Annotated in this window: 62 protein-coding genes and 1 other annotated feature (1 of these 63 only partly in view); of the genes, 7 read left to right on the forward strand and 55 right to left on the reverse strand. The window is 60.2% G+C overall.

The genetic code is table 11. The features are described 5' to 3' along the window. The 46 genes from INF35_RS09735 to INF35_RS09960 form a co-directional block, all read right to left on the reverse strand. A protein-coding gene (locus INF35_RS09735) for a DNA-directed RNA polymerase subunit alpha (protein ID WP_193501969.1) crosses the window boundary here: on the reverse strand, positions 1–405 show its beginning. Its footprint begins 555 nt before the window's first position; only the first 405 of its 960 coding nucleotides appear in the window; the start codon lies at positions 403–405; the stop codon falls past the left edge of the window. Positions 406–545: 140 nt separating this feature from the next. Continuing rightward, on the reverse strand, positions 546–1,148 hold the full coding sequence (rpsD, locus tag INF35_RS09740; protein WP_193501971.1) for a 30S ribosomal protein S4: 603 nt from the start codon (positions 1,146–1,148) through the stop codon (positions 546–548). Between the two features lie 20 nt (positions 1,149–1,168). Continuing rightward, the gene (gene rpsK, locus INF35_RS09745; RefSeq protein ID WP_193501973.1) at positions 1,169–1,570 is read right to left on the reverse strand and encodes a 30S ribosomal protein S11; all 402 of its coding nucleotides are present in this window, start codon (positions 1,568–1,570) and stop codon (positions 1,169–1,171) included. Positions 1,571–1,582: 12 nt separating this feature from the next. Next, positions 1,583–1,954: a 30S ribosomal protein S13 gene (gene rpsM / locus INF35_RS09750; protein WP_193501975.1), complete on the reverse strand. Its 372-nt coding sequence runs from the start codon at positions 1,952–1,954 to the stop codon at positions 1,583–1,585. Between the two features lie 84 nt (positions 1,955–2,038). Next, the gene (gene rpmJ, locus INF35_RS09755) at positions 2,039–2,152 is read right to left on the reverse strand and encodes a 50S ribosomal protein L36 (protein WP_193501977.1); all 114 of its coding nucleotides are present in this window, start codon (positions 2,150–2,152) and stop codon (positions 2,039–2,041) included. A 39-nt stretch (positions 2,153–2,191) separates the two neighbouring features. After that, positions 2,192–2,428: a translation initiation factor IF-1 gene (gene infA / locus INF35_RS09760; protein WP_193501979.1), complete on the reverse strand. Its 237-nt coding sequence runs from the start codon at positions 2,426–2,428 to the stop codon at positions 2,192–2,194. A gap of 28 nt (positions 2,429–2,456) precedes the next feature. After that, complete coding sequence (locus tag INF35_RS09765) at positions 2,457–2,708, reverse strand: KOW domain-containing RNA-binding protein (RefSeq protein WP_193501981.1); 252 nt, start codon at positions 2,706–2,708, stop codon at positions 2,457–2,459. Continuing rightward, positions 2,696–3,469, reverse strand: coding sequence for a type I methionyl aminopeptidase (gene map, locus INF35_RS09770; protein ID WP_193501983.1), 774 nt, complete (start codon positions 3,467–3,469; stop codon positions 2,696–2,698). Before map ends, INF35_RS09765 begins: the two co-directional genes overlap by 13 nt. A gap of 7 nt (positions 3,470–3,476) precedes the next feature. Continuing rightward, complete coding sequence (locus INF35_RS09775) at positions 3,477–4,109, reverse strand: adenylate kinase (RefSeq protein WP_193501985.1); 633 nt, start codon at positions 4,107–4,109, stop codon at positions 3,477–3,479. A 28-nt stretch (positions 4,110–4,137) separates the two neighbouring features. Continuing rightward, complete coding sequence (secY, locus tag INF35_RS09780; protein WP_193501987.1) at positions 4,138–5,430, reverse strand: preprotein translocase subunit SecY; 1,293 nt, start codon at positions 5,428–5,430, stop codon at positions 4,138–4,140. Position 5,431: 1 nt separating this feature from the next. Next, complete coding sequence (rplO, locus tag INF35_RS09785; RefSeq protein ID WP_193501989.1) at positions 5,432–5,869, reverse strand: 50S ribosomal protein L15; 438 nt, start codon at positions 5,867–5,869, stop codon at positions 5,432–5,434. Between the two features lie 17 nt (positions 5,870–5,886). Beyond that, positions 5,887–6,072: a 50S ribosomal protein L30 gene (rpmD, locus tag INF35_RS09790; RefSeq protein WP_193501991.1), complete on the reverse strand. Its 186-nt coding sequence runs from the start codon at positions 6,070–6,072 to the stop codon at positions 5,887–5,889. 13 nt (positions 6,073–6,085) lie between these two features. Next, the gene (rpsE, locus tag INF35_RS09795; RefSeq protein ID WP_193501993.1) at positions 6,086–6,592 is read right to left on the reverse strand and encodes a 30S ribosomal protein S5; all 507 of its coding nucleotides are present in this window, start codon (positions 6,590–6,592) and stop codon (positions 6,086–6,088) included. A 16-nt stretch (positions 6,593–6,608) separates the two neighbouring features. After that, positions 6,609–6,968, reverse strand: a complete 360-nt coding sequence (gene rplR / locus INF35_RS09800; protein ID WP_193501995.1) for a 50S ribosomal protein L18 — start codon at positions 6,966–6,968, stop codon at positions 6,609–6,611. 18 nt (positions 6,969–6,986) lie between these two features. Continuing rightward, positions 6,987–7,535, reverse strand: a complete 549-nt coding sequence (gene rplF, locus INF35_RS09805) for a 50S ribosomal protein L6 (protein WP_193501997.1) — start codon at positions 7,533–7,535, stop codon at positions 6,987–6,989. Positions 7,536–7,555: 20 nt separating this feature from the next. Then, on the reverse strand, positions 7,556–7,954 hold the full coding sequence (gene rpsH, locus INF35_RS09810) for a 30S ribosomal protein S8 (protein WP_193501999.1): 399 nt from the start codon (positions 7,952–7,954) through the stop codon (positions 7,556–7,558). 63 nt (positions 7,955–8,017) lie between these two features. Next, on the reverse strand, positions 8,018–8,203 hold the full coding sequence (locus INF35_RS09815; RefSeq protein ID WP_193502001.1) for a type Z 30S ribosomal protein S14: 186 nt from the start codon (positions 8,201–8,203) through the stop codon (positions 8,018–8,020). 17 nt (positions 8,204–8,220) lie between these two features. Then, a complete protein-coding gene (gene rplE / locus INF35_RS09820; protein ID WP_193502003.1) occupies positions 8,221–8,760 on the reverse strand; it encodes a 50S ribosomal protein L5 in 540 nt (179 codons plus the stop codon). Between the two features lie 16 nt (positions 8,761–8,776). After that, the gene (rplX, locus tag INF35_RS09825) at positions 8,777–9,091 is read right to left on the reverse strand and encodes a 50S ribosomal protein L24 (protein ID WP_193502005.1); all 315 of its coding nucleotides are present in this window, start codon (positions 9,089–9,091) and stop codon (positions 8,777–8,779) included. A 15-nt stretch (positions 9,092–9,106) separates the two neighbouring features. Next, positions 9,107–9,475 carry a 50S ribosomal protein L14 gene (rplN, locus tag INF35_RS09830; RefSeq protein ID WP_007047286.1) on the reverse strand — a complete coding sequence of 123 codons (369 nt, stop codon included), beginning with the start codon at positions 9,473–9,475 and terminating at the stop codon, positions 9,107–9,109. 35 nt (positions 9,476–9,510) lie between these two features. Next, positions 9,511–9,765: a 30S ribosomal protein S17 gene (rpsQ, locus tag INF35_RS09835; protein WP_193502007.1), complete on the reverse strand. Its 255-nt coding sequence runs from the start codon at positions 9,763–9,765 to the stop codon at positions 9,511–9,513. A 15-nt stretch (positions 9,766–9,780) separates the two neighbouring features. Next, entirely contained in the window at positions 9,781–9,978 is a 198-nt protein-coding gene (rpmC, locus tag INF35_RS09840; RefSeq protein ID WP_193502009.1) for a 50S ribosomal protein L29, read from the reverse strand. Continuing rightward, complete coding sequence (gene rplP / locus INF35_RS09845) at positions 9,975–10,415, reverse strand: 50S ribosomal protein L16 (protein ID WP_193502011.1); 441 nt, start codon at positions 10,413–10,415, stop codon at positions 9,975–9,977. The genes rpmC and rplP overlap by 4 nt, the downstream gene beginning before the upstream one ends. Continuing rightward, positions 10,415–11,113: a 30S ribosomal protein S3 gene (gene rpsC / locus INF35_RS09850; protein ID WP_193502013.1), complete on the reverse strand. Its 699-nt coding sequence runs from the start codon at positions 11,111–11,113 to the stop codon at positions 10,415–10,417. Before rpsC ends, rplP begins: the two co-directional genes overlap by 1 nt. Positions 11,114–11,127: 14 nt before the next feature. Beyond that, a complete protein-coding gene (gene rplV / locus INF35_RS09855) occupies positions 11,128–11,463 on the reverse strand; it encodes a 50S ribosomal protein L22 (protein WP_193502015.1) in 336 nt (111 codons plus the stop codon). An 18-nt stretch (positions 11,464–11,481) separates the two neighbouring features. Then, on the reverse strand, positions 11,482–11,757 hold the full coding sequence (rpsS, locus tag INF35_RS09860; protein WP_193502017.1) for a 30S ribosomal protein S19: 276 nt from the start codon (positions 11,755–11,757) through the stop codon (positions 11,482–11,484). 15 nt (positions 11,758–11,772) lie between these two features. Beyond that, positions 11,773–12,603, reverse strand: coding sequence for a 50S ribosomal protein L2 (rplB, locus tag INF35_RS09865; RefSeq protein ID WP_193502019.1), 831 nt, complete (start codon positions 12,601–12,603; stop codon positions 11,773–11,775). Positions 12,604–12,697: 94 nt separating this feature from the next. After that, on the reverse strand, positions 12,698–12,991 hold the full coding sequence (rplW, locus tag INF35_RS09870; RefSeq protein ID WP_193502021.1) for a 50S ribosomal protein L23: 294 nt from the start codon (positions 12,989–12,991) through the stop codon (positions 12,698–12,700). Then, a complete protein-coding gene (gene rplD, locus INF35_RS09875) occupies positions 12,991–13,614 on the reverse strand; it encodes a 50S ribosomal protein L4 (RefSeq protein ID WP_193502023.1) in 624 nt (207 codons plus the stop codon). Before rplD ends, rplW begins: the two co-directional genes overlap by 1 nt. Positions 13,615–13,628: 14 nt before the next feature. Beyond that, complete coding sequence (gene rplC / locus INF35_RS09880; RefSeq protein ID WP_193502025.1) at positions 13,629–14,261, reverse strand: 50S ribosomal protein L3; 633 nt, start codon at positions 14,259–14,261, stop codon at positions 13,629–13,631. Between the two features lie 172 nt (positions 14,262–14,433). Next, the gene (rpsJ, locus tag INF35_RS09885; protein WP_193502027.1) at positions 14,434–14,745 is read right to left on the reverse strand and encodes a 30S ribosomal protein S10; all 312 of its coding nucleotides are present in this window, start codon (positions 14,743–14,745) and stop codon (positions 14,434–14,436) included. A gap of 656 nt (positions 14,746–15,401) precedes the next feature. Further along, positions 15,402–16,502, reverse strand: a complete 1,101-nt coding sequence (locus INF35_RS09890; protein WP_193502029.1) for a WG repeat-containing protein — start codon at positions 16,500–16,502, stop codon at positions 15,402–15,404. A gap of 49 nt (positions 16,503–16,551) precedes the next feature. After that, on the reverse strand, positions 16,552–18,471 hold the full coding sequence (locus tag INF35_RS09895) for a hypothetical protein (protein ID WP_193502031.1): 1,920 nt from the start codon (positions 18,469–18,471) through the stop codon (positions 16,552–16,554). Positions 18,472–18,725: 254 nt separating this feature from the next. Then, on the reverse strand, positions 18,726–20,321 hold the full coding sequence (locus tag INF35_RS09900; protein ID WP_193502033.1) for a hypothetical protein: 1,596 nt from the start codon (positions 20,319–20,321) through the stop codon (positions 18,726–18,728). Then, on the reverse strand, positions 20,318–21,040 hold the full coding sequence (locus INF35_RS09905; RefSeq protein WP_193502035.1) for an ABC transporter ATP-binding protein: 723 nt from the start codon (positions 21,038–21,040) through the stop codon (positions 20,318–20,320). Before INF35_RS09905 ends, INF35_RS09900 begins: the two co-directional genes overlap by 4 nt. Positions 21,041–21,308: 268 nt before the next feature. Then, positions 21,309–23,075 carry an Rqc2 family fibronectin-binding protein gene (locus INF35_RS09910; protein WP_193502037.1) on the reverse strand — a complete coding sequence of 589 codons (1,767 nt, stop codon included), beginning with the start codon at positions 23,073–23,075 and terminating at the stop codon, positions 21,309–21,311. A 66-nt stretch (positions 23,076–23,141) separates the two neighbouring features. Then, positions 23,142–23,888 carry a Nif3-like dinuclear metal center hexameric protein gene (locus INF35_RS09915; RefSeq protein WP_193502039.1) on the reverse strand — a complete coding sequence of 249 codons (747 nt, stop codon included), beginning with the start codon at positions 23,886–23,888 and terminating at the stop codon, positions 23,142–23,144. After that, positions 23,885–24,532 (reverse strand): class I SAM-dependent methyltransferase, encoded by a 648-nt coding sequence (locus tag INF35_RS09920; RefSeq protein ID WP_328740697.1) that lies wholly within the window; start codon positions 24,530–24,532, stop codon positions 23,885–23,887. Before INF35_RS09920 ends, INF35_RS09915 begins: the two co-directional genes overlap by 4 nt. Positions 24,533–24,545: 13 nt before the next feature. Continuing rightward, entirely contained in the window at positions 24,546–24,755 is a 210-nt protein-coding gene (locus INF35_RS09925; RefSeq protein ID WP_193502043.1) for a DUF1858 domain-containing protein, read from the reverse strand. A 33-nt stretch (positions 24,756–24,788) separates the two neighbouring features. After that, positions 24,789–27,098 (reverse strand): DUF2142 domain-containing protein, encoded by a 2,310-nt coding sequence (locus tag INF35_RS09930; protein WP_193502045.1) that lies wholly within the window; start codon positions 27,096–27,098, stop codon positions 24,789–24,791. 89 nt (positions 27,099–27,187) lie between these two features. Beyond that, a complete protein-coding gene (locus INF35_RS09935; protein WP_193502047.1) occupies positions 27,188–28,672 on the reverse strand; it encodes a hypothetical protein in 1,485 nt (494 codons plus the stop codon). A gap of 107 nt (positions 28,673–28,779) precedes the next feature. After that, positions 28,780–29,055, reverse strand: coding sequence for a zinc-ribbon domain containing protein (locus INF35_RS09940; RefSeq protein WP_193502049.1), 276 nt, complete (start codon positions 29,053–29,055; stop codon positions 28,780–28,782). A gap of 137 nt (positions 29,056–29,192) precedes the next feature. Next, entirely contained in the window at positions 29,193–29,735 is a 543-nt protein-coding gene (locus tag INF35_RS09945) for a sigma-70 family RNA polymerase sigma factor (RefSeq protein ID WP_193502051.1), read from the reverse strand. Between the two features lie 225 nt (positions 29,736–29,960). Further along, positions 29,961–30,101 (reverse strand): hypothetical protein, encoded by a 141-nt coding sequence (locus INF35_RS09950; RefSeq protein ID WP_193502053.1) that lies wholly within the window; start codon positions 30,099–30,101, stop codon positions 29,961–29,963. A 19-nt stretch (positions 30,102–30,120) separates the two neighbouring features. Then, complete coding sequence (locus tag INF35_RS09955; RefSeq protein WP_193502055.1) at positions 30,121–31,242, reverse strand: sodium ion-translocating decarboxylase subunit beta; 1,122 nt, start codon at positions 31,240–31,242, stop codon at positions 30,121–30,123. Between the two features lie 307 nt (positions 31,243–31,549). Beyond that, positions 31,550–33,109, reverse strand: a complete 1,560-nt coding sequence (locus INF35_RS09960; protein WP_193502057.1) for a WD40/YVTN/BNR-like repeat-containing protein — start codon at positions 33,107–33,109, stop codon at positions 31,550–31,552. Positions 33,110–33,860: 751 nt separating this feature from the next. Between INF35_RS09960 and ilvA the strand changes: the two genes are divergently transcribed. Then, positions 33,861–35,066: a threonine ammonia-lyase gene (gene ilvA / locus INF35_RS09965; protein ID WP_193502059.1), complete on the forward strand. Its 1,206-nt coding sequence runs from the start codon at positions 33,861–33,863 to the stop codon at positions 35,064–35,066. A gap of 62 nt (positions 35,067–35,128) precedes the next feature. After that, positions 35,129–35,503 (forward strand): RidA family protein, encoded by a 375-nt coding sequence (locus INF35_RS09970; protein ID WP_328740702.1) that lies wholly within the window; start codon positions 35,129–35,131, stop codon positions 35,501–35,503. Positions 35,504–35,573: 70 nt separating this feature from the next. Here the strand turns inward: INF35_RS09970 and INF35_RS09975 are convergent, their stop codons facing one another. Further along, positions 35,574–36,773 (reverse strand): ATP-binding protein, encoded by a 1,200-nt coding sequence (locus INF35_RS09975; RefSeq protein WP_193502063.1) that lies wholly within the window; start codon positions 36,771–36,773, stop codon positions 35,574–35,576. A gap of 152 nt (positions 36,774–36,925) precedes the next feature. Beyond that, positions 36,926–37,169, forward strand: a binding site (T-box leader). 104 nt (positions 37,170–37,273) lie between these two features. Here INF35_RS09975 and ilvB point away from each other — a divergent pair. From ilvB to ilvD, 4 genes are all read left to right on the forward strand, one after another. Further along, a complete protein-coding gene (gene ilvB / locus INF35_RS09980) occupies positions 37,274–38,938 on the forward strand; it encodes a biosynthetic-type acetolactate synthase large subunit (protein ID WP_193502065.1) in 1,665 nt (554 codons plus the stop codon). A gap of 14 nt (positions 38,939–38,952) precedes the next feature. Further along, the gene (gene ilvN, locus INF35_RS09985) at positions 38,953–39,537 is read left to right on the forward strand and encodes an acetolactate synthase small subunit (RefSeq protein ID WP_193502067.1); all 585 of its coding nucleotides are present in this window, start codon (positions 38,953–38,955) and stop codon (positions 39,535–39,537) included. Between the two features lie 87 nt (positions 39,538–39,624). Continuing rightward, positions 39,625–40,644 carry a ketol-acid reductoisomerase gene (gene ilvC, locus INF35_RS09990; RefSeq protein ID WP_193502069.1) on the forward strand — a complete coding sequence of 340 codons (1,020 nt, stop codon included), beginning with the start codon at positions 39,625–39,627 and terminating at the stop codon, positions 40,642–40,644. A gap of 130 nt (positions 40,645–40,774) precedes the next feature. Beyond that, the gene (gene ilvD, locus INF35_RS09995) at positions 40,775–42,433 is read left to right on the forward strand and encodes a dihydroxy-acid dehydratase (protein WP_193502071.1); all 1,659 of its coding nucleotides are present in this window, start codon (positions 40,775–40,777) and stop codon (positions 42,431–42,433) included. 176 nt (positions 42,434–42,609) lie between these two features. Here ilvD and INF35_RS10000 read toward each other — a convergent pair whose 3' ends face one another. Continuing rightward, a complete protein-coding gene (locus INF35_RS10000; RefSeq protein WP_193502073.1) occupies positions 42,610–43,482 on the reverse strand; it encodes an aldose epimerase family protein in 873 nt (290 codons plus the stop codon). A 359-nt stretch (positions 43,483–43,841) separates the two neighbouring features. Between INF35_RS10000 and uxaC the strand changes: the two genes are divergently transcribed. Beyond that, positions 43,842–45,281 carry a glucuronate isomerase gene (uxaC, locus tag INF35_RS10005; protein ID WP_193502075.1) on the forward strand — a complete coding sequence of 480 codons (1,440 nt, stop codon included), beginning with the start codon at positions 43,842–43,844 and terminating at the stop codon, positions 45,279–45,281. Positions 45,282–45,391: 110 nt separating this feature from the next. Here uxaC and INF35_RS10010 read toward each other — a convergent pair whose 3' ends face one another. The 7 genes from INF35_RS10010 to INF35_RS10040 all read right to left on the reverse strand — a co-directional run bounded on the left by INF35_RS10010 (position 45,392) and on the right by INF35_RS10040 (position 54,954). After that, positions 45,392–45,874 carry a YbaK/EbsC family protein gene (locus INF35_RS10010; protein WP_193502077.1) on the reverse strand — a complete coding sequence of 161 codons (483 nt, stop codon included), beginning with the start codon at positions 45,872–45,874 and terminating at the stop codon, positions 45,392–45,394. Between the two features lie 40 nt (positions 45,875–45,914). Continuing rightward, positions 45,915–47,831, reverse strand: a complete 1,917-nt coding sequence (locus INF35_RS10015) for a hypothetical protein (protein WP_193502079.1) — start codon at positions 47,829–47,831, stop codon at positions 45,915–45,917. A 24-nt stretch (positions 47,832–47,855) separates the two neighbouring features. After that, positions 47,856–48,395, reverse strand: a complete 540-nt coding sequence (locus tag INF35_RS10020; RefSeq protein ID WP_193502081.1) for a DUF5662 family protein — start codon at positions 48,393–48,395, stop codon at positions 47,856–47,858. A 133-nt stretch (positions 48,396–48,528) separates the two neighbouring features. Beyond that, the gene (locus INF35_RS10025; protein WP_193502083.1) at positions 48,529–49,878 is read right to left on the reverse strand and encodes a hypothetical protein; all 1,350 of its coding nucleotides are present in this window, start codon (positions 49,876–49,878) and stop codon (positions 48,529–48,531) included. Positions 49,879–49,913: 35 nt separating this feature from the next. Then, positions 49,914–51,527: an MBL fold metallo-hydrolase RNA specificity domain-containing protein gene (locus INF35_RS10030; RefSeq protein WP_193502085.1), complete on the reverse strand. Its 1,614-nt coding sequence runs from the start codon at positions 51,525–51,527 to the stop codon at positions 49,914–49,916. 87 nt (positions 51,528–51,614) lie between these two features. Next, positions 51,615–54,185, reverse strand: coding sequence for a GH25 family lysozyme (locus INF35_RS10035; protein WP_193502087.1), 2,571 nt, complete (start codon positions 54,183–54,185; stop codon positions 51,615–51,617). A 349-nt stretch (positions 54,186–54,534) separates the two neighbouring features. Continuing rightward, the gene (locus INF35_RS10040) at positions 54,535–54,954 is read right to left on the reverse strand and encodes a DUF1622 domain-containing protein (RefSeq protein WP_328740710.1); all 420 of its coding nucleotides are present in this window, start codon (positions 54,952–54,954) and stop codon (positions 54,535–54,537) included. Between the last annotated feature and the right edge of the window lie 145 nt (positions 54,955–55,099).

The following is a 55,099-nucleotide window of genomic DNA, read 5'->3' on the forward strand; positions in this document are numbered from 1 at the left end:
TTTGGCGCCCTCACCCAGCGTGGCAATATGCCAGTCGGGGTTCAGGATCTCGAGGTCATCGCCCTGCTTGATGCTGCCGGCAGTAACCTCACACGGGCCTGCGGCTTCCACACGGACGGTACGGGGACCTTCGCCGTAAATTTTGGCAGCGATGCCCTTCAGGTTCAAAACGATCTCGGTGACGTCTTCTTTTACGCCCTCGATGGTAGAGAACTCATGCACCACACCGTCGATCTTGACGCTGGTCACAGCCACGCCGGGCAGCGACGACAGCAGCACGCGGCGCAGGCTGTTGCCCAGCGTCGTGCCGAAGCCGCGCTCCAGCGGTTCTACGACGAACTTGCCATAACGGCCATCCGGGGAAAGGTTGACCATCTCGATCTTGGGGCGTTCAATCTCCATCATAAAAACCCTCCTTGATCAACCGGCACTGGCCGGTTTTGTCTGCCTGCCTGAATCCGCCGCAGCCTAAGCGGCTGCGGCTTTGCCTTGCAGCAAGCGTTCAGGCAGCCCGTTTGTGAAAAAACTCGTTCGGTGGCAGAGGATTACTTGGAGTACAACTCGACGATCAGGTGCTCCGCAACCGGCACATCGATGTCCTCACGGACAGGCAGCTTGGTAACGGTGCCCTTGAGAGCGCCCTTGTCGCGCTCGAGCCACTGGGGCAGCAGCACAACGGGAGCGTCCTCACCGGTCAGCTTGGAGAACTTGACGGAGGAACGGCTGGAAGCCGCAACCTCGACAACGTCGCCGGCCTTGACCAGGTAGGAAGGAATGTTGACCTTCTTGCCGTTGACGGTGAAGTGAGCATGGCTCACCAGCTGACGAGCCTCGCGGCGGGTAGCGGCAAAGCCCAGACGGTAAACCACGTTGTCCAGACGGCGCTCCACCAGGATCAGCAGGTTGTCGCCGGGACGGCCGGGCATACGGGTGGCCTTCTCGTAGTAAGAATGGAACTGACGCTCCATAATGCCGTAGACGAACTTGACCTTCTGCTTCTCGGCCAACTGAAGGGCATACTCGCTCTTCTTCTTTCTCATCTGGCCGCCAGGATTGCGATTGGTGTTCTTCTTCGCATAACCCATAACAGCAGGAGAAATACCCAAAGCGCGGCAACGCTTGGCGATCGGCTGTGTATTCTTAGCCATAAGTCAGTTTCTCCTTTCGATCAAATGCGGCGACGCTTGGGGGGGCGGCAGCCGTTGTGGGGAATCGGGGTGACATCGCGGATCATGGTGACCTCCAGGCCGGTAGCCTGCAGGGCACGGATCGCGCTCTCACGTCCGGAACCGGGGCCCTTGACATAGACCTCAACGGTCTTCATGCCATGCTCCATCGCGGCCTTGGCAGCAACTTCGGCAGCGCTCTGCGCGGCAAACGGAGTGCTCTTACGAGAGCCGCGGAAGTTCAGCGCACCAGTGCTTGCCCAGGAAACGGTGTTGCCCTGGGTATCGGTAATGGTGACGATGGTGTTGTTGAACGTGCTCTGAATATGAGCAGCGCCGGCACTGATATTTTTGCGTTCCTTCTTCTTAGTGCGGGTCTTTGCACTGGATTTCGTAGCAGCCATTTCAGTTCCTCCTTACTTCTTCTTGTTCGCGACAGTGCGCTTGGGACCTTTGCAGGTACGCGCATTGGTCTTGGTGCGCTGGCCGCGGCAAGGCAGGCCCTTGCGATGGCGGACGCCACGGTAGCACTGGATCTCAGTCAGACGCTTGATGTCCAGCGCGACGTTACGGCGAAGATCGCCTTCGACGATGATGTCATGCTTATCGATATAATCGCGGATCTTGGCCTCGTCATCGGCCGACAGATCTTTGACCCGGATATCCGGGTTGATCCCGGTGCCGGCGAGAATCTCGTCGGCCGTGCTCTGACCGATACCGTAAACGTAAGTCAGACCAACTTCGATCCGCTTCTCGCGAGGCAGATCAACACCAGCAATACGTGCCATAAAGCACCTCCATAATATACATCCCATGTCCTGTGTCGGGGCCTGCGCCGGGAATCTACGCACTTGGCCCCCTAGCGTGGGCAATTAGCCCTGACGCTGCTTATGCTTGGGGTTGACGCAGATGATCATCACGCGGCCTTTGCGCTTGATGACCTTGCATTTCTCACAAATGGGTTTCACGGAAGGTTTTACCTTCATGATGTTAACCTCCTTCTAAAAACCTAAACACCAGAGCGCTTACTTGGAGCGCCAGGTGATCCGGGCCTTGGTCAGGTCGTAGGGCGACATCTCCATCGTGACCTTGTCGCCGGGCAGGATGCGGATGAAATTGGTCCGCAGCTTGCCGGAGATGTGTGCAAGCACCGTGTGACCGTTGGGCTTGCCATCGCCGCCCATCAGCTCGACCTTGAAAATGGTATTCGGCATTGCCTCGCGTACGATACCTTCTACTTCGATGACATCTTCTTTAGACAAGGTGACAGCCTCCTCCTGAAGGTCCTCATCAGAGCGGATGCGCCGCATCGTAAGCGGCGATCGCCCCGCTGAGCAGTTGATCGCTTTCCAGAAGCGCGTTCTCAAGCACGGTGGCAGTGGGGGCCACATGCCTCATCTTCTTGCGTTTCGGCCGGGCAAGGGTGCGCAGATTTCCGTCTGCGAGAAGAAGCATCTGGCCTTCCACAGCCAGAATGGCAAGGGTGCGTTTTTTGTCGCGCCCTGCCTTGGAGCGCACCAAACGGCCTTTTACAAAGTCCATCCGGGTTCCTCCCAGCCGTGGGTCAGGATCTCCGGCCCTGACGTTGTGATGGCGATGGTATGCTCAAAATGAGCTGCCAGTCCACCGTCACAGGTCTTGACCGTCCATCCATCCGACAAGGTCTTTACCGCACAGGCTTTCTGATTCACCATCGGCTCGATGGCGATCGTCATGCCCGGCACCAGACGCGGCCCGCGGCCGGGGTTGCCGAAGTTGGGAACCTCAGGGTCCTCATGCAGGTCTTTGCCGACGCCATGGCCGACAAAGCTCCGCACGACCGAAAAACCGTTTTCTTCGACATAGCTCTGCACTGCGTGTCCCACATCGCCGATCCGGTTGCCCGCCTGGGCCGCTGCAATGCCGCGGTGGAGGGCTTCCTTGGTGACATCCATCAGACGCTGGGCTTCGCTGTCCACCTTGCCGCAGGCAAAGGTGCAGGCGTTGTCGCCATTGAAGCCGTCGATCTTGCAGCCGGTGTCAATCGAAACGATGTCGCCGGGGCGGATCTTCTGGCTGCGGCTGGGAATGCCGTGGATGACGGTGTCGTTGACGCTGATGCAGGCAGTGGCCGGGAATCCATACAAATGCAGGAAATTGGGCCGTGCACCGTGCCGCACGATAAAGTCGTAAATGATCTTGTCAATCTCCGCCGTTGAGATACCGGCTTCGATCGCTTCGCCGCCTGCTTTCAATGCAGCCGCGCTGATGGCACAGGCACGGCGCATGGCTTGAAGTTCAGCAGCATTTTTCACCTGGATCATGGAATGCTTACGCCTCCAAATGGTTGAGGATGTATGCGTTGGTGGCCTCGATGCTTCCCTGATCCGGGATGTCGAGCAGCTTGCCGCGCGCACGATAGTAATCTACGAGAGGCTCGGTCTGCTCATGGTAGGCCTTGAGGCGGTCGCGGACGGTGGCGGGTTCATCATCCTTGCGGGTGACGAGCTCACCGCCGCAGCGGTCGCACACGCCTTCCTTTGCGCTGGGTTTGTTGACGATATGGTAGCTGGCGCCGCACTTTGCGCAGACGCGGCGGCCGGCCATGCGCTTGACGATGAGCTCTTCATCGGCCAGGATGTTCAGAGCCTTGTCGATCTCAACGCCCATCGTTTCCAGGGCCTCGGCCTGAACGATTGTGCGGGGCACGCCGTCCAGAATGAAGCCGTTGGCACAATCCGGCTGCGCCAGGCGCTCCTTGACGATGCCGACGATGACATCGTCGGGCACCAGAGCACCGGCATCCATAAAGCCTTTGGCTTTCAGGCCCATCGGGGTGCCTTCCTTGACTGCGGCACGCAGGATGTTGCCTGTCGAAATAGCGGGGATATTCAACTTGTCACACAGAATTTCTGCTTGAGTACCTTTGCCTGCGCCCGGAGCGCCTAAAAGGATCAGTTTCATAGTAGTCCCCTTTCTTTCTTATCCTGTCTTATTCCAGGAAGCCTTTGTGATGACGAGAGGTCATATAGCCTTCCAGCGAACGACCAGTGTCCAGCGCGACGCCCACAACGATCAGCAGGCTGGTACCGCCAAGCTGGATCGAGACACCCGTGACGTTGCCCAGAACGATGGGCAGCACCGCGACGATGGCCAGGAACAGCGCACCGATCAGGGTGATCTTGTTCAGCGTCTTGACAATGAAGTCGCTGGTGGGCTTGCCGGGACGAATGCCCGGAATGGTGCCGTTATTCTTGCGCAGCTGGTTCGCAATGTCGACCGGGTTGTACTGGATCGCCACGTAGAAGTAGTTGAACGCAATGATAAGCAGCAGGTACACCACAATGTACACCCAGCTGGTGTAGTTGAAGGTGTGGAAGAAAACGTACCAGAAGGAGCCTTCCTCCAGGGGGAGGAATCCGCCGATCAGGCTGGGAATGCCGCACAGCGTCGATGCAAAGATGATGGGCATGACGCCGGACATGTTGACCTTGATGGGGATATAGCTGTTCTGGCCGCCGTACATCTTGCGGCCCACAACGCGCTTGGCATACTGGACGGGAATGCGGCGCTCGGCGTTGGTCAGGATGACCACGAACACCACAGCCACCAGGGCCAAAATCACGATGACAGGCAGGTAGATGTAGTACTGGCTCTGGCCGGAAGCAGCCAGGGTAAGCATGCTCTGCACAGAAGCCAGGACATCGGACCAGCGGGAAACAATGCCCGCAAAGATCAGCAGCGAAATGCCGTTGCCGATGCCTTTTTGATCGATCTGGTTGCCCATCCAGGTGACCAGCTGAGCGCCAGCGGTGAAGCACAGAACAATGACAATGGCGGAGAAGATTCCGCTGAAGCCATCGGTGTACTTCAGAGCGCCCATGCGGCGAATCACGAAGTAGTAACCGATCGAGAGAACCAGCGCGATACCCGCGCCGACATAGTTATTGATGCGGTTGAGCTTGCGGCGGCCCTGCTCGCCTTCCTTGGCGAGGTTCTCGAGGTAAGGGATCGCCACCGTCAGCAGCTGGACGATAATCGTCGCGTTGATATAGGGCTGAACGCCCAGGGCGAAGATCGTGCAGTTGGAGAGGTTGCCGCCGGACATCATATTGAGGTAGTTCAGCATGCTGCCAACCTCAAACATGCTGTCCAGGGCGTCAGCGGTGATGTTCGGCACCGGGATGGCGCTGCCCAGACGGAAGAGGACGAGGATCAGCAGGGTGAACAGCAAACGTTTACGCAGATCGTCGATCTTCCAGGCATTACGAAATGTCTCGAACACCTCAGATCACCTCTGCCTTCCCGCCTGCCTTCTCGATTTTTTCCTTGGCAGAAGCCGTGTAGGCGGAAACCTTGACGTTGACCGCCTTGGTCAGCTCGCCGTTGCCCAGGACCTTGACACCGTCCAGGGTCTTGGAGATGATGCCCTTCTCGAGCAGAGCAGCCTCGTCGATGGTAGCGCCGGCCTCGAACTTGTCGAGATCAGAAACCTTGACGATGACATACTTGGTCGCGAAGATGTTGTTGAAACCACGCTTGGGCAGGCGGCGCTGCAGCGGCATCTGGCCGCCTTCGAAACCAGCCTTCTTGACGCCGGAACGGGCTTTCTGACCCTTGTGGCCGTAGCCGGCAGTCTTGCCGTTGCCGGAGCCTGCGCCGCGGCCCTTGCGGGTGGGAGCAGTGTTTGCGCCCTTGGACGCTTTCAGTTCATGAAGCTTCATGCTTGCACCTCCTTGCGTTACAGCTTGGTCACGACGACCAGATGAGAGATCTTGGCGACTTTGCCTGCAGTAGCGGCATTGTCGGGCTGGACGGTCGTGTCGCCGGGGCGCTTGAGGCCCAGGCTGTGCGCGACGGCAGTCTGCTCCTTACCGCGGCCGTTCAGGCTCTTGGCAAGCAGGATGCTCAGGTTATTTTCAGCCATTTCAGTTCCCTCCTCAGCCCAGGATCTCGGCCACGGTCTTGCCGCGCTTGGCCGCGACGCTCTCGGCGTCGGTCAGGCCGCACAGACCATTGAAGGTCGCAGCAGTGACGTTGATCGGATTGTTGGAGCGCAGGCTCTTGGTACGGATGTCCTTGATGCCTGCAGCTTCCAGGACCGCACGGACCGGGCCGCCGGCGATAACGCCGGTACCGGGGGCAGCAGGACGCATCAGGACGCGGCCTGCACCAAAGACGCCGACGATCTCATGGGGGATCGTGGTGCCCTTCATGGCGATCTTGTGCATGTTCTTCTTGGCAGCGCTCTCACCCTTGCGGATGGCCTCGGGAACCTCGCCGGACTTGCCGACACCGTAACCGATGCTGCCCTTGCCGTCGCCAACGACGATCAGTGCAGCAAACTTCATAACGCGGCCGCCCTTGACAGTCTTGGAAACGCGGTTGATGGAGACGACCTTGGTGATCATGCCGTCATCTTGTTCTCTGTTTCTCTGCATGGCCATTGTATCTTCTCCCTCCTTACAGCTTCAGGCCGCCTTCGCGGGCGCCCTCTGCCAGAGCCTTAACGCGGCCGTGATATACGAAACCGCCACGGTCGTAGACGACCTCGGTGATGCCCGCAGCCAGGCACTTTTCCGCGATCTTGAGGCCAACCTTGTGGGCAGCCTCGACGTTTCCGCCGTAATCCTCAAAGTCCTTTTCCATCGTGGAAGCGCTGACCAGAGTCTTGCCGGCCACATCGTCGATGACCTGTGCGTAGATGTGCTTGGCAGAGCGGAAAACATCCAGGCGCGGGCGCTCAGCGGTGCCGCTGATCTTGCCGCGGACGCGGCGGTGACGGCGAAGACGAGCTTCGTTCTTATCAGCCTTATTGACCATAATGCTTCTCCCCTCCTATTATTTGCCTTTACCGGCTTTGCCTTCCTTGCGGATGACAAACTCGCCAACATAGCGGATGCCCTTGCCCTTGTAAGGCTCCGGCGGACGCTTGGAGCGGACTTCGGCCGCAAACTGGCCGACTTCCTGCTTGTCGATGCCGACGATGTTGAAATGCAGCGCGTCCTTGACCTCGATCTTGATGGTGTCGGTCTCGTCAACGTTGACCGGATGAGAGAAGCCCAGAGTCAGCACCAGGGTGCTGCCCTGCTTGGCGCAGCGGTAGCCGACGCCCTGGATCTCCATCTCTTTCTTGTAGCCCTCAGTCACGCCAACCACCATGTTGTGGATGTTGGAGCGGGTCAGGCCGTGGAGGCTGCGTGCCTCCTTCTCGTCATTGGGGCGGGTAACCAAAATTTCATTGCCCTCGACCTTGACGTTCATGAGGGGATGATATTTGGAATGCAGGCTACCCTTGGGGCCCTTCACGGTGATGGTGTGCTCGGCCTCGTCGATGGTCACATCCACGCCCGCGGGAATGACGATGGGTTTTCTTCCAATTCTCGACATTGTCTTAGTGCCCCTTTCTCTTACCACACAAAGGCCAGGACTTCGCCGCCGACATGAGCTGCGCGAGCAGCCTTATCGGTCATAACGCCCTTGGAAGTGGAGATGATTGCGGTGCCCAGGCCTTTCATGACTTTGGGCATATCCTCGCAGTTGGTGTAAATGCGCAGGCCGGGCTTGGAAACGCGCTTCAAGCCGGCGATGACCGGAGTACCATTCTCCTGGTACTTCAGGGTCAGGGTGATCATACCCTGCTTGTTATCCTCGGTCACTTTCATACCCTTGATGTAGCCCTCGTCAACCAGGATCTGGCAGATTGCCTTCTTCAGGTTGGAAGCAGGAACGTCCACGGAAGGGTGTTTGGCAGTGCTGGCATTGCGGATGCGGGTAAGCAGGTCCGCGATAGGATCGGTGATTTGCATGCCACTAACCTCCTTAGGTTGTGTTTCTTGATTTGGTTTGTTCTCAGGTCTTTCGGCCGGGGATTACCAGGACGCCTTCTTGACGCCGGGGATCTCGCCCTTGTAGGCCAGCTCGCGGAAGCAGATACGGCAGATGCCGTACTTGCGCAGGTAAGCGTGGGGACGGCCGCAGATCTTGCAGCGGTTGTACGCACGGCTGGAGAACTTGGCAGGACGCTGCTGCTTGAGCTTCATAGAAGTTTTTGCCATTTTTGTTCCTCCCCTTCTCAGTTGGCGAACGGAGCGCCCAGAGCCTTCAAGAGCTCCTTGGCTTCCTCGTCGGTCTTGGCCGTGGTGACAAAGCAGATGTCCATGCCGCGGATCGCGTCGACCTTGTCGAAGTCGATCTCAGGGAAGATGATCTGCTCTTTCAGGCCGCAGGCGTAGTTGCCGCGTCCGTCGAAAGAGTCGCCGGAGATGCCGCGGAAGTCACGAACACGGGGCAGAGCCACGTTGAACAGACGATCCACGAACTCGTACATACGGTCGCCGCGCAGGGTGACCTTGGCGCCGATGGGCATGCCCTGGCGCAGCTTGAAGTTTGCAACGCTCTTCTTGGCCTTGCAGACAATGGCCTTCTGGCCGGTGATCTGGCCCAGATCGTTGACGATGGCGTCGATAATCTTGACGTTCTCTTTGGCTTCGCCGGCGGCGACATTGATGATGACCTTGTCAAGCTTGGGGATCTGCATCACGCTCTTGTAGCCGAACTTCTTGTTCAGGGCGGGAGCGATCTCGTTGACATACTGTTCTTTCAAACGTGCCATGATTCAAACTCCTTCCTTACAGTTCAGCGCCGCACTTGCGGCAGACGCGGACGTTCTTGCCGTCCTTGACGGAATGGCCAACGCGGGTCGGCTTGCCGCACTTGGGGCAGACCGGCATGACCTTGCAGGCGTAGATAGCGCCCTCGGCCTTAACGATGCCGCCCTGCTCGCCCTGACGGCGGGGCTTGACGTGCTTGGTGACCATGTTCAGGCCCTCGACAATGACCTTGCCCTCTTTGGGAGAGGTCTGCAGGACCTTGCCGGTCTTGCCCTTGTCCTTGCCGGAGATGATCATAACGTTGTCGCCGGTTTTAACATGAAGATTGTTCATTCTATTAAAACCTCCTTACAGCGATTCGGGAGCCAGGCTCAGGATCTTGGTGAAGCCGGCATCGCGCAGCTCGCGAGCGACGGGTCCAAAGATACGGGTGCCCTTGGGGCTCTTGTCGGCCATAACGATAACAGCAGCATTCTCGTCGAAACGGATGTAGCTGCCGTCATCGCGGCGCAGGCCGTGCTTGGAACGGACGATGACAGCCTTGACCACATCGCCCTTTTTGACGGTGCCACCGGGCGCAGCCTTCTTGACGCTGCAAACCACGATGTCGCCGATGTTGGCATATCTCTTGCGGGTACCGCCCAGTACACGGAAGCACATTAACTCCTTGGCACCGGTATTGTCGGCAACTTTGAGATAAGTTTGCATCTGAACCATCTTTCAGGTCCTCCTTTCAAAGTACCAGGCTTGGATTATTTCGCCTTTTCAATGATCTTGACCAGGCGCCAGTTCACGTCCTTGGAAAGTTTGCGGGTCTCCATGATCTCAACACGATCGCCGATGCCGGCTTCGTTGTTCTCATCATGAGCCTTGAACTTCACGGTGCGCTTCAGGATCTTCTTGTAGAGGGGGTGCTGGACGCTGTCGCGGACTGCGACGACGATGGTCTTGTCCATCTTGTCGGAAACGACAACACCCACACGGGTCTTTCTCAGATTGCGTTCCATTGTTTAACCTCCCTCTTACGCGTTCTTGGCATTGTTCTCCGCCATAACGGTCATCACACGGGCGATGTCCTTCTTGACGGTATCAATGCGGATGGGGTTATCCAACTGGTTGATGGCGTGCTGAAAGCGCAGGTTGAACAGTTCCGCTTTCAGATCCTTGAGCTTCTTGTTGAGCTCAACGTCGGTCATATCGCGCAGCTCGTTCGCTTTCATTCAGCGTCATCCTCCTTCACGGTGTCAGGCTCTTCGCGCTTGACAAATTTGCAGCGGATCGGCAGCTTGTTGGCTGCCAGGCGCAGCGACTCGCGAGCGGTCGCTTCGTCAACCTCCGCGATCTCAAACAGAACGCGGCCCGGCTTGACGACGGCCACCCAGTATTCCGGGCTGCCTTTACCGGAGCCCATACGGGTGCCGGCGGGTTTCTCGGTGACGGGCTTGTCGGGGAAGATCTTGATCCAGACCTTGCCGCCACGCTTGATATAACGGGTCATGGCAACACGGGCCGCCTCGATCTGGTTGGAGGTGATCCAGGCCGGCTCCAGGGCGACCAGGCCGTACTGGCCCTGGTTGACCTTGTTGCCGCGCATGGCCTTGCCGGTCATGCGGCCGCGCTGAACGCGGCGGTATTTAACACGCTTCGGCAGTAACATTACTGTTTGCCTCCTTCCTTCTTGGCAGCAGGCTTCGCGCCCTTCAGGATCTCACCCTTGTAGATCCAGACCTTGACGCCGACCTTGCCGTAGGTGGTGTTGGCCTCGGCAAAACCGTAGTCGATGTCGGCACGCAGGGTCTGCAGGGGGATGGTGCCCTCGTGATAGCTCTCGGTGCGGGCGATGTCAGCGCCAGCCAGACGGCCGGAGCAGGTGACCTTGATGCCCTTGGCGGGAACGCCGTTGCGGGGCTGCATGGCGTTGCGGATGACCTGCTTCATAGCGCGGCGGAACGCGATACGGCGCTCCAGCTGAGAAGCCACATCCTCAGCAACCAGCTGAGCATTGGTGGTGATGCCCTTGACCTCGACGATGTTGAGGTTGACATTCTTGCCGGTCATCTTGGCGAGCTGAGCCTCGAGCTTGGTGCTCTCAGCGCCGCCCTTGCCGATGACGATACCGGGCTTTGCGCAGAAGACGCTGACCTTGATGCGGGGAGCGCCGGACTGGCTGTCAACGGTACGCTCGATCTCGATCTTGGGAACGCCAGCAGAGTAAAGCTGCTTTTTCAGGGTCTTGCGGATCTTGTAATCCTCGACCAGGGTGTCGCCGAATTCCTGCTTAGAGGTAAACCAGCGGCTGTCCCAATCTTTGATAACGCCCACGCGCATGCCATGGGGATTGACTTTCTGGCCCATTAGTGTTTACCTCCTTACGCTTTCTCTTTCAGGACGACAGTCATGTGGCTGGTCCGCTTGAGGATGCGGTACGCACGGCCCTGGGCGCGCGGCATGATGCGCTTGAGCGTGGGGCCGGGGCAGACATAGCACTCTGCCACATACAGGTTGTTGCGATCCATGTTGAAGTTGTTTTCCGCATTGGCGGCAGCAGAATTCACCAGCTTGAGAAGGGGCTCGCAGGCGGCCTTCGGGGTGTACTGCAGAATCGCCAGCGCCTCGTCCAGGGGCTTGTTACGGATGAGATCCATCACGATAGAAACCTTGCGAGGACTGATGCGGGCGTAACGGAGAATTGCCCGAGCTTCCATTTATAAGTTCCTCCTCTCTTACTTACCGGTGGTCTTGCCACTGGTATGGCCGGTGAACTTGCGGGTGGGCGCAAACTCGCCGAGCTTGTGGCCAACCATATCCTCGGTCACGTACACAGGCACGTGCTTGCGGCCGTCATGCACAGCGAAGGTGTGGCCGACAAAATCGGGGAAGATGGTGGAGGAACGGCTCCAGGTCTTGATAACGCTCTTTTTGCCGCTCTCGTTCATAGCTTCGACTTTCTTCAGCAGAGAAGGCAGGACGTAAGGGCCCTTTTTCGTGCTTCTGGACATATTTCGTTTCCTCCCTTAACCGTTGGCGCGCTTGACGATGAACTTGTCGGAGCGGGCATGATGTTTGCGAGTCTTGAGGCCCAGAGCCGGCTTGCCCCACGGGGTGCGCGGGCTGCTGTGACCAACGGGAGCGCGGCCCTCGCCGCCGCCGTGCGGGTGATCGCAGGGGTTCATGACGGTGCCGCGGCTGCCGGGACGAACGCCCATGTGACGCTTGCGGCCGGCCTTGCCCAGGTTGACGTTCTCATGGTCAACGTTGGAGACGATGCCGATGGTGGCGATGCAGTTCAGACGAACGTTGCGCATCTCACCGGAAGGCAGACGAACCAGAGCGTAACCGTTCTCCTTGGCCATCAGCTGAGCCATGACGCCGGCGGAACGAACCAGCTGGCCGCCCTTGCCGGGGTAGAGCTCGATGTTGTGGATCATGGTACCAACGGGGATGTTCTCAAAGGGCAGTGCGTTGCCGGGCTTGATGTCCGCGTTGGGGCCAGCCATGATGGTGTCGCCAACCTTCAGGCCGTCGGGAGCCAGGATGTAGCTCTTGACGCCGTCGGTGTACTCGACCAGGGCGATGAAGGCGGAACGGTTGGGATCGTACTCCAGGGTCTTGACGGTCGCGGGGACGTCAAACTTGTTGCGCTTGAAGTCGATCACACGGTACTTGGTGCGGTTGCCGCCGCCGTGATGGCGGACGGTGATGCGGCCGGTGTTGTTGCGGCCGGAATGCTTCTTCATAGGCTCCAGCAGGCTGCGCTCGGGCGCGACCTTGGACAGCACGCTGTAATCGGTGACAGTCATGCCGCGGCGGCCCGGGGTAGTCGGCTTGTACTTTTTGATAGCCATCGTAGTACTCCTTTGTTTATCTTATGAATTTTTATCGGGGTCATATCCCCATAGCTGAACCCTCGGCGGGTTCTTGACGGAATGCTCAGCAGAATCAGGTCATGCTGGTAAAGAACTCGATCTCCTTGGAGTCGGGGGTCAGCGTGACGATTGCCTTCTTGCTGGCGGCAGTGTAACCGCCGTGCATTCCCTGACGGCGCCAGCGGCCACGCACATTGATGGTGTTGACCTTGGCAACCTTGACGCCGAACAGTTCCTCGACCGCCTGAGCGATCTCAACCTTGGTGGCGTCGGTAGCGACCTTGAAGGTGTACTTCTTGTCAGCGATACCGGCCATGGAGTTCTCGGTGATGACGGGCGCGAGAACGATATCCTGTGCAAATTTCATCAGCCCAGTACCTCCTCAAGTTTCTTGGCGGCTTCCAGGCTGATGATCATCTTGTCGGCGTTGACAACGTCGTAGGTGTTCACGCTGGAAGCGGTGGTGGTTTTCACGCCCGGGATGTTGGCGGCGCTCTTGACGAACTTGGCATCGACGGTCTCGTTGACGACCAGGTTCTTCTTGCCGGCGCCGACAGCGGCGAGCATGGCAACGACGGTCTTGGTCTTGTACTCCTCAGCGGTCATCTTGTCGACAACGATCATGTTGCCGGAGACAGCCTTGTCGGACAGAGCGGAGAGAACCGCCAGACGCTTGACCTTCTTGTTGATGCGGTAGCTGTAGTCGCGGGGCTTGGGGCCCAGGGCGACGCCGCCGTGCGTCCACTGGGGAGCGCGGATGGAGCCCTGACGTGCATGGCCGGTGCCCTTCTGGCGCCAAGGCTTCTTGCCGCCGCCGCGGACTTCCTTGCGGATCTTGGTGTTCTGAGTGCCCTGGCGCTGGTTGGCCAGGAAGTTGACGACTGCCTCGTGGACAGCCTTCTCGTTCGGCGTAATGCCGAAGACGGCATCGGAAAGCTCAACGGTGGAAACCTTCTTGCCGTTCATATCGACGACATCAAACTGTGCCATTGTGTTTTCCTCCTTTACGCTTTCACGCTGTCGTGGATGGTCACGACCGAGCCCTTCGCGCCCGGGATCGCACCCTTGATGGCGATCAGATTGTTCTCGGCGTCAACCTTGACGACGATGAGGTTCTGCACGGTGACACGCTCGGCGCCCATGTGGCCGGGCAGCTTCTTGCCCTTGAAGACACGGGACGGAGTCGAGGTGGAACCGTTGGAACCGGCATGACGTGCAACGGGGCCGGTGCCGTGGCTCTCGCGCAGGCGATGCTGGCCGAAGCGCTTGATAACGCCCTGGTAGCCCTTGCCCTTGCTGATGCCGACGACATCAACATGGTCGCCTTCAGCAAAGATGTCAGCCTTCAGGATGTCGCCGACGTTCACGCCGGAGATGTCCGCCAGGCGGAACTCGCGCAGGGTGCGCTTGGGGGCAACGTCAGCCTTGTCGAAGTGACCCTTGGCGGCCTTGTTGACCTTCTTGGCGGAAACTTCGCCGTAGCCGAGCTGGACAGCCTGATAGCCGTCAGACTCTTCGGTCTTCTTCTGCACGACGGTGCAGGGGCCGGCCTCGATGACGGTCACAGGAACGACCTTGCCGTTGGCGTCGAACAGCTGGGTCATGCCCAGTTTCTTGCCGATGATACCTTTTTGCATTGTGTAAATCCTCCCTGTAAAGGTTATTGGTTGGTGGGGTGGCCCATCAACATGACCTCTCCGCAGCGCTTGGCATTTTGCCAGGCCGCTGTTGCTCTGTGTACCTTACCTGCCGGCGGTCAGCGGAACACGGCCGCTCGGACCGGCTTGTTTTTATAAGGTAGTCAGTGCATCACAGCTTGATCTCGATGTCAACGCCGGCGGGGAGCTGCAGGCTCATGAGAGCCTCGACCGTCTTGTTGGACGGCTTCAGAATGTCGATCAGACGCTTGTGGGTGCGGGACTCGAACTGCTCACGGCTGTCCTTGTACTTGTGGACGGCACGCAGAATCGTGACCACTTCCTTGTCGGTGGGCAGGGGGATCGGGCCGGACACGCGGGCGCCGGTGCGCTTCGCGGTTTCCACGATCTTGGCCGCTGCTGCATCGATCAGGGATGCATCGTAGCTCTTCAGACGGATTCTGATTTTTTCTTTGACTGCCATTGTCTTCGCCTCCTGAATGAATTTGTTGCCTTAGGCGAGCCGATAAATCACACACGCTTCCGGGTGTTCAACCCCTTTGCATGAGAAAAACCGGTGAACCGCACACGCAGTTCCCCCGGAAAGAATCTCCGCAAAGTCGATTGGACATTGGTCCGTGCCGCAGAATGCAGCGCCGTACGTATCCCTTCGCATTCGTAATTCTTTCGCCCGGTTCTAAGATCGGACATACTCCGCGGAAAAACCCGTGCTCATCGCACGGCAACCTCCCGCATCAACGCATATCGTGGCTTGTGTTGAACGGATGTTCTTCACAAGCCGTTCGCAGCCGAGAATTATAATACCACACGCTGCCCGGTGTTGCAAGCCCTTTTTTAGCATTTTACCAAATTTTTTTCAAAAAATTTGGTGTATGCCACCCTTGACAGGGAACTTTCCACCAGTTCCGGGCGATTTGTTCAAAATTCGCCCGATTTTTCCATTTTTCGGCAGGCAGACGGTATTTTTTCAGCTTTCTCAAGCCGAGGTGTATCATATCACACCTTTTCCCAAAAGAAAAGCCCCGCCGGAAGATTTTTCCCGGCAGGGCTTTGCCTTATTCCTTTTCTCCGTTGGCTGCAGTCGGCGGCAGTCGGCAGACAGCCGAAATCATTTGCCCTTCAGGCAGGCAGTTCACTCTGATGCCAGCCGGTGGCGTCCTTGATCCACAGGGTCGTACCGTCCCAGGCGACGCCGGAATGCTCACAGGGGATCACTTCCCTGCCGGTACCGTCCAGCAGGCCCCAGCTGTCGCCCTGACGTACTGCCACGTAGCCGTTCTGCATGGGGGCGGCGTAGGCGGGTTCCGCTGTCCAGTCCCCCGTGTCGGGGTCGCGCAGAGCATCATAGGTAGCATCGTAGACATACTCCGTCCCGTAGCTGAACTCCCGGTCGATATAACTCCACTTGCCGTCGGTGTTCTGGATGGGCGCCATCTGCTCGTCATAGAAGTAGCCGGCCAGCTGGATATTGGCAACGCCCCTCCTGTTCCCCGCCTTGTCGGCGTAGAAATAAATCTCCTGATTGCCGTTTCCCATATCTGTGACAATGGGGTCGGAGGGATAAACAGGGTCGCCCTCCTCCCCTTCCTCGTTGGCATCGTAGCAGGGCAGCAGATCCCCGTAGGTCTCCCACATCTCGTCGGTGATCTCGACAATGTCGCCGGGGCCGTCGAAGGAGACATAGGCTCTGAGCGCCCAGGGGTCATAGGCATGGATATCCCGCCCGGGGGCATCCAGGTCATAGAAGAAGGTGATCATACCGGCACCGTGTCCGGGGCAGACGATGGGTTCTCCTTCCGCTTCCAGCTCCGCCGAGATGGCATCCTGCTCCTCCCAGCCCATGCCGGAAACGCTCCACGTCCAATGGCCTTCCGGGGTACACCGTCCCACCGGGGAATCGGCACGACAGGGCAGCACTTCCGTACCGTCGGCACGGATGAGCCCCCACTTGCCGTCCTTGGAGACGGTGAAGTACCCCTCCTGCACGCTGCTGGGAGTGTTGTACCCCGTGGCCACGTTGCGCATCTCATCATAGTCCAGGCCCGGCTCCCCCGCCGGGGTAGTTTCCGGTTCGGGCGTGGGGGTAGGCTCGCTCGTCTCCGACTGGGAGGACGGCGGCTGGGGCGTGGGCGTTGCGGCAGGCGTCGTCGCCCGGGGCGCACAGCCTGCCAGCAGGGCGGCCACCAGCAGGACGGCGGCGGCTCTTGTATACTTCTTCATAGAGGGACCCTCCTTCTTCTCTTTTATACTTATATTATATATAGGATGCTTACACGGCCAGGGAGGCCTCCGCCACCCGCCAGCCGTCGTCGGTCTGTACCAATCGGATGGTATGCCATACTGCCCGGGCAGGGGGCGCCCCTGCGCCGGCGGCCTCGGCAGACTCGATGCCCAGGAGCCCGAACACCAGACTGCCGTCGGGCTGGGTCTGGGGCTCAGTGCAGAGTTGGGCCAATACCAGAGGATTCGTCCCCCGCTCTCCACCGCCGAATCGAAGTTCGTCGTTTTCCCCGGCCATGTAGCCGATATAGCAGCGATACTGGGTATTGTAGCCGCCGCTGGCATACTGGGCGGCAAGTTCCGGCGTGAATACCGATTCCAGATAGGCTTTCAGCTCACTGTATCTGGTGAAGCGGGCGCCATCCACCGCCTGATAGAGCTCGGCGCCTTTGTCGTTTTCCACCGGTTGTGCCGGGGCATAGCCCAGTCGGACGTTATAGTGCCACAGAAAGTCCATCGCTTCCGCCGTGACGATGCTCGCCTGTTCGTCCAGAGATGCAGGGACATAGTACAGGCGGCTGCCCTGGTAATCCTCCCATGGGGTGTTGATAAGGACGACGCGCTGCTGGCTGTCGGGCAGGGTGTAATCGGTGTCCACCAGCAGATCATAGGCCAGGAAAGTTCCGTCCTCGCCCGGCTGAACCTCCGGGTTGAGGGTTTGCAGTTCGGACACTTCCATGCCCAGCGCATCCGCGGCCTGCTGCCAGGTCACACGCTCGCCAAGGTCTACCCGCAGGGGAAGGCTTTCGGGAAGATCCGCCCCGTTCGGCAGGCGTACCAGCGTTCCCCACATGGAATATTCCGTCACTTTGCTGCCGCCCGCCCAGTCAGCACACAGAATTGCCCAGCTGCCGTCCTCATTTTGCCGCAGGGTGTAAGCCACCGACTGATAGGGCTCCATCCACAGACTGTTTCCTCCCCGGGCCATGGTCAGGGTCCAGGTCCCGGCGGAGGCTTTTTCTGCAAAGTCGATCATCCGGCAGTTACGGTTGCCGTCCCCCGGGCTGGCTGCCAGCGAGAAGGTATCCGTCTCCTCATCATATATGCTGCCCCAGCCCTCCTGGGTGAACGCTGCCTCGTAAGGATCTTCAAAGGCATACAGTTCCGTCCCGAAGGCATCCCGCACCTGAACTGCCAGATCGGAAGCCTTCCAGCTGCCGGTGTTGTCTGTCTCCGTGCCGCGCATGGCGGCAAAGGATGCCGCGTAGTAGGCGGTTGTGAGGGGCGGCAGGTCGTTGGCATCTCCCCAAGGCTGTGTGGTGACCCAGTTACGGAAGGACCGGACATACGTGAGTGCCTCCTCTTCCTGAGGGCGGTAGTTTTGCTGAGGGATCATGGCGGAGACACAGCCCGACGTGACATAGTACCCGTTGCCGAACTCCAGGGCATAAGTAGTCTCCCCCACCGGCAGCGGCGTGCTGCCCGATTCCGCCACCGAGATGGTCAGCCACAGGGGTTCGTCCGTCCCACCCGAGAAGGAGAACCCGTTGACCACCAGACCGTCCAGCGACTCAAAGGGGAAAACATCATCCACTGTGGTTTGCTTTCCCTCCGCATAGGACAGGTCGGTATATCCGCAGGCCGCGGCTGCGCCTGCTGCGTCGTTATGATACAGCGCCGCCGCCAGAGCATATGCATTTTGCAGGCAGGTGGCCTCATCGGTGCCCATGCTTTGCCAGGCACTGTCCGGGTATCCCGCACCGGTGGCATTGGCCATGGCCTGCTCGTAATCAGGGCAGGGGCCGCGGGTGGCTGCGGGCGCCGGTTGGGACTGGGAGGTCGTTTCGGTGGTCGGGGGTTCCGGCGTCACGCTGTCCTTTCCGTTTTGTGCCGGGGCGCAGCCGCTCATTGCAGCAGCCAGCATCGCCGCGGCCAGAAAAGCAGCTAGCAGTCGGTTATATCGTGTCACAGGTCCGCACCTTCTTTCTTCAGTTGTCAGGGAGAACAGGTTCCGCTGCTCTGTGCCGCACTGCCCGTCCCTTGCCGTTACAGGGAAACATAGCGGCGGGAGCCTGTTTTTACCGTGTGCTGTGGGAAAAAATTCTGCTTTTTTCACGGTCTTTCTACGCTCATTATAGCATACGAAAAGTACAAAAAAAGGCCCCGGCAAGGCTTGCCGGAACCTTTTACAGTACAGACACAGTTCGGACGAATTTGGCACCTTTACAGCGCTGCGAAGCGCCGCTCCCCCGCCGTTGCCAGCCACTGGGCAAGCAGCAGGCAGACCGCCGCCAGGGCAATGCCGCACACAAGCAGGTAGACTTCCACTGTGAGCAGCGAGGCCAGCGCCATGTAGAGCAGTATCCCCACGCCGGCCAGCCCCATGCCGCCGAAAATTCCCAGGAAGGCCGCCATGGACTGTTTGACCACCATGGTGTCATTGGGGGCGTCCAGCTTGGGGAACAGCAGGTTGATAGCCACGCCTGCCAGGGACACCGTCCCCGAAAGTCCCGCGCTGGCAAACAGCAGCGCTGCTGTCTGCAGTGCCGTAAAGCCCAGCGACCACTGCAAAAGCAGGATACACACCGCCGTAAGAGGCCAGCCCACCAGCACATTGAACCAGGCCTTGACATACAGGACCGTCTTGCCGGGCAGCGGCAGAGACTTGAGCAGCCAGAGGCACCGGCCTTCCAGGCTGATGGAAACGCTGGAGGTGGACACCGTGGCCAGCATCAGACAGACCGCAGCGGCCGCCACACCATAGCAGTCGGCCGGGGTCACAGCAAGGCCAAATTCCTGCTCAAACAGGGCAAGCAGTGCATCCCGGCGCACGCAGGCCGCCACCGCCCCTACAGCAAGCATGACCAGCCCAAAGCTGGTGTTGAACAGGTAGATGGATGAACCGAAGTAGCGGGTGGCCTCCTTTTTCAGCAGAGCAGTCACAGGCGCACCGCCCCGCTGCTCCACCATGCGGAACTTGCTGCGGGCCGCCCGGGCATTCATGCGGGAGAGCAGCCTGCGGTAGGACCGGCAGAGCAGTGCCGTCACCGCCAGAAAGGGCAGGATGCAGACCAGCGCCAGGAGCACCAGCGACACAAGGTTGCCGGTGCAGGCATCCCCCATCAGTCCAAAGAGAAACAGCGGGCCATGGAGCGTAGCGTCGATGTCCTGACGCATATCCCCCACGCCCTGAAACAGGTCCCCCATCCGGAAGGAGCCAACCAGGATCAGCATGAGGAAAATCAGATAGCCTAGGCTGGCAAACAGAGAACTGTGCCTAACCCGGGAGGACAGCCAGGTCACGGCAAAACCTACCAGTACGCCCAGCAGTGTGGGCGGCAGCGCTCCCAGGATGGAAACCGGCACCGCCAGTGCCACCGCGGCGGCTCCCGCCGGGCCGCCGTTGAAGCAATAGACCAAAGCCATGGGCAGCAGGACCAAAGCGGTGATGAACAGGTTTTCCAGGTAGACGGCCAGAACCCGGCAGAGCAGTACCGCGTAGTCGCTGACAGGCAGCGAGAGGATGATGTCGTTGTCCTTGCCGCCGAAGAGCATGCCGCCCGCCGCAAAGACCGTCAGCAGGAAGGCCATGAGCACAGACAGTACCGACATCATGCCGGGCAGCAGGTCCAGGGCGCCGAAAAGTTTCAGTCCCATGGCAAGGGAGGCACTGTATGTGAAAGAGAGCATCAGGCAGAGGAACGCCACAAGGCCAAGTGCCGCTCCCGCCGATGCCGCTTGCCGGCGGCTGCCTCTGCCCGCTATGGCATTGAGCATTTCCAGCAGGCTGAGTTTGACCAGGGCTGCAAAGGCTTTCATTGCGCGGCCTCCTCCCGTTCCAGCTGCAAAAAGACTTCCTCCAGATTGGAACGTCCCACGATCTCCGCCGTGGGGCCCGCCTCAATGAGGCGCCCTGCCCGCAGGATGGCCAGCTTGTCGCACAGCTTTTCCGCCACTTCCAGTACGTGGGTGGAGAAAAACACCGCCCCGCCTTCGTCGCACAGTTCCCGCAGCATGGTTTTTAAGGTATAGGCCGCGGCAGGGTCCAGACCAACGAAAGGTTCGTCCAGAATGAGCAGCCTGGGCTGGCGGATAAAAGCCGAAATCAGGGCCAGTTTCTGCTTCATGCCGTGGCTGTACCCGCCGATGGCCCCGCCCAGGTCTTTCGTCAGTTCAAAGGCGTCGGCATAGCGGGCAATGCGGGCGGTGCGGTCCGCCGAGGAAATGCCGTAAACATCCGCAATAAAGTTGAGGTAACGGATGCCGGTCATGAAATCGTAGAGGTCGGGGTTATCGGGCAAAAAGGCCATGATGCGCTTGGCCTCCACCGGCTGGGTACGGATGGAGTGGCCTCCCACGGTGATCTCCCCCTCTGTGAAGTCCAGAACCCCGGCCACCGCCCGCAGCGTGGTGGATTTGCCCGCGCCGTTGTGGCCCAGAAAGCCGTAAATTTCCCCCGGAGCCACATGGAGCGTCAGGTCGCGCACCGCATAACGGCCGGCGCCGTAACTTTTGGAAAAACCGTCAATCTTGAGCATAGAACTATGCCTCCCTTCGTGCGCCGCACGGCGCACTGCCTGGCCCGGAGCGGGAACGTGCAAAGGGACTTTCCCCTATGCTGCTTTCTCGGTCCGGGCGGGTTTTAACATTTAGACAATCTTCTAAATGTTACCTCATATATACACCCCGTCCGAGGCTTTGTCAAGTATTTGTCAAAAGTTTTTTTGCATCCGCCTGACACAAAAAATGCCACAGAAGGACGCTCCTCCTGTGGCTTGGCGCAGTGCACGGCTTATGGCACATGCCTTAACGCCGGGTATTCTCTTTCAGCTGCTCTTCCAGCCCCGGGCGCGGTGTGACATAGACGGTGGTGTACACCTCATACAGCACCATGCCCGGCTTGGCGCCGTTGGCTTTCCAGATGTTTCTGACCTCGGTGGTATCCACCGCCACCTTGGCGCCGCCGTTCTGGCTGGAATGGAGCACTGCCAGCTCGGCGGCCTCCTGACGGGTGGTGTCGGGGATATCCCGCCCTTCGCTCATTACCACGGTGTGGCTGCCGGGGGCTTTCTGCACATGGAACCACAGGTCCTTGCCCCGGGCAGTGTGCAGAGTCAGGCGGTCGTTCTGGGCATTGTTGCGGCCCACAAGAATCTCAAATCCATCGCTGGAACGGTAGCGCAGGAAATCCGCAGGCTTCTGCTTTTTGTCCCGCTGCTTGTAGTACTTGAGGTAGCCCTGGCTCTTGAGCTCGGCACGGATCTCCCCCAAAGCAGCCTCTCCGGGAGCACTCTCCACCTCATACAGGACGGTGCCCAGATACTCGATCTCCGCCTCCCCGTCCACCAGCAGTTTTTTCAGCATCTCGCCGGCAGTCTGCTTTTTCTTGTAATCCCGGAAGTATTTCTGGGCGTTCTCGTTGGGTCCCAGGCGCGGGTCCAGGGGGATAGTCACATCCTCGCCGGTATAATAGTTCTGCACTGTGACCTGCCGGTCCCCTTTATGGATGGCCCACAAATTGGCCTGCAGCAGTTCGCCGTATAGACGCAGCCGTTCGGCTTTGGTGCTCTGGGCCAGTTCCTCCCGGCGGGCGGCCTGCTTGCGCACCGCGCGCTCGTGCATGTTGTGCACCGCCTTGTACAGCTCCCGGCTCTTCTGGCGCAGGCGCTCGGCCCGGTCCTTGGTGGCGTAGTAATCCTCCAGCATCTCACTGTAGCTGGGATAGGTGGTCACCCGGGCATGGGGACCGTACTGGCGGGGTTCAAAAAAGCTGAATTCCACCGGCTTCTCGCTGCCGTCCGGCTGGGGCAGGCGCACCGCAGAGGGCACGCCTCCCGCCGCATGACGGGCGCGCAGCTCGTCAAAAGCTTCGGCCAGGGCTTTCTTTTGGGATTCATCCAGCTCGTCCGCCAACAGCGAGGTATCTCCGCCGAAGGCCATCCAGGCGGCCTCCCGCATGACCACCGGTCCCACGCCGCCCACCGTGCGGGTGAGGGCATCGGCCGGGGGAAGATCCTTCTGGCAGGCAGCAGACACCGCCTGGGCGCCGGATATCTGCAAAAAGTCCGGCTTGGCCGGTTTGGGCGGCAGGGTGTAGGGCAGCCCGGGCAGCAGCTGGCGGATGGCGCTGTCCTCAAAATCCACCCGCTTGAGGGCGTCGATGATGCGGCCATCCTGCACCAGCACCAGATTGGAATAGCGGCCCATCAGTTCGGCGGCCAGGGTGTTGACCACCAGGTCCCCCATCTCGTTGGTGCAGCGGAAGTCAAAAAACACGATGCGGTCCCCCGGCTCCATATGCACCGACACCAGCCGTCCGCCGGTCAGGTGCTTGCGCAGCAGCATACAGAATCCCGGCGGGGTGGCAGGGTTTTCAAAGCTTTCCTGCGTCAGGCAGACCCGGGCCGAACCACTCCGCGCCGACAGCAGCAGCCGGAAGGTATCCGTCCGGGTGCGGAGCAGCAACAGCACTTCGTCCCGCGTGGGCTCAAATATTTTGTCAATGCGCGCTTCCAGCAGCCGGTCTTTCAGTTCGGCTGTCACAAGCGCCAGCGTTGCGGCGTCAAGCGCCATTGTCTTTCCCTCCTCGTTTCGGGTTCGGTGGTCCGGCCGCGGCCGGACGGCGGGAAGTTTTCTCCCTCAGAGATAAGTAAACGGGTCTCTGTCCGCCCGGGATACCATTACGGCAATCTCGGGGAAGGCCTCACTCAGCCGGTTGGCCAGCACCCTGGCGATGGGCCGCTCGGTTGCCCAGTGCCCTGCCGTCACCAGTCCCATGCCAAAGCGTTTTGCATCGCAGGCTGCATGGTGGTTGGCCTCGCCGGTGACCAGGCAGTCAGCCCCCAGGTCAAGGGCTTCCTTCCAGTAGCTGCCGCCCGCGCCGCTGACTTCCGCCAGGCGCAGGACGGGATGATCGGCCTCCACATAGCGCACACCGGGGCCAAGGGTGGTCTCACACAGTTCCGCCAGTGCCTTTGCGCTGGTGGCATCCACGGTGCCGATGCGTCCGCAGCCGTCGGCAAAGGAAATGGTATCCCGCATGCCCAGAATGTCGGCCAGGGTATCGTTGACACCGCCGGGGGCAGCATCCAGATTGGTATGCATACAGATGGCCGAAACGCCGTCCTGAAGCAGCAGCGCCGGAAGGTCCCCCGCCGTGATCCGCTTGATGGGGTCGAAAATCACCGGATGATGAGAGACGATCAGCCGGCAGCCAAGGTCGACCGCCTCCTTCACCACATCGGGCGTGATGTCCAGTGTGGTCAGGATGGCATCCACCGGTTGCCCGGCATCCACCAGCAGGCCGACGTTATCCCAGGATTCGGCCAGCTCCGGCGGCGCCATGCGCTGCATCTCTTCCAGAACCTGTTGTACCGTGATACTCATGTGTTTCCCTCCAATCGTCGGATCAATCCGTCCACTGCCTCCGCCTCGGGGCCGGGAGCCAGGCCAAGGCGGTATTTTTTCAGTTTGGGGTACTGCTGAGCGCAGTAGTCCCCAAAGCCCGGCTGTCCTGTTGTCTTACCCGTCAGGCAGAACCAGGCATCGGGGGTATGGGTGTTGCCGTCATACCGGGCGTTCATTACCGAGTACCAGCGCCCGGCAGCAAAAGCCAGGGTCTCCTCCTGCAGGGCAAAGCCCCGCCGGGCCAGACCCAGCCGAAGCAGGCTGTGCTTGGTGGCCGGCACCAGCACCAGATTGTAGCGTCCGTCCGCCACCCAGGGAGCTGCGTCCAGGATGTCCAGAATGGTCTCGGCCCCCATACCGGCTATGATGATGTCGTCGGCCTCCCCGGGAGCCAGTACCTCCAGCCCGCTGCCCAGGCGGCAGTCCACCCGGTCGGCCCAGGGCGCACACCGGCGGCGGGCTTTTTCCAGCGGGTCAGGGCGAAGATCGCATGCAAAAACCCGCGGGCAGCGTCCGCTGCCCGCGAGCCACGCACTCAATTTGCCGTGATCGCATCCGATGTCGGCCGCCGGGTGTCCGGGCCGGACATAGGCCGCCGCAGCCGAAAGCCTGGCATCCAGCACAGGCAGCCGCGGATTACTGCTTGTTGGCAAAGTAGTCATTGAGCTGAGCGATGAGAGCGTCGGCATCCACACCGTGGACAGCGCAGGCTTCCTCAACGGTCTCGCCGTGGGCCGCCATGCAGCCCAGGCAGTGCATGCCGGTGGCCAGGAAAATGGGCACACAGCCCTGCTCGGGGTCGTTCTGAAGGATCTGAGCGATGATGGTATCTCTCTGAACAGTCATGATTACATATTCCTTTCTCTGTGAAAAGCAATTTTATATGACAGCCTGCCAGGATGCGTAGAGGGCGTATCCCTGCAGGATGACAAACGATGTGAGGCAGAGGACGGCATACACGGCTCCCCGTCCCAGGCTGCGGCGCAGGCAGCAGCTTTTGTTGGAATGCACCAGCACCAGAACCAGCGGCAGTACCGGCAGCCAGTAGCGCCCCTGCACCCCAAAGATGGTGGTGTAGTTGATGGGCGTCCAGCTGAGGGCCGCAAAGAAGGTCAGGCCCACCACGCACAGAGCGATCAGCCCCGTCCACAGGCGGGTGCGCGGGGCAAGACGGGCGGTCTCATCCTCGGCAAGAGGAAGCGCCGCTGCGGCCAGTGCCGCCAGCAGGCCAATGCCCAGCAGCCAGCTGACCTCCACACGGTAGACAATGGGCTCGCCCAGCACCGTGCCCAGGACGCCCTGCAGCCACAGTGCCCCCTGCTCCGCCACTGAGCGCAGCAGCAGTTTGATGGTTGCCGGGACATTGCGGCAGATATACCCCGCCGAGAAAGTATAGATGGAGTCGCCGTTGGGCTGAATGCCTTCCGCCAGCTGCTCCGGCGTGAGGCCGCCCCACATATGGGTCAGCCGATAGAGCATCACCGGCACAGCCGCCAGCACGCAGAGCCCCGGCACAAGGAAAAAGATCTTTTTGGCCCTGGGGTGCCGTCTTACATTCCAGTATACGATCCCCAGCAGGACGGCGGCTGTTGCCAGAGCAACGCCGCCCTTCACCAGGCCGACGTTGTCCACATCACGGGTGGCATAGAGCAAAGCGCCCATATTTGCCTGTCCCCAGAACAGCAGGGCCAGCAGCAATCCTGCCGCCTTGACGACGGTTCCCGGGCGCAGCTGAATCCCCTGTGTCCCGCCAATCCGGTAGCGCTTGTCCGGGCGGCCAGCCTTCCAGTCCAGATTTACCGCCGGGATAATAAGGCAGAGAAGCACCACAGGAAGGTAAATTGCCTTGGCCGGACCAATGCAGGCCGTGAGAATCAGCAGTGCCGCCAGTTCCCCGGGGCGGGCTGCATGCCGCCGCAGAGCAAAGCACAGCGCCGTAAAGGCATAGCACATTCCCAGGACCAGCGCATCGGCGGAAAGGCTTCCGGCCAGCTGCAGCGACATGGGCAAAAGCGCCGCTGCCGCAAAAAGCCACCGCTGATTTTTGGCCGCCAGGCGTACTCCCAGCGCCGACAGGGCAAGATACAAAACCAGGTTGCCCAAGCGCCCCATCAGAAGCATGGCAAAAAAGTTGAGGCCCAGCAGTCGGGCAAGGGCGATGCCCGCCGTCTGGCCAAGGTAAAGATACCAGATTCGGCCGGTCATGTCCACCGAAATCTCGGTGCGGGTATCCGGCACACCGCCGCCCGGTTGGGCAAGGCCTTTCCCCATGGTCTTGTAGGCAAAGATGCCGATGTCTCCGGTCCGGTCTCCAAAATAGGGTGCATCACAGGCACGGACCAGAAGGGTGCCGTCCTCCGACAGCACCGGCTGCCCCAGCAGCCTGCCGGCATACTGATACGCCACCGCAAGATGGGTGTACTCATCGGGGGCAACCAGCGACGGCGTCACCACTGTAAACGCCGCTCCCAGCAGGCCGCCGCAGATCAGCATAGCCAGCACCGGGCGGGCTTTGCGTCCCAGCAGCAGCCAGAATCCCACCGCCACGGCGGCGAGAATAAGGACCGCCGGGATCAGCAGCACCCTGCCCGACCAGTTGCCGGAGTAATCCGCCACATACTGCAGGGCTATGGTTGCATTCAGGGAACCGTTTTCATCGCACAGAGCCATCTCGTCCACCTGGGCGTCGCTGGCCCAGATGCCCACCTTACAGCCCTCATCCAAACCGCCGATGGCTCCCGTCCACAGATACAAAAGCAGCGTTTCGTCCTGCTCCGGCGTGTACGGTTGGGAAAAGACAAAGGTCTCAAATGTGTTGTCCCGCAGTTCGGCACACAGAAGCTCTCCGCGGGCCAGTTTTCTTCCGTCGGTGGAGTACAGTTCCACTGCCATGGTGCCTGTGGAAAAGGCATGATTATAGGTCGTCACATCCAGCCGCACACCGTACAGTGTCTGCCCGGCCGACAGATGGATCGTCTGTGTCAGGATCTCCGTCTGCTCCTCGGTTTTTGTGGGGATCTCTATGGTGCGGGAATAGTCATCGTTGATGATCTCGTAAACCGGCTGATCATTCACCGACGATGCCAGATCATAGTGTACCCAGGCAGCTGCCAATATACAGACCGCCACGGCCAGCAGCCAGCCGAACCACAGGCGGTGCCGACAGAGAAACTCCTTGACCTTTTCCATAATGCGGTTCCTTTCCCGTTGCTCCCAAACTGTTGCATACAGGGTTTATGATATCACAGTGCGGATAAAATCGCAACCGGGCGCAAAGTTCAGCTGTTTTTGCGGTAGAGATACCAGACGATTGTGCCCTCTCCCCCGTCGTATTCCGCCTGCGCGGTGAGGGAGTAGTCAAAGCGCTTGTCCAGAGCCGGGTCGAGAGAGACGGCATAGTCCACCGCTCCCGACTGCATCAGGGCATCCTGCTGTGCCTGCTGCTCCGGCATGGGCAGGTTGGTCACACAGAAAAACCGGCAGGGCGGCTGTACCCCTGTGACCGTATAAAAGCCGCCGTCCAGCGTACCGTAATTGAGCAGTGAGCCGCCGTCTGCCTGGATGATCGCCGCAAACTGATACTGCGGCAGTGCTTCCGCCGGGCGGAGCATCTGCCCCACATTATGGCAGGTCAGCAGGCAGAAGGCCAGCGCAGCCGCGCCACCGGCGGCAGGGAGGGTCTTTCGCAGCCCTTTGCCGGGCAGGCGCACTTTGCCTGCCGTCCGGACGATGGGGACAATGCCGGGGGCTGCAAACACCGCAAAGGGTAAAAAGTAATAGACGTGATAGGCTCCCTTGGCAAAACTTGTGGCAGCCAGCCCCAGCGCCAGCACTGCTGCCGAGGCTGCGGCATCATACCGGCGGCGAAGCACCAGCCATCCAAGGCCCAGCGCCGCCAGCACCGCAAACAGCGGGGTGTCGTGGCAGCCCCAGTAAACTTTCTGCACGATAGCAAACAGAGCAGCGGCAACGCCGGCGGTCTCTTGCCCTCCCCCGCTGTACAGGAAAAGGTTGTCCCCGAAATAGACACCGAAGAAATCTCCCAGCGCATGGTTCCATCCAAAGTAGACAAGCCACGGTAGAGTCGAGAGCGCCATACCGCCCAAGTAGGCGGCACAGCTGAGACCCAGCTGCCGCAGCCAGCCCGCCCGCAGGTAGAGAACGGCAAGCACCAGCACCCAGCCCAGAAAGAACCCCATCATGGTAAACTTGACCCACAGCACACATCCGGCCCCAAAGCCAAGAACCCCCACCCGCACAAGGGACAGGGGGCATCGGTCAGGCTGCGGTTTTGCTGCGAAGGCCAGTACCTCATACAGGGCCCAGGCCAGCAGGGGCAGGCAGAATTCCTCGGCGCTGCCGCCGTGAGCAAAAGCCTGTCCCGCCGCTGCGGCAGCCCCCACCGGCAGCACCCACGCCGGATGCAGCGGCCCGGTGAAAACTTCCGCCGTTCGCAGTGACCAGTAGAGAAAGGCGGCAAAAGCGGCCACCTCCAACACAAAAACCCCGAGGAATCCCGTGTGATCCACACACCAGCCCACCCCATAAATCAGATAGAGCAGCGGCCCTTTATGGTCGAAGACATCCCGGTAGAGCACGCTGCCGTTCATCATGGCCTTGCCCATGGTATAAAAGATGTTGGCGTCCATCCAGTCGTTGAGCGGGTACAGCGGCGACGACTTGGAACAGACTGCCAGAAGCACCGCCGCGGCAATCAGACACCACAGTCCCCTTTTGACCACCGGTGATTTTGCAGGTTGCATTCTGTTTCCCCCCTGTGCATCAAAAGGGCGCGCTGCCCCGGGCATATGCCCAAAGGGAAGCGCGCCCTTTTTGTTGCAAAACGTTTGGCTGCCGATACGGTCAGAAATCAGTTCTGGCGCATCTTGGCGAAGCACTCGCTGCAGTAGACCGGACGGTCCTCGCGAGGCTGGAAAGGCACCTTGCAGGCCTTGCCGCAGCTGGCGCAGACAGCGTCGAACATCTGGCGCTCACCACGGGTAGCGTTCTTGCGGGCATCGCGGCAGGGCTTGCAGCGCTGGGGCTGGTTCTCGAAACCACGGCTGGCGTAGAACTCCTGCTCGCCGGCGGTCCAGACGAACTCCTTGCCGCAATCCTTGCATACTAAAGTCTTGTCTTCGAACATAGTGGGTATCTCCTCTTTGTTTAGTTTTGCCCGCGGAAGGATTTCAACCGACACCTTTGGTTAAGGACCAACGCTCTGAATGTTAAGCTACTGGGGGCATATATTGCCTGGCCTTTTGCAGCCGGGTTCCAAATAAATCATGGCGCGCCGCGCAGCTTGCGGCGGGCACGTGCCAGGGCATTTTCCACTGCTTTGGGCTCACGGCCCAGCAGCTGGGCCGTACGGGCCACCGTACAGCCGTCCATGGCGCAGAACAGCACGCTGCGTTCCAGAGGGGAAAGCTGCGTCTCCATCCGGCGCATCACATCGTCGAAGGCCTCCCCCGCAATGGCAAGCTCCTCCGGGCCCGGCGTGGCCGAGTCCTCCGGCAGCGGCACGCTGGTGTTCAGCGGCGCATGCTTTTTGCGCAGTGCGGCACGGCAGGCATCCTGCTGTGCATGGACGATGCAGGCCGAGGCATAGGCGGCAAAGCCGGTGCCCTGGCCGGGGTCGTAGCTGCGGACGGCATCGAACAGGCCGATCAGTCCCTCCTGCACCGCATCCTCAAAATCGAGGCCGGGAGCCGCACAGTTGGCGGCGCCTCTGCGGATGGCAGGCATCATGCGCGCGATCAGCGCCGCCAGCGAGGTTTCATCGCCGGACTTTGCCTTATCAATCAGCGCGGGGTCCAAATGCTGCATTGCCATGCCTCCTGCCGGGCATCCACGAATGTAATCATTCTACCGTTTGAAGAAAGATTTGTCAACAAATTTTTATAGTCGAAAAGCTTTGTTTCGGCCATATTTCACAAGTTCCGGCAAAAAAAAGGGACGGTGTAACCGCCCCCCTGCCGGGAACAGTCACACCGTCCGATGCCGGGCCGCGGCAGCCGGGCATCAAAGTGCCGGCTGTCCGGACTTCCGGACTCACTGCTTTTTGGAATCGTTGGAGAACAGCTGGTTGAACAGATAAACCAGCGCGATCAGGATGAGGGTGACGATAAAAACACCCATCCAGCCCTGGAGAGACTTCATCAGGACCGGCACAAACGTATCCATATTGAACATAGCGTACCCCTTTCTCGGCTCAGCCGAACAGGGCCAGGATCATGCCGCCGGCAATGACGGATGCGATCTGGCCGGAAACGTTGACACCCACCGCGTGCATGAGCAGGAAGTTCTGGTTGTCCTCCTTGAGGCCCATCTGATTGATGACACGGGCCGACATGGGGAAGGCGGAAATGCCTGCCGCACCGATCATGGGGTTGATCTTTTCCTTGCTGAAAACATTGTACAGCTTGGCAATAAAGACGCCGCCCACCGTGTCGAAGATGAAGGCGATCAGGCCCAGGCAGAGGATCATCAGCGTCTGGGCGTTGAGGAAGCTTTCCGCCTGCATCTTGGTGGCCACGGTCAGGCCCAGGAACAGGGTGATAAGGTTGGCCAGGACTTTCTGGGCCGTCTCGGACAGGCCGTCCAGAACGCCGCACTCACGGATCAGGTTGCCGAACATGAGGAAGCCGATGAGAGCCACACTGCGGGAGGCAAAGATGCCCGCGACAACGGTGATGAAGATGGGGAACAGAATCTTGGTGGTCTTGGAGACGCTCTTCTCCGCGTATTTCATGCGGATCTGACGTTCTTTTTTGGTGGTGACCATGCGGATGACAGGGGGCTGGATGATGGGCACCAGCGCCATATAAGAGTAGGCCACCACAATGATGGCACCGATATACTGGGTCTGCATATAGTTGCCCACAAAGATGGTGGTGGGGCCGTCCGCAGCGCCGATGATGGCGATGGATGCCGCGTCCCGGATGTCAAAGCCCAGCAGCGTGGCCAGGCAGAGGGTGAAGAAGATGCCGAACTGTGCCGCCGCGCCGAAAATCATCAGCTTGGGATTGGACAGCAGGGGCGTGAAATCGATCATGGCGCCGATGCCCACAAACAGCAGCAGCGGGAACAGCTCATTGGCAATGCCCGCGTCAAACAGGACATCCAGGATGCCCACCTCGGTGACGCCGTCAATGACCTGCGTCACCGCACCGGACAGGGGCAGGTTGACCAGAATGGTGCCGAATCCGATGGGCAGCAGCAGCGAGGGTTCCATCTGCTTTTTGATGGCCAGATAGATCAGCAGGGCGCCGATGACCCACATGACAACCTGCTGCCACTGGATGTTGAGCACATTTCCGAATAATGCCTCCATAGAAAAACTCCTCTCACACAAGTGCCGGCGATGTTGCGCCGGGAATGATTTCGCCCGTCCGCAGGGCTGCCGCGGGCAGAGCGATGGCCGCAGTGCGGGAGTGCCTCCGGGCACAAAAAAGACTTCTGCCACAGTCCCCGCCTGCAGGCAGGTATGTGGCAAAAGTCTTGCTTTTTGATCCGGTTGCGGGCGGTTGCCGGTATGTCGCAGTCCGTTACGGCCAGTCGCCGCAAGCTACTCCCTTTTGCACTTTCTATTATGAGAAAATGCCGCCCGTTTGTCAAGAATGATTCCAGGATTTTTTCTTTCAGCTCTGTATATGGACCCGGCCGCCGTACTGCCAGTGTCCGGTCAGATCGGTGGCGGTGAATTCCGCCGCCCAGTTGCCCATGGGTTCCTGGGTAAAACGGGCCTTCCAGCCGTCCTCCGTACGGGTCAGGCTGTCCAGGCGGTAGATCCAGTAGACCTCCTCCAGCTCGGCATCGGTCCAGGGCATATTGATGGGGGTCCAGCTCTGTCCTGCATCGGTGGAAACGTAGACTTCCGGCCAGTTGTCCTCCGTCCGGGTCTCCAGTGAGATCATGACCGTTCCGTCCTCGGTAATGGAGGCACCGCAGATGCTCCGTTCTCCCGGCAGGGTATCGCTTACCGACTGCCAGGTTGCCCCGCCGTCCTTAGTCAGCGAGAGGGCGCGCCAGCAGCCCCCGCCCATGGTCCAGTTGCCTCCGGCCGCCGCCAGCCCCATGCCGTTTGGCAAAAGCTGCGCCACACGGCGGTCCAGGGTGGCATCCTCGGTGCTGCCCAGGCTCATCTCCGACCAGGTGGCGCCGTCGTCCATACTGTAAACCAGGGTGGCATCGTTGCCGCCCAGCAAAAATGCCACCGGGCCGCCCTCCTCATCCGAGATGGAGACGCTGGATCTTGTAATATCGGTATAATCATCCAGGCAGGCCTGTGCAAGGTCAGTGTACTGGGAAGGCAGTGCCTTCCAGGTTTCGCCCCAGTCCCGGGTGTAGCGCAGGCCGGTGTCCGAGACAAACACATCTTTCTTAGTGTAGCTTGCCGGATTGCCCAGCCACTGCTCCGGTTGGGCAGGGGCATAGCAGAAGCGGAGCATCTGATCTCCATCCGCCGCGTCCTCCACCGTCAGCATCCACTGGGGACCGCCGTCCGCCGTGCCGTAAGCCCCCACCGCCGCCTGAGACAGGTCCAGTGTCCGGGGTGCCCCGCTGCGCATATCGACCATAGCCTCCCCCGCCGACGGCCTTGCAAAGGCTGTGAATCCTATGACCAGCCCCTCCGGCATGGTCTCCTGCAGAGCCGCCAGAGGCAGGGCTGCCAGGTTGGCGTTCAGCAAATCCGCCGAGAGGTTTTCATTATACCCGCCGGTGGGATCGTTGGAGTAGAGTGTGCCTGTTGTCCAGTAGGTGAGGACCTGCGTCCCGCTGTTCCAGTCGATGGTGAAGCCGCCCTCGTAACCGGGCGGGGTACCCAGGTAGCGGCTGATCCGAAAGTGTACGCCCCCGACATTGCCCGAAGGGTCCACATCCAGCCGAACTTCGTCCACATTGAACATGGGGCCCATCAGGTTTTCCTGCCGTTTTTCAAGCTCTTCCAGGAGAGGCGTTATCCCTTCCGCCAGGGGGTAAGGTTCGAGCCGGCAGACATTGTCCCCCTCCATGAGGCAGTCCTCTGAATCATTGATACCTTCATCCTCCCAGCCATCTCCGCTGACGGAACTGCCGGTAAAGGTATCCTGCAGCAGCTCTACCGTGTCGAAGATCGTCCAGGTCATCATGCGGCTGCATCCGGTCAGCATTCCTGCACAGAGCAGCACGGCGGTCAGACGCTGCCAGTTCTTTTTCATCTTTCTCCCCTGCCTTTCGGCTCCCATCATACCCCGGGGGAAGGAATTTGTCCAGCCGGAAAAGCAGTCCCTTCTATACTTATATATAAGGAAGCGATTTTCTGACCGGGACAGGCAGATGGCCTTTTGCCGGGAGAGCAAGACTTTCGCTGCCGGATGGCAGTGGTCCGCCGGGTCCTGACCGCGCCTGCCGCCAGGGGGTTGCTTCCGTACACGGTATTCTCTCTTCAGACAGCCCGGGCGGGCGGATTCCACTCCCTGCCATTTTCAAGCTTTCCTGCATGACTCCGTCCAGTCTGCTGTTTTCCAGTATGCCGCCGCGGCATCCATCTTTTCTTCCCAATTAGTCTCGCCATTTTCTAAAATTCATCTGTTTCAAGTTCTTTTTCTGCTATTATTTTTTGTTTTTTCTTAATTCTTATATCTTTTTTCAAGAGTTCCGGGCACCGCCTCCGGCCTTTCCCATCGCACATTTCAAAGCCAATAGCCGCCTGTAACGATTGCCTGTGCCGGTCCCTTTTGTTTTTCACGGAAGGACACAAATTGACGGTTGCCGCAGCATGCATGAATTTCTTTCACTTGACGAATTAACAGCATTCAACTATAATCAACACCATGGCTTCAACGGCGAAGCTTCCCCGCCCCGCCGCGTGCGGGGATTTTTTGTTGCCCAAGGCGGATCTGCCGGGCCGGGATACGCTTTCATCGCCGACCACATTGCCGCCCAGCCGGCGGCCACAGGAGGATTTTCATGCTGACACTGGACAAGATCTATCACGCCGCTTTCATCCTGAAAGACGTTGCCCGCCGCACCGACCTGATTGCCGCTCCCCGGCTGAGCGATACCAGCGAGCTCTACCTCAAAACGGAAAACCTGCAGGTCACCGGCAGTTTCAAGGTGCGGGGCGCCTATTACAAGATCAGCCAGCTGTCTCCGGAGGAGCGGGCCAAGGGCGTCATCGCCTGCAGCGCCGGCAACCACGCTCAGGGCGTGGCGTTGGCCGCCACCCGCATGGGCCTGCGCAGCGTGGTCTGCATGCCGGACGGTGCCCCCATCATGAAGGTGGAAAGCACCAAGCGTCTGGGCGCCGAGGTCTGTCTGGTCAAGGGCACCTACGACGATGCTCACGACCGCGCGGTGGAACTGCAGCAGGAAACCGGCATGACCTTCATTCACCCTTACGACGATGAGCAGGTCATTGCAGGCCAGGGCAGCATCGGCCTGGAGATTCTGGAGCAGCTGCCCGATGTGGAGGCCGTCATCGTTCCCATTGGCGGCGGCGGACTGATCGCAGGCGTGGCCTTCGCCATCAAGAGCCTGCGCCCCGATGTAAAAGTCTACGGTGTGCAGTCGGCGGGTGCTGCCAGCATGTTCCGCGCTCACCGCGACCATACCTACGAAACGCTGGACACGGTGGATACTTTTGCCGACGGCATCGCGGTCAAGACTCCCGGCGAGCTGACCTTTGAGCTGGTGGAAAAGTACGTAGATGATGTCATCACCGTCAGCGAGGACGAAATCGCCGCGGCCATCCTCTCCCTCATGGAAAACCAGAAGCTGGTAGCCGAGGGAGCGGGCGCCGTCTCGGTAGCCGCCGCCCTGTACGGCAAGCTGCCCATTGAGGGCAAAAAGACCGTCTGCCTGATTTCGGGCGGCAACATTGATGTCAACATTCTCTCCCGCGTCATCAACCGCGGCCTGGTCATGAGCGGCCGCAAATGCAACCTGATGATCGCCCTGGAGGACAAACCCGGCCAGCTCACCCGGGTCAGCGAGATCATCTCGGGCTGCGGAGCCAATGTGGTCAGCGTCCAGTACGATCTGGGCGACACCAACATGGCCATCACCAGCTGCTTCCTCAAGCTGGGGCTGGAAACCCGGGACGCTTTGCAGATTGAGGAAATCAAGCAGGCTTTGACCAAAGCGGGCTTCAAGCTGGTCAGCGAGCGCGCCTGATCCTTCCCGACTGTAAGATTGTATTTTCCCACCAATAGAAAACAGAAAGAAGTGCTGTATTGATGAAAGTTGTATCTACCGCCAGCGCCCCCGCGGCCATCGGCCCCTATTCTCAGGCATTGGACCTGGGCAGCATGGTGTTCGTCTCGGGGCAGATCCCCGTGGACCCCGCCACCGGCCTCATGGCCGATACCATCGAGGCACAGGCCCGCCAGAGTCTGGCCAACCTGAAAGCCATTCTGGCCGAGGCCGGGCTGACCATGAAGGACGTGGTCAAGACGGTGGTCTTTCTGGCAGACCTGAACGATTTTGCCGCCGTCAACGAAGTCTACGCCCAGGCCTTTGAGGCCCCCTACCCTGCCCGCAGCTGTGTGCAGGTGGCCGGCATTCCCAAAGGTGCCCGGGTGGAGATCGAGTGCATTGCCGTACGGCAGTAACCGCTTTTCCGCATAAAAGACAAAAAAGCCGCGCCCGGACAAAGACCGGACACGGCAGAATCGGTTGGGTTTACAGCGGCACCCCGCCCTTGCACAGCTCGATGAACTGCTTGGCCACCCGGGGGCTGCGGCCTCCCGCCCGCAGAGCGAAGGCCTCGCCCTTGCGGTAGAGCTGATCGGCAGGCATCTGAACGCCGTACTGGCGGGCCAGCTCCAGCAGGATGTTTTCAAACCGCTGCTTGTCGGGGCTCTGGAAGGTCACCGTCAGGCCGAAACGGGCCGACAGGCTCATGAGTTCCTGACGGGTATCTCCCGCGTGGATGTCGTCCCCTTCCCGGTCGCTCAGGCGTTCCTTGACCAGGTGGCGGCGGTTGGAGGTGGCATACACCGCAATGTTGTGGCTGCGGCCGCCCACACTGCCCTCCAGAATCGCCTTGAGGGCGGCAAAGTCGTCGTCGTTGGAGGAGAAGCTCAGATCGTCGATGAAGAGCACAAACTTGAGCGGATTGTCCGCCAGAGACTCCATCACCGCCGGGATCTGATAGAGCTGATTTTTCTTGACCTCCACCAGGCGCAGGCCCTCGGAGGCAAACTCGTTGCCGATGGCCTTGACCGTGCTGGATTTGCCGGTACCTGCATCGCCGTACAGCAGTACATTGTTGGCAGGCAGCCCCGCCAGCAGCGCCTTGGTGTTGGCAATGACCTTGGCACGCTCAGCCTCGTAGCCGGGCAGCTCGCTCAGGCGCTGGGGGTCAGGGCAGCGGACCGGAACAAGGGTTCCGTTTTCCACCGTAAAGACGTGGTAGCGGGCAAACATCCCGTAGCCCTTTTTGCCCACCTCCCGGCGGCGCCGGGCATAGGCGGCGGCAAAATCCACTTTCTTTGTCTCCCAACGGGGCAGAAAGCTGCACGCCGCAAGCAGCTCCGGCATCCCGGCCAGAAGCTCGTCCAGTCCCGTACAGCCTGCCTGCTGCAGAAATGCCAGTTCGGATGCCAGGGCATCCTCCGCCGGCTGGGACGCCCCGCCGGACGCCGCACGGCGAATGCAGATGTTGTCGTTTTCCAGAACAGCATCCAGCAGGTAGTCGGTCCAGCAGCGGCCGGTGTCAAACAGCGCAGCTTCAAACTGCGCGGCGGAAGTGATAAAGGCTTCCTCCCCCGATGCTGCGGATGCCAGCATGGCCGCGTACTTTTCCATCACCGCATCCGAAAGCAGGCCCCGCAATACCACAAGACCGTGCAGGCGGAGGCTCATTTCACGAACATCCATACCAAAATCCCCTTTATGCTTTTCAAGAATCTTCGATACCAGTATACACGCAGGGTCCCCCTTCCGCAAGCCGGAAGCGGGTAAAAAAGATGTGAGAATTCACAAAAGCTGTTGACAATGTCCACCATTTGCGGTATAGTTTATGACAAATCCCAAATGCGTGGACAGGAAGTAGTAATGCTGCGGGCCCCCACAGAGAGCCGCCGGTTGGTGCAAGGCGGCGGGTACAACGCGCATGAAGTCATCCCCGAGCAGATCCGCCCAACCGGTTTTCCCCAGTAAGCGGATACGGCAGCACCCGTTAGCGTGCAGGGCTTTGTTGGAAGCCCGTTGAGTGGGTATGCATCGCCATACCAATGAGAGTGGTACCGCAGAGAGCTTTTACCGGCCTTTGTCTCTTGAAAAGCAGGAGACGAAGGCCGTTTTTTATTTGCCGGTGCGGGTTCCTTGCACCGGGCAGTACCGCAGAAACAGAAAAGCAGGAGAAGGAGAGGATCACGATGATGCTGACAGGTTCCCAGATTTTTGTGGAGGTTCTTGCCGAACAGGGCGTGGATACCATTTTCGGGTATCCGGGCGGCGCTGTTCTGAACCTTTACGATGAGCTTTATAAAAATTCCGACCGAATCCGTCACATCCTGACCGCTCACGAGCAGGGTGCCGCCCACGCGGCAGATGGATACGCCCGTGCCACCGGACGCACCGGCGTGGTGCTGGCCACCAGCGGCCCCGGCGCCACCAATCTGGTTACCGGCATTGCCACCGCCTATATGGACAGCGTGCCCATGGTCGCCTTTACCGGCAACGTGGCCACTTCCCTGCTGGGCCGTGACAGCTTCCAGGAGGCCTACATCGAGGGCGTGACCATGCCCATCACCAAGCACAACTACACCGTGCGCCGGGTGGAAGATCTGGCCGACACCATGCGGGCCGCCTTCCGCATTGCTCAGAGCGGCCGCAAGGGCCCCGTCCTGGTGGACATTCCCAAGGATGTCACCGCCAACTCCTGCGACTTCACTCCCAAGCCTCCGGAGCCGGTGCGCACCGTCACCCGCTACGATGAGGAGAGCGTCCTCAAGGCCGCCGAGATGATCAACGCGGCCAAGCGGCCTCTGGTCTGCTTCGGCGGCGGCGTCCGCAGCGCGGCGGGCTGCCAGCCTCTGCGGGATCTGCTGGCCAAGGCCGAGATCCCCGCCACCTACACCCTGATGGCCGCCGGCGTGCTGGCCTACGGCGAGCCCCTCAACCTGGGCCTGCTGGGCATGCACGGCTGCTACACCACCAACAAGGCGGTAGATGAGGCCGACCTGGTCATCGCGGTGGGCACCCGCTTCTCCGACCGGGTGGCCCTCAAGCCCGAGACCTTCGCCCGCAACGCCAAACTGATCCAGATCGACATCGATCCCAGCGAGATGGGCAAAAATGTTCCCATCGACCTGGCCCTTATCGGTGACGCCACCTACATCCTGCAGGCGATTCTGCCCCACGTTGCCCCGGCCAAGCACCCCGAGTGGATGGCCCAGATCCGGGAGTGGCAGAAAAAGGATTACAAGCCCACCGACAGTGACACCGTCCTCAAGCCCCACCAGATGATCGACGAGATCTGCCGCCAGGCAGGGCCCGACGCCGTCTACGTCACCGACGTGGGACAGCACCAGATGTGGGCCGCCCAGTATCTGCACCATACCAAGAGTCGCGGCTTTTTGACCAGCGGCGGTCTGGGCACCATGGGCTTCGGCTACGGCGCCTCCATCGGCGCTCAGATCGGTCTGGGGCCCGACGCCCGGGTCATCATGCTCACCGGCGACGGCAGCTTCCACATGAATCTCAATGAGGGCTGCACCGCTGTCAGCTATGACCTGCCCATCATCACCGTTATCTTTAACAACCAGGTGCTGGGCATGGTCCGCCAGTGGCAGACCTCCTTCTACGGCAAGCGCTACTCCAACACAGACCCCCACCGCCGCACCGATTTTGCCAGGGTGGCCGAGGGCTTCGGCGCCAAAGGCTACCACTGTGAGACGCCCGCCGAGTTCAAGGCAGCCCTGGCCGACGCCCTGACTCAGAAGGGGCCCTGCTGGATCGACTGCCGCATCGGCAAGGACGAGAAGGTCCTGCCCATGATCCCCGGCGGCGGCGACATTGCCGACATCATCATGGAATAAAGGAGGAAGCCATCATGCAAAATCAGGACACTCCCGATACCAACAAGCGCAGCGTCATCAGCATTCTGGTGGACAACCAGGGCGGCGTTCTGGCCCGTGTTTCCAGCCTGTTCTGCCGCCGCGGCTTCAACATCGACAGCCTGACGGTCTCGGCCACCAACGACCCCACCATCAGCCGCATTACCGTCACCACCCACGGCAACGAAAACGAGCTGAGCCAGCTGCTGCTCCAGACCGAGCGCCTGGAAGTCACCCGTCAGGTCTTTGAGCTGGACGAGAAAAACAGCCTGCAGCGGGAGCTTTTGCTTCTCAAGGTCCAGGCCGATGTCCATAATCGGGCCGAACTGCGGGAGATTGCAAGCATCTACAAGTCCAAGATCATCGACCTGTCTCCCGACAGCATGGTCTTCGAGTTGACCGGCCGTCCTGTCAAGATCGACGCCTTTCTGCTGATGTTCAAGGATTACAATATCCTGGAGATGTGCCGCACCGGCGTCACCGCCATCGAGCGCGGCGGCATGCACCATCACATGCAGAAGCCCCCGCAGGAAGTCAGCGGCATCCAGTACCCTTATTCGGGTGCCGGTGCCAAAGCCTGACCCGTACCAAGGTTCCCCGCCCAACCGGCGCTGAATATACACGATCCGGAAGAGATCGAATCCAAGTATAAAAGGAGAAAAACTATCATGGCGATCAAAAAGTATTACGATTCCGACTGCAACCTCGGCATGCTGGACGGCAAGACCGTCGCCGTCATCGGCTTCGGCAGCCAGGGCCATGCCCATTCCGAGAACCTGGCCGAGAGCGGCGTCAACGTCGTCGTCGGCCTGCGCAAGGGCTCCAGCCATTGGGAAAAGGCTTCCGAATTTGCTGCCACCCACGAAAACTTCAAGGTCATGGAAGTTGAGGAAGCTGCCAAGGCCGGTGACATCGTCATGATGCTGGTCCCCGATGAACTGTGCGCCGACATCTACAACAAGCAGATTGCTCCCTACATGACCGAGGGCAAAGCTCTGGCTTTTGCACACGGCTTCAACATCCACTTCAAGACCATCACCCCGCCCAAAAACGTTGACGTCATCATGATCGCTCCCAAGGGCCCCGGCCACATCGTCCGCCGCCTGTACACCGAGGGCGAGGGCTGCCCCTCCCTGATCTGCGTGGAGCAGGACTACACCGGCAAGGCCAAGGAGATTGCCCTGGCTTACGCTTCCGGCATCGGCGCCGGCCGTGCAGGCATCCTGGAGACCACCTTCAAGGAGGAGACCGAGACTGACCTCTTCGGCGAGCAGGCTGTGCTGTGCGGCGGCGTCTGCGAGCTCATCAAGGCTGGTTTCGACACGCTGGTTGAGGCCGGCTACGCTCCCGAGATGGCCTACTTCGAGACCTGCCACGAGATGAAGCTCATCGTCGACCTGATCAACGAAGGCGGCTTCTCCAAGATGCGCTACTCCATCTCCAACACCGCTGAGTACGGCGACTACCGCACCGGCAAGCGCCTGATCACCGAGGAGACCCGCAAGGAGATGAAGAAGGTCCTGACCGAGATCCAGGACGGCACCTTCGCCAGCGAGTTCCTGACCGAGATGAGCCCCAACGGCGGCCGCAAGACCCACTTCCTGGCCGAGCGCCGTATGCAGTCCGAGCACCTCATCGAGAAAGTGGGCAAGGAACTGCGCAACATGATGAGCTGGCTCAAGAAATAATTCCCGCTGATAACATGCAGACCGTGGTGGGCGGGCGGCAGCCGCCGCCCGCCCGCCTTGCGGTTTGTGACAATCCGGCGGCTGGTTTTCTGCCCTGCCGGTTCCAACACCACGAAAGGAGCATCCTTCCATGCGCAGTGATAATGTAACCAAAGGCTCCGAGCGCGCCCCTAACCGCAGTCTGTTTTACGCTCTGGGCTATACCCCTGAAGAACTGGACCGGCCGCTGATCGGCGTGGTCTCGGCTTACAGCGAGATCGTTCCCGGCCACATGAATCTGGACAAGCTGGCCGATGCCGTCAAGGCGGGCGTCCGCATGGCGGGCGGCACCCCCATCCTCATCCCGGCCATCGGTGTCTGCGACGGCATCGCCATGGGCCACATCGGCATGAAGTACTCTCTGGCCAGCCGCGAGCTGATCTGCGACAGCGTAGAGACCATGCTCATGGCCCATCAGCTGGACGGTCTGGTGCTGGTGCCCAACTGTGACAAGATTGTTCCCGGCATGCTCATGGCCGCCGTCCGCATGGACGTGCCCGCCATCGTCTGCTCCGGCGGCCCCATGCTGGCCGGCAGCTACGGCGGAGAGGAAGTCAGCCTGTCTAAGATGTTTGAGGCCGTGGGTGCCTACAAGGCCGGCATGATCACCGACGAACAGCTGGAGGACTGCACCTGCAACTGCTGCCCCAGCTGCGGCAGCTGCTCCGGCATGTATACCGCCAACAGCATGAACTGCCTGTGTGAGGCCATCGGCATTGCCCTGCCCGGCAACGGCACCATTCCCGCCGTCTACTCCAAGCGGCTGCAGCTGGGCAAAAAGTCCGGCATGGCCATCATGGACCTGGTGCGCCGGGGTGTGACCGCCCGTCAGATCGTCAACGAGCGCTCCATCCGCAACGCCCTGACCTGCGACATGGCTCTGGGCTGCTCCACCAACACGGTGCTGCATCTGCTGGCCATCGCCTACGAGGCCGGGGTCCCCATCGACCTCAAGCTCTTCAATGAGGTCAGCGCCAAGACCCCCAACCTCTGCCACCTGGCTCCCGCCGGTCCCACCCACATGCCCGACCTCTACGCCGCAGGCGGCATTCCCGCCGTTCAGGCAGAGCTGGCCAAGAAGAGGCTGCTGGATCTGGATGTGCCCACCGTCACCGGCAAGACCTTGGGTGAGAACATTGCGGGTGCCCACATCCTCAACGAGAAGGCCATCCGCCCCATCGACAACCCCTACAGCCAGACCGGCGGTCTGCAGATCCTGTGGGGCAACATCGCCCCCGACGGCTGCGTGGTCAAGCGCAGCGCCGTGGCCCCCGAGATGCAGTGCCACAGCGGCCCCGCCCGCGTCTTTGACAGCGAGGAGACCGCCATCACCGCCATCTACAACGGGGAGATCCATCCCGGCGACGTGGTGGTCATCCGCTACGAAGGCCCCAAGGGCGGCCCCGGCATGCGGGAGATGCTGAATCCCACCAGCGCCCTGGCCGGCATGAAGCTGGACACCACCGTAGCCCTCATCACCGACGGGCGCTTCTCCGGTGCCAGCCGCGGCGCGGCCATCGGCCACGTCAGCCCCGAGGCTGCCTCCGGCGGCCCCATCGGCCTGGTGCAGGAGGGGGATACCATCTCCATCGACATTCCCAACGCCAGCATCACCCTGGAGGTCAGCGACGAGGAGCTGGCCCGCCGCAAAGCTGCCTATGTCCAGCCCGAACCCAACGTCAAGTCCGGCTGGCTGAGCCGTTACGCCCGCATGGTGTCCAGCGCCAACCTGGGCGCCGTCATGCAGTAAGCGTTCTCTTCCGAATTGTATAAAACCGCCCCGGCAGGGAAAATTTCCTGCCAGGGCGGTTTTGTTGATGCTATTTCTTTTTTCCGAGATATGGCCGCGCCTGCTGAAAATTCAGAGCGCAGGACTCTGGCAAATTCCGGTTATTCCGTCACTCTCTGATCGGCGCGATTCCTTTGTTATTCGATGGTGATCCCCCAGCAGGCGGTCAGGGAGGCACCGGGTGCCAGCTCCTCATGGCGGCCTTCCTCGTTGACGCTGTTGGCCCAGCCATTCCAGGGTTCCATACAGACAAAGTGCTCGGCATCCTGCTGCCACAGCACGCCGTTGCCAAAGTGATTGTCAAAGTCCACTGTGACCCGATGTCCGTTGCCCGAGTCGGTGAACATCATGGGAGACTGCACTCCCGTCAGCAAACGGATGGAATCCGCAGCCCCCGGCTTGCGGGTCAGGGTAAGCTTGGCGGGTGCCGCGGGCTGGGGGCCCTTGGCATCCTCCGAGCAGGTAGCCGCCTGGATGTCAAAGTCCACGTTTTCCAGAGCGGATGCCGCAAAGTAAGGATGGAAACCGAAGCTGAAAGGCATGGGCTTGTCCCCGTTGTTCTTGACGGTCAGAGACAGCTCGGCCCGGTTGCCCGCCAGAGTGTAGCGCATCCACAGCTGGAAGTCGAAAGGATAGACAAACTTGGTCAGGCCGTTGGGCGTCAGGGTCAGAACCACCGCCTCGTCGGATGCCTCGGCCACCTGCCAGGGCACCAGGTCGGCAAAGCCGTGGATCTCCATGGGATAGGCCGCCCCGCCAAACTGATGGACTCCGCCGTCCGGCCGTCCGCAGTTGGGGAACAGGATGGGAATGCCGCAGCGGGGACGGTCGGTGGACTCAAAGTTGCCGTCCCGCAGCCAGAGGTATTCCTCCCCGTTTTTGGTGAAGGAGGTCGCCATGCCGCCCTTCTCGGGGGTGACGGTCAGAGCACAGCCGCCGTCCGTCAGCGTCAGCGTTGCATACTGCACACCATGTTTTTCGTACAAACCTTTTGTCAGTTGAGAAGCCATCTCGGGCACTCCCCTTTCCTTTCTTTTCCGCCGCCTGTTTTGCGCGGCTGTTCTTATTGCTATTATAGCGCATCCGGGACCGTCGGGCCAGGAGAATTTATGCAACCCGTGTCACTGCCCGCTTTGCAGGCACCGCAGAGGATACGTTTATGCTGATCGATGGAGCGAGCATTTTTATCTTGGCAGGCTGCACAAGGGATGGATGGCATCTTTGTGTGGTTTTTGCCGAACTACGCAATTTTTGCAACTTGTTGAAGAACTTTTTGCTATGTATAATAAAGATAAGCTATGATTTATGATCCGCCTCCCGGCGTGCAGAGAGCACCGGCGGCGGGGAAAGCAAAGGAGAGCTGCCATTCATGAAAGCATTTATGGACAAGGATTTCCTGTTGGAGTCCGACACCGCACGGCATCTGTATCATGATTACTCGGCCAAGCTGCCCATCATCGATTACCACTGCCACATTCCCCCGCAGGAAATCTATGAGGACCGCCGCTTTGACAACATCGCGCAGGTCTGGCTGGGCGGCCATCAGGTCGTCAACGGCAAGGACACCTACTTTGGCGATCACTACAAGTGGCGCGTCATGCGCTCCAACGGTGTGCCCGAGGAGTACATCACTGGTGACAAGCCCGACCGTGAACGCTTCCAGAAGTTTGTGGAGTCGCTGGAAATGGCCATCGGCAACCCCATGTACACCTGGTGCCATCTGGAGCTGAAAAAGTACTTCGGCTACGACGGCGTCCTCAATACCGAGACTGCCGAGGAGGTCTGGAATCTCTGCAACGACAAGCTGCAGCATGACCCCAACATGACCGTCCGCGGCCTCATCAAGCAGAGCAACGTGGCCATGGTGGGCACCACCGACGACCCCATCGACTCTCTGGAGTGGCACAAGAAGATCAAGGAAGACCCCAGCATCGACGTGGTGGTGGCTCCTTCCTTCCGCCCCGACAAGGCAACCAACATCCTCAAGCCCGGCTTTGCCGAGTACATTCATCAGCTGGAGGCCGTTGTGGGCCGTGAGTTCAAGTGCGTGGGCTGCGTGGTCAGCGCACTGGAAGAGCGCCTGCAGTACTTTGTCTCTCTGGGCTGCCGTGCTGCCGACCAGGGCCTGGATTATGTGCCCTATGTGGAGACTGATGCTTCCAAGGCCACTGCCGCCTTCAAGAAGGCCATGGCCGGCGAGCCCCTGACCAAGCAGGAAGGCGAGGAGTACACCACCTACCTGCTGCTGGCTCTGGGCCGTCTGTATCACAAGTATCATGTGGTGGAGCAGATCCACTACAGCTGCCTGCGCAATCCCAACCGCAAGATGTTTGAAAAGCTGGGCCCCGACACCGGCTTCGACATGATTGCCGTGACCGACGGCAGCGTGTCCATCAGCAACCTGCTGTCCAAGCTGACCGAGACCGATGAGTGCCCCCGCGTCATCCTGTACAGCCTGAACCCCTCTGACTTTGACATGCTGGGCACCATGATCGGTTCCTTCCAGGGCGACGAAGTCCCCGGCAAAATCCAGCTGGGCAGCGCCTGGTGGTTCTGCGACACCAATGACGGTATGAATCAGCAGATGCGCACCCTGGCCCGCCTGGGCCTGCTGGGCAACTTCATCGGCATGCTCACCGACAGCCGCAGCTTCCTGAGCTACACCCGTCACGAGCTGTTCCGCCGCCTGATGTGCAACCTCATCGGCTCCTGGGTGGAAAACGGCCAGTATCCCAACGACGATGCCACCCTCAAGAAGATGGTTGAGGGCATCAGCTACTACAACGCCAAGCGTTATTTCAACCTGTAATCTGTGACGGAGCCCGCCCCGCGGCCGCTTCGTTGTGAGAAAAGTTCAAGAGGCCCCTGCCTTTGCCGGCAGGGGCCTCTTTGTATGTTTTGCGGGGTTGGTGAGAGGTCTCACGCCTCGGGACGCCAGCCCTTGGCCACGTCCACCCAGCCGGAAAAGTGTTCCACCGCGCTTTCCAGCTCCGGCACCGTCAGGCGCACTGCCGAGCTGGCTGTGCCCGCCGCCGGGTAGACAATGTCAAACCGTTTCAGGCTTTCATCCAGGTAGACCCGGGCATCCGGAAGGATGGCAAAGGGACAGACGCCGCCCATGGGGTGGCCCACCTTTTCCACCAGGTCGTCGGGGCGGATCATGGCCGCCTTGGCATGGAACTGTGCCTTGTAGCGAGGATTGTCCACCTTGCCGTCCCCTGCCATTACAATAAGAATGGCGTGCCCATCCACCAGAAAGGCCATGGTCTTGGCAATGCGGGCTTCCTCGCAGCCCAGATCGGCAGCTGCCTGGGCCACCGTGGCCGAGCTCGCGTCAAATTCCATGACCCGGTCGGCCAACCCCTTTTCCGAGAGATACGCTCTCACCCGTTCAATAGACATATTGCTTTCCTTCCCCTCACTCTTTGAATTTTGCAATCCGTCAGCTTCTTTGAACATCAACGCCTGTGATTTCCAATATCGTGCCGTCATTCTGATAAACACGACAGCTGACATTTTCCGTCTTTTCCGTCAGTGCAAACTGCACCGTTGCCGTGCCGTCCGCTGCAAGAGGCGAATACGCAATCACCTGGTATCCGTCCTCCCCTTTGATGCCGACCTGCAGCTGTGCCGGCGCCTCTGCCGGCATTTCCCTGCAGGAAGCATTCAGAGTCACGGTATAGCTGCCCGGCATCAGGGTCTGTGCCTCCCCCAGAAACGGATATCCCGCACCGGGTGCTGTGACCAGGATGTTGTTTTCCACCTGGCCGCTCACAATATACAGATATCCATTTTCAACCGACAGCGACCACCTGGCCATATAAATATGCCGTCCCGACGGGATCGCAATGATCTCCCGTTCTTCCCCGAGCACGGATATCTGTTCCTGCAGCCAGGCAAGGTCATCCGGCGATTGGGCCCCTGCCATATCCACCAGGATCTGTCCCTCTGCCTGATTGATATACAATTTGCGCAGATACTGGTTTTCATCCTGAAATCCGCTGCCCGGCAGCAGGGACGGCAAATTGGATCGTTCCTCAATGGTCGTATCCAGCGGCCAGTAAAGCTCCGGACAATATTCCAGGACCTTCAGGGCAATGGGGGTGGGTTTTACATGAATGGTATTGGGTGCGCCGATTCCTCCATACGCTGCAATCACGCCGCCGGTGTAGACCGCTGAACAGGCCAGTGCCCCTGCCAGGATCCTTCGCGTCCGGATGTTTTGCAGGATATCCGCCGCCTGCGTACCGACCGCCACAGCCATCAGGGCTGTCACCCAGGCATTGTACCGTGCGATGCCGTCCATGCCGCAGTTGATGTTGGCCATCAGCGAGTATCCCAGCATGGTGGCCAGCAGTCCGCCGCTCATCCAGAGATACCTCCATCGACGGCGGATCACTGCCGGAATCACAAGCGCAATCCATACAATCAGCAGCAACGGCATATACGGCAGTATGCCGAAGTTCCAATCCCAAAAATATGCCAGGAGATGCCGCAGAAGTGTCCCGTCATTGAGCGGGATCCACTCTTCACTGTGGGAAGCGGTCAGATTGATGGCCCCGCAGATGGAATAATTATAGGCAAACGGCACCAGTCCCGGCAGATAGCAGCATCCATAGAGAATGATCTGCTTCCATTGCCCAATAAACTGCACAGCCCTTTGCCTGAGCTGCCCGGCAGTGGTTTTCCATATGGATACAAGATATTCCCCGATCATGGCAAGACCGATGGCCAAAATGCAGGGATTGGTCGTTCCCCCTATGGCGATCAGCAGGGCAGCGGGATGTTTTCTTCCCGCTGCCCACCAAATCGATGCAACGGCAATGCAGGCAAACTGGAATACCTCTGCGGAAGGCCAGCTCAGATAAAAAATAGCCGGATGGATTCCAAGCACCAGACACAACAGCGCACGCTGTCCGACCCGAAGACGGGGTTCCAGAGCCGCAGCCGCCAGAGCCAGCAGAAAGCATGCCAGATTTGTCAGGCAAAACGCCGACTCCAAAGGCGCACCGGCCAGTTTCAGAATCACGAAGGCAGGGATGCAGACGGCCGGATAGGTTGCGAAATACCATGGTACCACTCCCTGTTCTGTGGTGTAACTGGACCCCTTGAATTCATCATAGCGCTCTGCCCATTCAGGAAAGAACTCTTTCGCCTTTGCGATGTCATCCTGTGAAATAATGGCATTTCCGTCGTTGACCAGCGAGACGGTCGTCAGCGTATAGCTGGCTGCTTCCCCAATAAATTTGCTGCCGGTCTGTACCGTGATTCCCGCAAGGAAAACGGCATAAATCACCACCACAGCCAGCAGCAGCTTTTCCCAAAGGTTTTTTCCGAAAAGGCACGTCTTCTTTTGCATCCAAACCTTCCTGTCCATTGTGTTTTATTTCCGTTTGCCCAGCAGTTTGGTTCGAATGTAGGCAAAGCAGGCATCCTCCCCCTCGTCCCGCAGAATCTGCAGGCAGGTCTCCAGCTGGGCGCGGGTCTCGGGATGGAGAATATAGTGGTCCCTGCTGTGGGCGTAATACTCCCAGGCCGAGGCATCGGTATAGTCCTTGCCCTTGTAATTTTTGCTGGCGGCAATGCGGTCACAGACCATCTCGGCCACATAGCGTTCGGGCATGCGCATGCCCGCCATGGCATGGTCCCCCGACGGCGAGTAGTCGATCCAGTATTCCAGATGATGCTTGTTGCGGCCCTTGTGATGCAGCCAGGCTGCGCTGTACCCCTCCGCCTTGCGCTGGGCATTGTTGGGGCTGCAGGTCCCCTGCCAGTACCTGGCCCCTGCCAGAAACTCCACCGGGGACAGCTTGCTCAGATCATGGGTCAGGCCCTGCCAGTACAGCCCGCACCGAAAACAGTACCGGCGCACCAAGACCTTGTGATGATGAATGGTTTTATAATGCCGGATGGGATGCCACACGCGCCCGTTTCCTCCCTCTCTGCGGCGGAAGGCACTGTTCCTCCCGCCCTATGGTCTGCCGCCCGGACGTGAAATAAGGGTCCGGGCGGCTACATTTCTATTGTAATACAGATTTCTGTTTGCCGCAATGCGGTCAGGCCCTGCGCGGGGTTCGAGCCAGCCGGACCCAGGCCGTGACCAGCACAGCCAGCAGGGCAACGCTTGCCGGAACCGCCGAGAACTGGAACAGCACCGGGATCAAATGGGAATGAATGTCCGAATGGGCCTTGCTGAGCACCAGCCAGGAGCAGGGCGCCGCCACCGCCAGGACCCAGACGCAGGCCATGGGAGCCAGGCCGCCCAGGGCATCCTTCCGGTGAAGAAGCGCCATTGCCGCCGCGGACAGCACCGTCGCCCCCAGCGTGACGGCCAGCAGCTGTGCCAGAGTGAGGGAGAGGCCGGCCAGGGTCAGCACCGGGGTAGTATCCTGCACCAGATATTTGGTCAGGACTCCCGCCACCGTGACGCCTTCCCGGACGGTATCGTCGCTGACACTCATGCGGCTGCCCGCCGCGCCCAGAATGTTGGCAAGGCTTTCTCCCCAGCTGCCGTAGTAGAAAAATCCCTGGCACAGCCAGACCCCCAGCGCCGCCGCCACACCGGCCAGCGCCGAGGCCCCCGCCCCCACCATCCGCAGCACCCACTTGCCTGCCGGGCGTCCGGCTGCAAGGCTCCGGGCCCAGCACCAGACAAGGGGGATCTCGCAGAGGATAAGGAAGGTGGAGACAAACTCAAACCCGCACATGCAGCGCACCATGCAGGCCGCTCCCGCCAGCACAAAGGCCCACACCGGGGTTTTGTCCCGGCTCAGGGTGAGGGCACAGAGGGCAATACCTGCCAGCAGGGGCAGCATCCAGATCCACAGGCACCAGTACAGGTCCTTCATACCGGTCTGGAGGCCCGGTGCCAGGCACACCGCCGCCAGCCAGGCCAGAGCAGGCAGCCCCCCCGCCGCCCGGTACAGTGCGGCGCAGGCAAGCAGGGTTGCAAAATAATAGAGGATGGCGTTGGTGGTGTAGAGCATGGTTTCCCGGGTGACGCCGTCGTCCTCCACCACCGAATAGACCTTGTTGAGCACGCCCAGCGCCCAGCCCTGCAGGCCGGACTGATGGGTGTAGCTCTGGAAATCCCGGGGGTCCACCGGGGTATTGTCCCGGTAGAGGTAGCGGTTTTCCCCGTCGCCCCAGTCCTGGGTATAGACCCCCATAAAACCGCCGGGGGCACTCTGGTCCTGCTGCATCTGAAGCATCCGGCCGAACACCAGAGCCTGGGAATAGTCGTCCCAGCTGCCCGTGGCGTAGGTGCTGCCGTTTTTCAGGAGTAGGGCCAGCGGAGCAGCAATCAGAAACAGGCCCAGGGCCTGCAGAAAGGTCCAGAGCCTGCGGTGGTGCCCCGCCCACGCCGGGCGAGGCAATGGTTTGGTTGGCAAAAAGTCCTGCTGCATGGGAATGCGGCCGGCCTCCTTTTTGAATGGTTTTATCAGCGGTCCCACTTGTCGCAGAGGGCCTGAATCTGGCTGGTGAACTTGGCCAGGTCCTTGTTGGCGCCGCCCCGGTTGTGCTCGATGACCACCAGCAGCCGCTTGCCCATATTGACCAGGCGCTCAAAGGCGGGGCTGCTGCGGACAACCTCCTTGCCGGGAGCCGCCGTCTTCTCGATCTTCCGGCGGCCGCCATCCTCCAGGCAGCGCGCCGTTTTTCCGGCCAGCTCATACACTGCACCGTTGTAGGGTGCCGAGGCGGCAAAGCCCTCACTGCGCAGATGAGCTGCCCAGGTTTCGGCAACGTCATCGTCGCCGTGGTTGACGAAAACAAAGGCCGGTTTGGGATTGAAATGGTTGATCCATTTATCCAGACCGGTGCGGTCGGCGTGGCCGGACATACCGGTCATCTGGCAGATCTGAGCGTTGACCTGCACATCCTCGCCGAACAGGCGGACCTCGTCGGCGCCTTCCAGCAGGACGCGGCCCAGGGTGCCGCTGGCCTGATAGCCCACAAACAGGATGGTGGATTCCTTGCGCCAGAGGTTGTGCTTGAGGTGGTGACGGATGCGTCCGGCATCGCACATGCCCGACGCCGAGATGATGACCTTGGGAGTGGTGTCCAGGTTGATGGCCACCGAGTCCTCCTTGGTCTGGCTGATGCAGAGGTCGGGGAACCAGAGGGGATTCTGTCCCGACTGGACCAGGGCAAGGGCCTCGGCATCATAGCACTGGCTGTAGTTTTCCCGGAAGACGGTGGTGGAACGGTTGGCCAGCGGGCTGTCCACATAGACCGGGAAGCCGTCATGGCCGTGGATCCGGCCCTCCGCCTTGATCTGACGGATGAAATAGAGCAGCTCCTGGGTGCGGCCCACCGCAAAGCTGGGGATGACCACATTGCCGCCCCGGTCCAGAGTGGTCTGCAGAATCTCGGTCAGCTCTCCCAGATAATCGGGTCGCGGGGGATGATCCCGGTCCCCGTAGGTGGACTCCATGACCACAAAGTCTGCTTCGTCCAGATAGTGAGGGTCCCGCAGCAGCGGCTGGTTTACATTGCCGATGTCTCCCGAGAATACAATGGTCTGGGTCTCCCCGTTCTCGGTGATGCGCAGGGTGATGCTGGCACTGCCCAGCAGGTGGCCCACGTCGGTAAAGACCGCCTCCACTCCGTCAAAGATCTGCACCGGCGTGCCGTACTGCTGGGGTTTGAACAGCCGCATGGCGTTCTCGGCGTCCTCCACGGTATATTCCGGTTCCACCTGATCCCGGCCGCTGCGCTTTGCCTTGCGGTTTTTCCACTCCGCCTCCTGCTCCTGGATGTGGGCGGAGTCTTCCAGCATGATCTCGCACAGGTCCATGGTAGGGTCGGTGGCGTAAATGGGGCCCCGGAACCCGTTTTTGTAGATGCACGGGATCATGCCCGAATGGTCAATGTGGGCGTGGGTCAGCAGGATGGCTTCGATTTCGGCCGGTGCACAGGGCAGCTTGGTGTTTTCGTACACATCGCGCCCCTGTTCCATGCCGCAATCCACCAGAAAACGGTGCCCCGCCGCCTCGATCAGCGTACAGCTGCCGGTGACCTCCCGGGCGGCACCTAAAAATTGCAGTTTCATGACAGGACCTCCTTATTTCACCGGCACAGTTTGCCGGACCGTTTCGTCTTGTCTTTCCCTGTTTCCCGCTCCACACAAAGTCTGTCCTCAGCCGGTGACATCCCCACGCCCGACGCCGTAGCGCGGCGCCTCGGGCAGGGTAAACACATCGGCAAAGGCGTTGGTCGCATCGTTGATGGCCATGCGGATGCACCAGAAGGCGTCGCCGTAATCCCGCAGCACAGTGTAGCCCTGGTCGCTCAGTCCCCGCAGGGTGGCGGTATCGGTGACAAGGAGCACCGTGGCGTCCTCGGCCACATCCTTGGTCAGAAGGCTCTCGGTATAAGTTTCGGTCACGGTGCCGCTGTTCAGCAGTTTCAGATAGGACGCGCCGGTAACGGCCACCAGCTGCACCCGCTCCCCACCGGGCAGGGCGTCCAGCAGTGCGCCTCGGGTGATGTCCCCTTCCTCCAGTTCGGTCACGCCGCCGGCCAGACCCGCCGGGGTCATGACAGCATAATCCGACGGCCAGTTGGCCTGATCCGCCAGGGCCAGGTTGAGATAGGTCTCGGCCACATAGTTGCCGAAACTGATGGTGCGGTCGGCCTCCTCAAAGGTGAAGAGCTTCTGCCCGCGCACCGACTCATCCCCCGTCTCCAGGGAATCCAGGGCCGTGCGGGCGGAGTCATAGGCGGCGGCTGTCGCATCGTCAAAGGCGGAGCGGGCGGCCGTCATGGTGGACCGGGTAACCTGGGAAGCCTTGGCCGTCACGCTGCCGGAGGCGGTAAAGGTCAGTTCCAGGCACCCCACCGCATCCAGGCCGCCGCCCGCCGGGACGACAGTGATGCCGGAGGAAGAAACCTCCTCCGCCGTGCCCCCCGCGATGACCGCGTTGACGCCCAGGTCTTTCAGGTCATTCAGGATAGAAGTATAGTCGGTATCGGGGCCGACCACGCAGACAATGGCGTCCACATTTTCGGCGCGCAGGGCCGCCACCTGCTCGGAGGCAGTCTGCTTGAGGTCGGCGGCGGTCAGGTCGCTGGCCCGGGCGGAATTGCCCAGGCTGGCCAGTGAGAAGAACCCTATGCGCTTGCCCGCCGACTTGATGACGGCATTCATGCCGTTGGTGATGCGGTTGCGGTTCCAGCTGGTGCTGCGATAGAACAGGGGCACGCCCTCGGCGTCGCGCAGATTGGAGGCCAGCGACTCACCCGAAGAGGTCACCACATCGTCCAGCAGCCGCTCGGTGCCGAAGGCCAGATCACTGGCGTCAAAGCACTGGAGATTATATCCCGCCGCCGCAAAGGCCGAGGTCATATCCATGCCGCCGGTCAGGCTGGTGGGCAGGCTGCCCTGCAGGCTGCCGCCCGCATCGATGAGGATGGCATCGTCGTTGCCCGCCTTGAGGGCTGCCACATCAGCCAGGCTGACATCCTCGTCGGTGATGGTGCCGTGCAGCGAGCCGGTGGCGTAGATGGGCACCGTGATGTCCCCCACCCGGACGACACACTCTGCCCAGGTGCGCCCGTCCGCCAGGGTGGCGGTGACAGTGCACTGACCGTCCCCCTTGGCCTGCACCACGCCTTTTTTGCTGACGGTGGCCACATCGGAGTCGCTGGTGGACCAGTAGACCTTCTGGCCGCCGTCGGTCTCGGCAGGCTCATTCAGGGTGATGGTGGCTTTGTCCCCTTTCTGCCCCAGAGACAGCTCGTTCTTGTAGGTGTCGTTGGTAAAGGTGGGCTCAATGACCTTTCCGTAGAGATCGGTGATGCCGGTCATGGTCAGGTCCTCCATGACAAAGTCGATATCCACCGTCTCACTCTGGACGCCGTAGTCGGCGCCGGGAGCCTGGTAGGTCGCCTGCCACATGGAATAGGTGCCGGTGTATCCCAGCTCGGAGGAATACCGGGCGATCCACAGCTCATCCCGCCAGGGGTCGAAGGCGGGGTCGTCAAAGCGGGCGCGCACCCAGTTGAGGGAGGCATAGATGCCCTGCCGACCGGTGTAGCCGTACTCCTCCAGCTGATCGAAGAAGGCCTGGGTCAGGGCGGCCATCTCCTCGGGGAAAAGGCCGGTGATGGAGGTGTCCTCCAGGTCATAGTAGACAGGATAGTCCAGCTTGTAGGGCTTGTCGGTATAGTCGGGCAGTTCCTCATAGGGGGACTCGATCAGACCCAGCAGCCGCGCCACATGGGCAGCCTCGCTGCGGGCCTGTTCCTCGGTGGTGGCGTAAGAGTAGAGGTAAACGCCGAAGGGAATGCCCAGTTCGGTGCAGGCATCGGCATTGCGCTCCCAGTAATCGTCGTCCTGGGTATATTCTCCCTCGCCGTTCCACTCGCTGCCGATGCCGCAGCGCAGAATGGCAAAGTCGATGCCCGCGTCCTTGGCCTTCTGCCAGTCCACCTCTCCCTGATATTTGGAGACATCGATGCCCTTGAGGGTCGCCGCCAGAATAGGCTCCCCCGCATCATTGAAATAATACCCGGCATCGTTCTTTACCCAGGCGCCCGCACTGGTGCCCGTCTCGGGAACGGCAGGTTCTCCCTCCGAGGTCTGGGTGATGAGGAACACAACCAGACAGACCGCCACAATGACCAGCAGAGCAATGCCCGGCAGGATCAGACGCTGCCAGGGGTTGGTCTTCCGTTTGCGCTTGTATCGAATCGTTGTTTGCTTCACAGTCGGCAATTCCTTTCCGCAAGAGGTGACGGGGCGTCGTCCCACCGGCCGTCTGCGGCCGGGCACAATGTATTTGTATGCGCCGCGGCGCGTATGGATACGGCAGGGACGGTAATATGCTTATATCGTACCATTTTGTCGAATAAATTACAATGCTGTAACCTCTTTCACGGGCTATCCTGAGGGGTTCAGAAAAATTTTACATTTCGGCAGATTTCTCCCGGCGAAAAAGAAAAGCCCCTGTCTCTGCCGGGCAAGCAGCAGAGACGGGGGTTGTCTCACTTTTTCCATTTTACGGAATGCGGTACGGAGAGGCCGGATATTTCCTCTACGGCAGGCGGAGAGCCGATCACAGCGTGCCGCCCTCCTTGGGCTCGGAAGCCTCCTTGCGTGCATTCTGCTGGGCGCGGATCTCCCGGTACTCCTTGTTGAGGGTTGCCTCCGCCTCCGCCTCCTCATTCTTGATTTCCCAGTGAAGCAGGAAGGTCAGCGCGGCCCGCAGCACAATGATGGCGCCCACAATGGCGATCTCGCTCAGATCCCGCACCACCACGGTGCGCAGGATCTCGCTGCCCAGCTTGAATTCCAGGCAGAGGGCCATTCCCTTGGCCAGCTTGAGGCGAACCATGGGATCGTGACGGATATAATTGACCACGCCCTGCACACCGGCCACAATGAGCACCACCACGCCCACCAGTTCAAACAGGTGAATGGCATTGCTGACCAGAATGTCCAGAAGATTCTGCATAAAAAGATCAAAGGCTTCCACGGCGGCATCCTCCCAAATGACTGCCCCGCACGCCGTCATTTTTGACAGGCGGAGCCGATTTGGTCAAATTATAACAAGGCTCTGAAGGAATTGCAAGTTTTTCCGTCCGGACGAAAAGATTTCCGGGAATAAGGCCGCCCGGCGT

It is taken from the genome of Gemmiger gallinarum (assembly GCF_014982805.1).
Lineage (GTDB): Bacteria > Bacillota > Clostridia > Oscillospirales > Ruminococcaceae > Gemmiger > Gemmiger gallinarum.

Excerpts from the sequence above, each read along its gene's own strand:
- INF35_RS09765 (WP_193501981.1), bottom strand. The coding sequence starts at position 2,708 with ATGGACTTTGTAAAAGGCCGTTTGGTGCGCTCCAAGGCAGGGCGCGAC.
- rplB (WP_193502019.1), bottom strand. The coding sequence starts at position 12,603 with ATGGCTATCAAAAAGTACAAGCCGACTACCCCGGGCCGCCGCGGCATG.
- INF35_RS09915 (WP_193502039.1), bottom strand. The coding sequence starts at position 23,888 with ATGAGTATCACGGTACAACAGGTTCTGGAAGAGATGCAGCGCATGGCG.
- rpsH (WP_193501999.1), bottom strand. The coding sequence starts at position 7,954 with ATGCAAATCACCGATCCTATCGCGGACCTGCTTACCCGCATCCGCAAT.
- rplN (WP_007047286.1), bottom strand. The coding sequence starts at position 9,475 with ATGGTTCAGATGCAAACTTATCTCAAAGTTGCCGACAATACCGGTGCC.
- rplX (WP_193502005.1), bottom strand. The coding sequence starts at position 9,091 with ATGAACAATCTTCATGTTAAAACCGGCGACAACGTTATGATCATCTCC.
- rpmJ (WP_193501977.1), bottom strand. The coding sequence starts at position 2,152 with ATGAAGGTAAAACCTTCCGTGAAACCCATTTGTGAGAAATGCAAGGTC.
- rplW (WP_193502021.1), bottom strand. The coding sequence starts at position 12,991 with ATGAAATTTGCACAGGATATCGTTCTCGCGCCCGTCATCACCGAGAAC.
- rplV (WP_193502015.1), bottom strand. The coding sequence starts at position 11,463 with ATGGAAGCTCGGGCAATTCTCCGTTACGCCCGCATCAGTCCTCGCAAG.
- INF35_RS10000 (WP_193502073.1), bottom strand. The coding sequence starts at position 43,482 with ATGGCTTCTCAACTGACAAAAGGTTTGTACGAAAAACATGGTGTGCAG.
- INF35_RS09925 (WP_193502043.1), bottom strand. The coding sequence starts at position 24,755 with ATGACTGTTCAGAGAGATACCATCATCGCTCAGATCCTTCAGAACGAC.
- INF35_RS09950 (WP_193502053.1), bottom strand. The coding sequence starts at position 30,101 with ATGTTCAATATGGATACGTTTGTGCCGGTCCTGATGAAGTCTCTCCAG.
- INF35_RS10025 (WP_193502083.1), bottom strand. The coding sequence starts at position 49,878 with ATGCAGCAGGACTTTTTGCCAACCAAACCATTGCCTCGCCCGGCGTGG.
- rplD (WP_193502023.1), bottom strand. The coding sequence starts at position 13,614 with ATGGCACAGTTTGATGTCGTCGATATGAACGGCAAGAAGGTTTCCACC.
- rplR (WP_193501995.1), bottom strand. The coding sequence starts at position 6,968 with ATGGTCAATAAGGCTGATAAGAACGAAGCTCGTCTTCGCCGTCACCGC.
- INF35_RS09940 (WP_193502049.1), bottom strand. The coding sequence starts at position 29,055 with ATGTTCGAAGACAAGACTTTAGTATGCAAGGATTGCGGCAAGGAGTTC.
- INF35_RS09775 (WP_193501985.1), bottom strand. The coding sequence starts at position 4,109 with ATGAAACTGATCCTTTTAGGCGCTCCGGGCGCAGGCAAAGGTACTCAA.
- ilvA (WP_193502059.1), top strand. The coding sequence starts at position 33,861 with ATGCTGACACTGGACAAGATCTATCACGCCGCTTTCATCCTGAAAGAC.
- INF35_RS09910 (WP_193502037.1), bottom strand. The coding sequence starts at position 23,075 with ATGGCGCTTGACGCCGCAACGCTGGCGCTTGTGACAGCCGAACTGAAA.
- ilvN (WP_193502067.1), top strand. The coding sequence starts at position 38,953 with ATGCAAAATCAGGACACTCCCGATACCAACAAGCGCAGCGTCATCAGC.
- INF35_RS09900 (WP_193502033.1), bottom strand. The coding sequence starts at position 20,321 with ATGAAAGCCTTTGCAGCCCTGGTCAAACTCAGCCTGCTGGAAATGCTC.
- rpsQ (WP_193502007.1), bottom strand. The coding sequence starts at position 9,765 with ATGGAACGCAATCTGAGAAAGACCCGTGTGGGTGTTGTCGTTTCCGAC.
- INF35_RS09955 (WP_193502055.1), bottom strand. The coding sequence starts at position 31,242 with ATGGAGGCATTATTCGGAAATGTGCTCAACATCCAGTGGCAGCAGGTT.
- rpsM (WP_193501975.1), bottom strand. The coding sequence starts at position 1,954 with ATGGCACGTATTGCTGGTGTTGATCTGCCTCGCGAGAAGCGGATCGAA.
- INF35_RS09930 (WP_193502045.1), bottom strand. The coding sequence starts at position 27,098 with ATGGAAAAGGTCAAGGAGTTTCTCTGTCGGCACCGCCTGTGGTTCGGC.
- INF35_RS10010 (WP_193502077.1), bottom strand. The coding sequence starts at position 45,874 with ATGTCTATTGAACGGGTGAGAGCGTATCTCTCGGAAAAGGGGTTGGCC.
- rpsJ (WP_193502027.1), bottom strand. The coding sequence starts at position 14,745 with ATGGCAGTCAAAGAAAAAATCAGAATCCGTCTGAAGAGCTACGATGCA.
- INF35_RS10030 (WP_193502085.1), bottom strand. The coding sequence starts at position 51,527 with ATGAAACTGCAATTTTTAGGTGCCGCCCGGGAGGTCACCGGCAGCTGT.
- rplE (WP_193502003.1), bottom strand. The coding sequence starts at position 8,760 with ATGGCACGTTTGAAAGAACAGTATGTCAACGAGATCGCTCCCGCCCTG.
- rplP (WP_193502011.1), bottom strand. The coding sequence starts at position 10,415 with ATGTTACTGCCGAAGCGTGTTAAATACCGCCGCGTTCAGCGCGGCCGC.
- rpmC (WP_193502009.1), bottom strand. The coding sequence starts at position 9,978 with ATGAAAGCGAACGAGCTGCGCGATATGACCGACGTTGAGCTCAACAAG.
- rpsS (WP_193502017.1), bottom strand. The coding sequence starts at position 11,757 with ATGTCCAGAAGCACGAAAAAGGGCCCTTACGTCCTGCCTTCTCTGCTG.
- ilvC (WP_193502069.1), top strand. The coding sequence starts at position 39,625 with ATGGCGATCAAAAAGTATTACGATTCCGACTGCAACCTCGGCATGCTG.
- map (WP_193501983.1), bottom strand. The coding sequence starts at position 3,469 with ATGATCCAGGTGAAAAATGCTGCTGAACTTCAAGCCATGCGCCGTGCC.
- rpmD (WP_193501991.1), bottom strand. The coding sequence starts at position 6,072 with ATGGCTGAAAATAACCTGAGCATCCTGCTTGCCAAGAGCCTGAACGGC.
- INF35_RS09975 (WP_193502063.1), bottom strand. The coding sequence starts at position 36,773 with ATGGATGTTCGTGAAATGAGCCTCCGCCTGCACGGTCTTGTGGTATTG.
- INF35_RS09890 (WP_193502029.1), bottom strand. The coding sequence starts at position 16,502 with ATGAAGAAGTATACAAGAGCCGCCGCCGTCCTGCTGGTGGCCGCCCTG.
- rpsE (WP_193501993.1), bottom strand. The coding sequence starts at position 6,592 with ATGGCCATGCAGAGAAACAGAGAACAAGATGACGGCATGATCACCAAG.
- INF35_RS09935 (WP_193502047.1), bottom strand. The coding sequence starts at position 28,672 with ATGCAACCTGCAAAATCACCGGTGGTCAAAAGGGGACTGTGGTGTCTG.
- rpsD (WP_193501971.1), bottom strand. The coding sequence starts at position 1,148 with ATGGCTAAGAATACACAGCCGATCGCCAAGCGTTGCCGCGCTTTGGGT.
- INF35_RS09815 (WP_193502001.1), bottom strand. The coding sequence starts at position 8,203 with ATGGCAAAAACTTCTATGAAGCTCAAGCAGCAGCGTCCTGCCAAGTTC.
- rpsC (WP_193502013.1), bottom strand. The coding sequence starts at position 11,113 with ATGGGCCAGAAAGTCAATCCCCATGGCATGCGCGTGGGCGTTATCAAA.
- rplC (WP_193502025.1), bottom strand. The coding sequence starts at position 14,261 with ATGCAAAAAGGTATCATCGGCAAGAAACTGGGCATGACCCAGCTGTTC.
- INF35_RS09905 (WP_193502035.1), bottom strand. The coding sequence starts at position 21,040 with ATGCTCAAGATTGACGGTTTTTCCAAAAGTTACGGCGCCGGCCGTTAT.
- uxaC (WP_193502075.1), top strand. The coding sequence starts at position 43,842 with ATGAAAGCATTTATGGACAAGGATTTCCTGTTGGAGTCCGACACCGCA.
- ilvB (WP_193502065.1), top strand. The coding sequence starts at position 37,274 with ATGATGCTGACAGGTTCCCAGATTTTTGTGGAGGTTCTTGCCGAACAG.
- INF35_RS09970 (WP_328740702.1), top strand. The coding sequence starts at position 35,129 with ATGAAAGTTGTATCTACCGCCAGCGCCCCCGCGGCCATCGGCCCCTAT.
- INF35_RS09945 (WP_193502051.1), bottom strand. The coding sequence starts at position 29,735 with ATGCAGCATTTGGACCCCGCGCTGATTGATAAGGCAAAGTCCGGCGAT.
- INF35_RS09960 (WP_193502057.1), bottom strand. The coding sequence starts at position 33,109 with ATGAAAAAGAACTGGCAGCGTCTGACCGCCGTGCTGCTCTGTGCAGGA.
- INF35_RS10015 (WP_193502079.1), bottom strand. The coding sequence starts at position 47,831 with ATGCAAAAGAAGACGTGCCTTTTCGGAAAAAACCTTTGGGAAAAGCTG.
- rplF (WP_193501997.1), bottom strand. The coding sequence starts at position 7,535 with ATGTCGAGAATTGGAAGAAAACCCATCGTCATTCCCGCGGGCGTGGAT.
- rplO (WP_193501989.1), bottom strand. The coding sequence starts at position 5,869 with ATGAAGCTTCATGAACTGAAAGCGTCCAAGGGCGCAAACACTGCTCCC.
- rpsK (WP_193501973.1), bottom strand. The coding sequence starts at position 1,570 with ATGGCTGCTACGAAATCCAGTGCAAAGACCCGCACTAAGAAGAAGGAA.
- ilvD (WP_193502071.1), top strand. The coding sequence starts at position 40,775 with ATGCGCAGTGATAATGTAACCAAAGGCTCCGAGCGCGCCCCTAACCGC.